Genomic DNA, 55957 nt, shown 5'->3' with positions numbered 1-55957 from the left:
GATGGGCCCGGCCACGGCGGTCACCGTTGCGGTGCAGCCGACGCCGACCAGGACCATCAGCAGCCGCAGCCGGTCGAGTCCGACGCCGGTGGTCACGGCGATCGGGTCGCCGAGTGCCGCCTGGTGCATGGCGTGGGCCCGTGTGGTCATGAGGATCAGCAGGACGGCGATCACGGTGAACGGGATGCCGAGGTCGTCCCAGCCCACGCCGTTGAGCGAGCCCGCGCTCCAGCCGACGGCGGCGATCGCCACCTCCAGGTCGGCGCGGAGCACGATCCAGGAGTTGATCGCGGTCACCATCGCGTTGATGGCGATACCGATGACGACCAGCCGGAGGCCGGAGAAGCCGTGTTCGAGCGAGAGCAGGTAGATGGCGGCCGCGACGACCAGTCCGCCGAGCACGGAGCCGACGGCGAGCTGGGCGGAGGTGCCCGACAGTACGGTGAGGGCGACCAGGGCGCCCGTGTAGGCGCCGGCGTCGAGCCCGATGACGTCGGGGCTGCCCATGGGGTTGCGGGTGAGGTTTTGGAAGATGGCGCCGGCGACGCCGAGGGCGGCGCCGAAGACCAGGCCGGCCAGCACCCGCGGCAGCCGCCAGTCCCGGATCACCACGGAGTGCTCGGAGCCGGTGAGGACGGCGAACACCCGGCTGGGGGACGACCATGACGCCCCGTAGCACAGTCCGAGCAGGCCGAGGCCCAGGATCAGGGCGACCAGCACGACGACGAGCACCACCGTGCGGCGTTCCACCCGGAATCTCAGTACGTTCACAGTGACCCCGCCCCGTAGCGGCGGACCGCCCAGATCAGCATGGGGCCGCCGAGGAACGCGGTCACGATGGCCACCGGCACCTCGCCGGTGGGCAGCAGCACGCGAGAGGCCATGTCGGCCACGAGCAGCAGGATCGGGCCGAGCACCATGGTGTAGGCGATCAGCCAGGGCACCGATCCGGACGCCGGTTTGCGCACCAGGTGCGGCACGATCAGTCCGACGAACAGGATGGGCCCGGCCACCGCCGTCGCCGCACCGCTGAGCACGGTGATGAGGACGAGGGTGGCGATGCGCACCCGGCCCACGTCGGCGCCCAGGGTGTGGGCGACGTTCTCGCCGAGCGTCAGGGCGTTGAGCGCCCTGCTCAGCAGCAGCGCACCGGCCAGCGAGACGGCTATCGCGGTCAACGGCAGGGCGAGGGAAGCCTGTTCGCGTCCGGCCAGGGTTCCGACCGACCAGAAGCGGTAGACGTCGAAGACGTCGGGGAGCATCAGCCTCATGCCGAGGGCGACGCCGTTGAGCACCGCGGTCAGCGCCACCCCCGTGAGCACGAGGCGCAGGGGCGAGCGGCGGCCGACCGCGGCGACCAGCAGGGCCGCGACCACGGAACCGGTGATCGCGAAGCCCAGTTCGCCCGCCTGTCCGCCGGCCAGGCCGAGCGCGGAGCCGATGGTGATGGCGAACCCGGCGCCCGCGGTGACCCCGAGGATGCCGGGCTCGGCCAGCGGGTTGCGGGCGAGCGTCTGGATGAGCGCGCCCGCCACGGCGAGCGCGGCACCGACGGCGACGGCGAGCATCGCACGCGGTGCCCGCACGTCGCGCACGATGACGTGGTCGTCGGTGCCCTGGTAGTCGAAGAGTGCGCGCACGACTTCGCCGGGTGCGACGTGGCGGGCCCCGACGCCCATGCTGAGTACGGCGAGAGCTGCCAGCAGTACCAGTCCACCGACGAGCAGGGCGGTCTGCGGGACCGCCCGCCGGTTTCCCGCCGTCTTGGACGCGCGGCCCGCGACGGTCACCGGTTCAGCAGCGGAGCGAGCGACTTGTCGATCGCGTCCAGGGTCATCAGGGCCTCGCCGTAGGTGGCGGCCTCGGTGTAGCGGAACGGGTAGGCCTTGCCGGCCTTGACGGCGGGCAGGTTCTTCCAGAGCTTGGAGTCCAGGACGTACTGGACGGACTTCGGGACGCTGCCGTCGGCGTTGACCGAGTAGGTCAGGACGTCGGCCTCGCGGTAGGCGTCGGGAAGCTCCTCGATGGAGGGGTACTCGCTGACCGCCTGGGAGCCGGGGCCGGCCTTCTTGACCTTGCCGTAGTAGGTGGCGCCCAGGTCCTCGGCGATGTTGGTGCCCCAGGAGCCGTTGAACTCGCGCTGGAAGGTGCCCTTGGCGGCGTCACCGTACGCGCCGACGTGGCCGAGCTTGAGCTTCGGCAGAACGTCCTCGTACTTGGCGGCCAGTTCGGCGGCCTTGGTGTCGTAGGTCTTCTTCGAGGCGTCGAACTGCTTCAGGGCGCCCGCGGCGTCGGCCTGCTTGCGCGAGAGGTCGCGCCAGGCGGACGGCAGGCTGGGGCCGATCGCGACGACGGGGGCGATGGACTCCAGCCGCTTCACGTCGATGTCGCCGAGCACGGGTGCCGGCACACCGATGACGATCAGGTCGGGCTCGGCCTCGGCGACGGCCTCGTAGTTGGTCTCGGCCGCCTGCTCGCCCGCGATCTTCGTGAGCTTCTTGTAGGTGGCGAGGTCTTCCTTGCTCATCATCGGCTCGCCGCGCTTCCACGAGGAGATGCCGACCAGCGGTGCGTCGGCCTCGATGAGGGCCGGTACGGCGTAACCGGTGGCCACCACACGCTTCGGGTTCACCGGGATGGTGATCTTGCCGTTGTCCGCGGTGAACACCCGGGTCCTGCTCTTCTCCGAGGCGGAATCCGACCCGCCGTCCGAGGATGACCCGCATCCGGTCAGAACGAGGGCCAGCGCGAGGGCGCCGACCAGACCGGACGATCTGCGTATGGACATTCCGAACTCCTTGCTACTTAGGTAAGGCTCACCTTAATTGATGGCCTTTCGGCAGGACAACTCGCGGGTGGCGCACCACGCGGTCCGGCCGGTGGATCAGTGGTCGTGGCTGTGGTCGTCTTCGTCGAAGTCGGCGACGCCGCGCTTCCAGTAGCCGGTGATGTCGTAGTCGGCCTTCTCCAGGCGCAGTTCGTCGCGGACCCAGCGGCGCAGCGGCTTGATCTGCCCCGCCTCCCCCGCGACCCACACGTACGCGCGCTCGCCCTCGGGCACGGTGACCGCCATCGCGGCGCGGGAGAGCGCGTCACCGGACCCGGCCGGCCGGCCGCCGCGGTGCAGCCAGTGCACCTCGACGCCCTCGGGCGCGGTCAGCTCGATCTCCTCCTCGGCGTCCGCGACTTCGACGAACGCCCAGCCCTTGGCGGTCCTGGGCAGTTCCTCCAGCCATCGCGCGATGGCGGGCAGCGCGGTGATGTCCCCGACCAGCAGGTAGCGGTCGTAGGCGTGCGGGACGATCAGCCCGCCGGGCGGTCCCGCGATGTGCATGGTGTCGCCGGGCTGGACCTTGCGGGCCCAGTCGGAGGCGAGACCGCCGTCGTGCGCGGCGATGTCGATGTCGAGTTCGCCGGTGACGGGGTCGTAGCGGCGCACGGTGTACTCGCGCGAGGTGGGCGCCGGCCTCGGCCAGCGCAGCATCGCCCCGTTGCGCTCGGGCAGGCGCAGGGTGCCGTCCGCCTCCGGGAAGATCAGCTTGACGTGTTCGTCGGGTGCGTGGGCCTCGAATCCCTCGGTGGCCGAGCCGCCCAGGGTCACCCGCAGCAGCCCCGCACCGACCGTGGCCGTACGCACGACCTCGGCCTCCCGGATGCCGATCGGGTAGCCGACCTTCTCGGAGTGCAGACCGGCCCGTACCTCCGCGATCCGCTCCAGGTGCCGGCCCCGGTGATCGATGCGGCTCATGCGGCCTCACCCGCCAGCAGCGTCTGCCAGTGGCCGAGTTCGGGCAGCTCGAAGAGGTCGGGGAACTCCAGCGTCGTCGCCCCCGCCGCACGCCAGCGCTCGACCAGGGCCATGATGCGCATCGAGTCGAGCCCGAGGTCGACGAGATTCTCGTCGGCCGCGATCTCGGCGGGCTCGCAGCCCAGTAGTTCCGCGATGTCGGCCCGGACACGCTCGGGCGACAAGGTCTGGCTCATCGGACGACTCCTTCGGGGGGTGGGCACCGACAGGTTGGTCGGAGCGGCGGTGGCGGTGGGTACGGCCAGGCGGCGGGCAGCGCGAACAGCCGCACCGGACAAGGGGTGTCGCGCGAGAGAGCCAGGCGCCCCTTTCGCCAACCGGACATTCTCGGCCCGGAGTTCAGGCAGGCGGGCACTCGCAGCTTAGGCTACCCTCACCTAACCTAGCGTAGGAGGTCAGGCCGAGTGAAGCCCGCGCCCCTCCCGTACGGTTTCCGTCCCGGCATGTGAACCGGGGCCCTGCGGACGGTGGCGACCCCTTAGGCTGGCCGGTGCAGCTGGTTCGCCCTGTCCGCCAGACAGGCGCGTCGTAAGAGGGAACCCGGTGGGAATCCGGGACTGCCCCGCAGCGGTGAGTGGGAACGACCGCCGTCATACGCACTGGACCGAGTCCGATCCGGGAAGCGACGGCCAGTAGGAATCCGCCCCTGGCGGACGTGCCCGCGAGTCCGAAGACCTGCCTGTTGCCCGCGCACGACCACTCGTGTGCGGATATCCCGGTGACCTCGTGGGCGGGTCGGCGTACATACCTGACGGAGAACCCGCACCGCGTGTGTCCGGGGCCCGTCCGGTCCGTCACCCCTTCGCGTCCGCGTCCCGTCCCGGGATGTTCAGGAGTCATCTCGCGAAGGAGATTTCCGTGACATCCAAGCCCGCAGCCGCGGCAGCACAGGCCACCGTGTACGGCTACCCCCGACAGGGCCCGGACCGGGAACTGAAGAAGGCGATCGAGGGTTACTGGAAGGGCCGGGTCACCGCCGACGCCCTCCGGGAGACGGCGGCAGAGCTGCGCCGGTCCAACTGGCGGCGGCTGGTGGACGCCGGCGTCCACGAGGTTCCCACCGGCGACTTCTCGTACTACGACCACGTCCTGGACACCAGTGTCATGGTCGGTGCCGTCCCGGGGCGGCACCGCGAGGCCGTTGCCTCCGACGCGCTCGACGGGTACTTCGCGATGGCCCGCGGTACCCAGGACGTGGCCCCGCTGGAGATGACCAAGTGGTTCGACACGAACTACCACTACCTGGTCCCCGAGCTCGGCCCCGACACCGTCTTCACCGCCGACTCCACCAAGCAGGTCGGTGAGCTGGAGGAAGCCCTGGCGCTCGGACACACCGCCCGGCCCGTGCTCGTCGGTCCCGTCACCTATCTCCTGCTGGCCAAGCCCGCCCCCGGGGTGGCCGCGGACTTCGAACCGCTCACCCTGCTCGACCGGCTGCTTCCGGTGTACGCGGAGGTGCTGGCCGATCTGCGGGCGGCGGGTGCGCAGTGGGTGCAGCTGGACGAGCCCGCTCTCGTCCAGGACCGCACACCGGCCGAGCTGAACGCCGCCAACCGCGCCTACCGCGACCTCGGCGCCCTCACCGACCGGCCCCAGCTGCTCGTCGCCTCCTACTTCGACCGGCTCGGCGAGGCCCTTCCCATCCTGGCGAAGGCCCCCGTCGAGGGCCTGGCACTGGACTTCACCGGCGCCGCCGCGGCCAACCTGGACGACCTCGCCGCCGTCGGCGGGCTCCCGGGCAAGCGGCTCGTCGCGGGCGTCGTCAACGGCCGCAACATCTGGATCAACGACTACGAGAAGTCCCTCGCGACCCTCGCCACGCTGCTCGGCCTCGCCGGCCGGGTCGACGTGGCCGCGTCCTGCTCCCTGCTGCACGTCCCGCTGGACACCGCGCCGGAGAAGGACATCGATCCGGAGATCCTTCGCTGGCTCGCCTTCGCCCGGCAGAAGACCGCCGAGGTCGTCACCCTGGCGAAGGGGCTCGCCCGGGGCACCGAGGCGGTGGCCGCCGAGATCGCCGCCAACCGCGCCGCCCTCGCCTCCCGCGCCGGCTCGCCCCTCACCCGCGACCCGGTGGTCCGCGCACGCGCCGAGGCCGTGACGGACGCCGACGGCCGCCGCTCCCAGCCCTACGCCGAGCGCGCCGCCGCCCAGCGCGCCCACCTGGGCCTGCCGCTGCTGCCGACGACGACCATCGGCTCCTTCCCGCAGACCGGCGAACTGCGCACCGCCCGCGCCGACCTGCGCGCCGGGCGCATCGACACGGCCGGTTACGAGGAGCGCATCCGGGCCGAGATCGGCGAGGTCATCGCCTTCCAGGAGAAGACCGGCATCGACGTCCTGGTGCACGGCGAGCCCGAACGCAACGACATGGTGCAGTACTTCGCCGAACAGCTCACCGGCTACCTCGCCACCCAGCACGGCTGGGTCCAGTCCTACGGCACCCGCTACGTCCGCCCACCCGTCCTCGCGGGCGACATCTCGCGGCCCGAGCCGATGACGGTGCGCTGGACCTCGTACGCCCAGTCGCTCACCGGGCGCCCGGTCAAGGGCATGCTCACCGGCCCGGTCACCATGCTCGCCTGGTCCTTCGTCCGCGACGACCAGCCCCTCGGCGACACCGCACGGCAGGTCGCCCTCGCCCTGCGCGACGAGGTCCACGACCTGGAGGCGAGCGGCACTTCCGTCATCCAGGTGGACGAGCCCGCCCTGCGCGAGACCCTGCCGCTGCGGGCCGCCGACCACGCGGACTACCTGGCCTGGGCCACCGAGTCGTTCCGCCTCACCACCTCCGGGGTGCGGCCGGACACCCAGATCCACACCCACATGTGCTACGCCGAGTACGGCGACATCGTCCAGGCCATCGACGACCTCGACGCCGACGTCATCAGCCTGGAGGCCGCCCGCTCCCACATGCAGGTCGCCCACGAGCTGGCCGCGCACGGCTACCCCCGCGAGGCAGGCCCCGGCGTCTACGACATCCACTCCCCGCGCGTCCCCGGCGCCGAGGAGGCCGCCGAACTCCTGCGCACCGGTCTGAAGGCCATCCCCGCCGAACGGCTGTGGGTCAACCCCGACTGCGGGCTGAAGACCCGCGCCTGGCCCGAGACCCGCGCCTCCCTGGAGAACCTGGTCGCCGCGGCCCGTACCGTCCGCGCCGAACTGCCCGCCTCCTGACCGGTAGTTGAGCGGACGGCCGGGGCACCTGGGTGCGAGCGAGGCTCAGGTGTCCCGGCCGTCGGGGCCGGCGGGTCCGGCCGGGGTGAAGCGGACCGGTGCCCGGAAACGGGCGCGCCGGGCGGCGCGCCGGAACGTGGTGAGCACGGCCGCGCCCGCCAGGGTGACGCAGACGAAGTCGGTGACGGCCCGCCCGGTGTCCCAGCCGAGGAAGGTGGCGAGGTCGAACGCGAGGTAGCGGTGCCACTGCTCGGTGAACGGCAGCCCGGGCAGGCAGGCGATGGAGCTGTTCGGGTCGAGGGAGAACGGCCAGAAGGACAGGTTGAGCAGGAAGCCGAAGAGGTAGCCGGAGAGCGAGCCGTACACGGCGAGGAGCAGGACCTCGCGGCGGCCGGTGGCGCGGCAGGAATCCGGCGAGCATGCCCACGAAGGCGCAGCCGAACATCTGGTACGGCAGCCAGGGTCCGACGCCGCCCGTGATCAGCGCGGAGGTGAACAGCGAGGTGCAGCCGAGGGTGAAGCCGAAGCCCGGTCCGTAGACGCGCCCGGCGAGGACCAGGACGAAGAAGACCGTTTCGATGCCGGCGGCTCCGACGCCGAGCGGGCGCAGGGCGGCGTTGACGGCGGACAGGACGCCGAGCATGGCCGGCGCCTTGGAGCTGATCCCGCCCTCGGCGATCTCGGAGAGCACCACGCAGAGCACGAGGACGAGCAGCACGCCGAAGATGAGCGGCGGGGCGTAGTTCGATCCGAACTTCCCGGGCGCGACGACGAAGGGCCAGAAGAACGCCACCAGGCCGAGGAAGGCGGCCAGGGCGATGACCAGCGAGACCCTGGGGGTGAGCCGGATGGCCGTGGTGGTGGCGGCGCTCATGTCCGGTCCCCGTCCTCGGGTGCTTCCAGGACCGCTGTCACCTGGTCGAGGGTGAGGAAGGGCAGCGGTGCGAGGATCTTGGCGGTCTGGCGACCCGGGGCAAGGTGATCGACGTGGGTGACACGGTCGCCCTGCGCTGGGGCAGCTGACCGGGGATCGCACGCGTTACGCGGGCCCGGCCGGCAGGACGGGCAGTGCGGCCGGGCGGCGGTGCAGGTGGCCGCCGCCCCGGGCCAGTTGGGACGGTGGCACCGCCGGGACCAGCCGGAGCCGGCGGCCGAGCAGCTGGGTCAGGGCCACCGTGAGCTCAAGCCGGGCGATCCCCGATCCAGGGCAGTAGTGCGGGCCCGGGCCGAAGCTCAGGTGGCGGCTCGCGGTGCTGCGGCCGGGGTCCAGCGTGCCGGGGCCGGCGTGGCAGCGGGGGTCGTGGTCGGCCCGCGACATCCTCGACCAGCCCCCGCGCCCGCTGCGGGGTGACGGCGGCCCGTCGACGGTGCGCACCCCGCGCCGGGTGAACGGTCGGCGGCCGCTGCCCGCTCCGGCTCAGCCCACCAGGTCCGGCGCGCGCAGCATCTCGGGCGGAACGCCCCAGGCGTCGACCAGGTCCACCGCGAGGGGCCGGACCCTGCGGCAGAGGTCGTTCACCTCGCGGCTGATCGCCTTGGAGCGCTGGACGGTGAGGCGGCCGTGCTCCATGAACCAGGCGCGGTCCGCTTCGATCGTGGACAGGGCGAACAGGTCGCACAGCAGGGCCAGCGCCGCCTTGTTGCCGCCTTCGGGCTGCTCGCGCACCTTGTCGACGAACGCCTCCAGGACCAGCCGTTCGACGTGTGCGTGGGCGACCGCGATCACGTGGTCCTGCACCTGGGAGAAGACGGCGCCGGGGTCGCGGCGCGCATCGATTCCGCGCTTGAGCCGGCGGGCCACACCGGCGAGCATGTGCTCCTCGCGGAAACGGAGCATGGCGAGCTGGTACTCCGGGTCGAGCAGACCGGCTTCGCGGTCCCACTCGTCGCCGCCGGGCAGCAGGTCCCGTACCCGCTCGAACAGTTTGTGGGCCGACGTCTTCTCCAGAACCGTCTCGACGGCGAGACCGGCGACGTGGCGGACCGTGCCCAGCTGGTCCAGGTCCTCGAACTCGCTCGCGTAATGGGTGAGCAGCCCCTTGGCCACGAGCTGCAGCAGGACGTGGTTGTCCCCCTCGAACGTGGTGAAGATGTCGCTGTCGGCCTTGAGCGCGGCGAACCGGTTGACGCTGAGGTAGCCGGCGCCGCCGCACGCCTCGCGGCACTCCTGGACGACCCGGGTGGCGTGCCAGGTGGCGAGGGCCTTGGCGCCGGCGGCCCGTGACTCCAGCCGGCGCCGCGCGTGCGCGTCGTCCTCGATGCCGGAAAGGACGTCGTGCAGCTGGGTGCGCACGACGTCCTGCGCGAAGTGCAGCGCGTACGTGCGGGCGAGAAGGGGCAGCAGCCGGCGCTGGTGCAGGCCGTAGTCGAGGAGCAGCTGCTCGTCCGTGTCGGGGGCGGCCGCGAACTGCCGGCGCCGCACGGCGTACTTCGTGGCGACCGCCAGGGCCACCTTGGCCGCGTTGACCCCGGCCCCGGCGACGCTGACCCGGCCCTGCACCAGCGTGCCGAGCATGGTGAAGAAGCGCCGGCCGGGACTCTCGATCGGGCTCTCGTAGACCCCGTCGGGGGTGACGTCGGCGAACCGGTTGAGCAGCGCCTCGCGCGGCACCCGCACGCCGTCGAACCGGATGCGGCCGTTGTCCACGCCGTTGAGGCCCATCTTGCGGCCGTCGTCCTCGATCCGGACGCCGGGCACCACCTCGCCCCCGTCGCGGACCCGCACGACGAACGCGTGCACCCCCTCGGCCTTCCCGCCGACCTCCAGCTGGGCGAAGACGACCGCCAGCTCCGCGTGGCGGGCCGCGTTGCCGATGTAGTCCTTGCACGCCTCGTCGCCGTGGGTGGTGATGACGAACTCCTGGCCGGCCGCGTCGTACCTGGCGACGGTGCCGAGCGCCTGCACGTTGGAGCCGTGCCCGGTCTCGGTCATCGCGAAGCAGCCCATCAGCTGTCCGGTGATCAGGTCGGGCAGGTAGGCCTCGTGGTGGCGTGCGGTGCCCAGCTGCAGGATCGCGCCGCCGAAGAGTCCGAACTGCACACCGACCTTCACCAGCACGGACAGATCACCGAAGGCAAGCGTCTCGAACGCGGCGATCGAGGCGCCGATGTCGCCGCCCCCGCCGTACTCGCTCGGGAAGCCCATACCGGTCTGGCCCGTCGCTGCCATCTCGACCACGATGTCACGCACCCGATCGCGGTACGCGTCGAAGCCGAGCTCCTCGGCCTCCTCCAGGACGGAGGCGTACGCCGTCAGATTGGTCCGGACGAGGTCGCGAATCCCGGCGTACTCACCGTCGAGCACCTCGGTCAGGGCCCGTACGTCGACCTCGGGCTGTACGTAACCGCTCTCGGCACTCTCGGCGGGGGGTGTGTTGTCAGTGGCCATGCCATTGCGCTACCCCGAGCACGGACGATCAAGCCGCCGGCCGGCGTTCTTGGGGCCGTACGGGGGAAGCGCGACGTCGCCGGCGCCCGGCGCGCGGCGCCGCAGCGCATGGCCGCCGCGGCCTATGCTCCCGGCCTCGCACGGCCCACCGAGCCGGCCCGGTCGGCGCCGGCGTCGGCGCAATCAGACCCGGACCACCGGTGTGCCGCTCCCCAGATGACGGAACGCTCCATGCTCCGGGACGGTCGGCGCCCCGGCCGGGCCCTCCTGGGCCTGCGCCCGGATCTCCCCCGTACTGGACGTACTTGGGTGATTCGGGCGTGCGGCGAGAGTGCGTGCCAGGCGTCGCGGGCCCACGAGGATACGCCGGACGGACCCTGGTTCTGCGGGCTGCCGAACCAGCGGGCCGCGGCCCGCTCGAACGTGCCGGGGTCCAGCGACTCTCCGCTCCCCCAGGCCACGACGCCGTCGGGACGTACGAGTACGGCAGCGCGTCCAAGGTCGTTGCGCGCCGGGCCGGCCGCGTACTGGACATGGCCGTCCCAGTTCTTGGCCGCACGCCGCAGTGCGTGGTCGGCGCGGAAGTCGAGCAGGACGCCCCGGCCCCGGCGCAGCAGGTCGTCGAGGCGGGTGCCGTCCTCGAAGTGGAAGTCGGGGGCGGTGCTGCCGACGAGCGGGTGCGCGCTGCCCAGGTCGTAGCGGTTGAAAAGCCCCGTTGTCCGCCGGTGGGCGAGGGTTGTTCCGTCCGTGGTGCTCAGCAGCTCGTGGACCAACTGCCGCAGCGCAGGGGCGTTGGGGCCCGGCTCCATGGTCGCCACCTGGGCGCGCGACCAGTCGACCACTGCGGCGCCGACGGGGTGGCGCTCGGTGGTGTAGGTGTCGAGCAGACCCTCGGCTGTCGTGCCGCGCACGGTCGCGGCAAGCTTCCAGCCGAGGTTGGCGGCGTCACCGATGCCGAGGTCGAGCCCCTGGCCGCCGAGAGGGGAGTGGATGTGCGCGGCGTCGCCGGCGAGCAGCACTCGCCCCTTGCGGTAGGTCGTCGCCTGCATCGCACGGTCGGTGAAGCTCGACGCCAGATGCACATCGGTCAGCGTCACGTCGGTCCCGGTGATGCGGCGCAGGACCTCCTGAAGGTGCTCGCGGGTCAGTGGCTGGGAGCGGTCGAACGCGCCGCCGTCGAAGTCCATCATGCCCAGGTGCCCCTCGAAGGGTGTGCGCAGGTACATGCCGTTGGGCGTCAGGTCGAAGCCGAGCGACAGCTGCCCGGGGTCGGCGAAGGTCACCTCGGCGACGTAGCCGGTGAAAAGTGGATCGGTGCCGACGAAGTCGAAGCCCGCCAGGCCCCGCACCGTGCTGCGCCCGCCGTCGCAGCCCACCAGGTAGCGCGCCTGGTGTTCCTGGCCGCGGGCCGTGACGGTGACGCACTTCTCGTCCTGTGTGACGCCCGTGACGGGCGTGCCACGCAGAATGTCCACGCCGAGCGCGGTGGCGCGCTCGGTCATGACCGTGCTGACCGCTTCGAGGCTGGTCATGAAGCCTTCCATCGCCGGGCTGGGCAGCCGGAAGGGGAGAGCCGAAACGTCGGTGTCGACCGCGTTGAGGCCCATGCCCGCGAAATGGCTCACATCCCGGGGCTCCGGCGCTTCGACCGCGTCGGGGGCCGCGCCGATCTCTGCGCCATGAGCGCCGGAGGCGCTGACCGCGGCTTCGAGCAGGCCGCGGCGGTAGAACGTCTCGGCCGATCCGGCGCTCAGGCCGCGCAATCCGAGCGGGAGCGCCTTCCACTGAGATGTTGCCTCCTCGTCCCGCTCCAGGACCAGGACGGAACAGCCGCCCAGGGCGAGCTCGGTGGCCGTGAACAGGCCGACCGGACCGCCGCCGGCAATCACCACGTCATGCATGGAGGATTCCTTTCCGAAACGCACGCTGGGGTGCCCGGCCCGACCGGGCGGGTCAACCGAGCCGGGTGAGGCCGTCGAGGACGACGGCGATGCCGGTGAGGAACTGCTCGCGGTCGTCGTGCTCGTTCATCTGGCCGACGATGGCGCGCATGAACGGGTAGTCCTCGGGGTCGAGGTCCTGCCAGGCCGCCGCAGTGGCGTCGAGGAACTGGGCGCGGTCGGGCTCGGCAGTCGGGGTGTCACCCTCGATCCGGGCGTTCCGGCTGACGGCCCCGAGGATGAAGTGCACCAGCGTCGAGGCAGCGTCGAACCAGGCGGTCTGCGGTACACCCAGCGCGCCCACCTGACGACCGATCCTCTCGAAGATCCCCACCGCCACCGGGGCGAACGGCTTCCGGACGACCTGCAGGGTCAGTCGCGTCGCGAGCCACTGGTGTTCTGCGATCGCATCGAACAGGGCCAGCGCCACGGTGCGGATCTCGTCCTCGGGCGAGGACGATGCCTGTACAGGCCCGGCTGCCAGCGCGGCCGTGACGATCGTCTCCGTTGCCGCGTCCAGCAGCTCGTCCCGGCCGCCCACCCGGTAGTAGACCGCCCCCGACCCGGTGGACAGGCGCTGGGTGAGCGCCCGTGTGGTCAGTGCGCTTTCGCCGCCCGCATCGAGCAGTTCGATGGCCGTCTCGATGATCTGCTCCCGGGAGAGCACCTGGTTACGCCGCTGGGGGCTGGGGGGTCTCGTTGCCACGCCTCCACCACGACACGATTGGAGCGCCGCACCAAATTAGTGCAGCGCTCCAACTGGGGCGCGACTGCCACCGCGAACCGCGGTCGTCCTTCCTGAACGCCAGGGTGCCTTCGCCGTGGAACTGCCGGGCCCTGGCCTGATCCGGGTGGACCGCCCGGTCCGCCGATCCGCTCGGGGCGATTCGGCCCCACGGCTCAGCTGACGGGCCCGTCGTGCCGGGGCTTCGGAACGCCCGGTGGTACGAAGCATGCGGTGACGGTCTTGCCCGACGCCTGCGGGTGGGTGCTGCAGGAGTCGGCGAGCGTGTCGACGATGGCCAGCCCACGCCCCCCGGTCGTCGTGAGGTCTTCGGGTTGCTTCTCGGGAAGCAGGGGGTCGCAGTCGTGGACACTCACGTGCAGGCAGTGGCTGTCCCAGGTGAGAACCAGCTGCGCCTCGCTGTGCGCGTGCTCGTGCGCGTTGGTGATCAGCTCGGAAACACTGAGCAGAATCGCGTCCACCGTCTCGGGGGCGTCCTTGGCCCACGCCAGGGAGGCCAGGTGCTCCCGCGTCCACCGACGGCCGGCCCGCGCACCTTGCGACACCGGAAACGACTGTGCCCACCCCACCGCACGTAGTGACGTGTCCCTTGTCATGGCTCCCTCCCTCACTCCGCCGTTCCTACTCCTTCCCCCCTACCCCCGCCTTCGAGGCGCACCCCCGTCGCCAGGGCACACACCGCCGACAGGGCAGGGGTTACGGGGAGGGGCGAGGGAACTGGGACGGTGACGCAGAGACACTCGCGAGACCCCTGGCGACTGCTGCCCGTCGTCCACGCCCCTGAGGTGGAAGCGCTGCGGGCGCTGAGCATCGCCTGGGCATGGCGGCACTGGCGTTGAGCTGGAATGTGCGAGGCCCGGGACCGTGATGGTCCCGGGCCTCGTGTGAGATCGGCGTTACCTGCCACCGTGCGGTGACAAGTCCCCTCACTCACCTTCGTGCTGACATGTTCCCGCGGTGATGGCGGAATGCTGTTCTCAGGTCAGCGGCATGTTGTTCTCGGGTCAGGTGAAGGGCCAGGGGCTCTGGGAGAGCCAGGTGGCCGCACCCGCGCCGGAGACGCAGGCCGCTGCCCAGGCTGCCCAGTGGCGAGTGGAGAGTTCCTTGACCGCCTTTGCGGTCTCCGAGCCGAGCAGCACACCGAACACGATGGCGAGGAAGAGGTCCCCCCATCCCACGGTGGGTCGTCCGATGATGAGCCATCCTGCTGCGCAGGCAATCAGGCACGCAGCCATGTAGGCCCAGGGCGTGGTGGTGGATCTGGCTGTCGCGTATGTCCGCTTGCGGTGCAGCAGGATCACGATGATCTGCGCGACGGCGGTTGCTATGGCGATCACGGGTGTCCTGCCAATCAGAACTTGCAGGCCTTCTTGACGGCGGGGATTCCGAGCAAGGCGGCCACTGCCTTGCGGTGCGCCGAGGTCAGCTTGCGCCGCTTGGCGTAGGTCTGGATGAGCTTTGCGGCCTTCTTGACACCGATCTTCTTGATCAGCTTGACGGCTGTGATGACGCGCTTGGAGCTTCCTGCCGGGGTGAAGGTGAAGATGAACCCGGCAACAGCCGCAGAGCACTTGATGATCTTCTTGGTTGTCGACCACCACGAGGGGTCGATCACAATGGGGAAGGCGCTCTTGGCGTCGAAGTCGACGTGCTGCACCAGCTTGTTGCCGACAACCTTGTAGCTGGTCGGAACATCCTTGCCGTTGGCGTCCTTCGCCCAGGGGGCGTCGAAGAATCCAGCGGCGTCCGTGGTGGGGGCCTTGTCGGCGTCCACGTCGCCCGGTGCGTAGAGCGAGACCGATCCGTCGTCGTGGGTGACGGCCGACATGCCTGCGGGGATGGTGAAGCCGGTTTCGTAGTCGTGGGGGGCGCTGCTGTTCTTGAGGATGTTCAGGGTGCGGGAGGCGCCGTCGACGGTGGGCTGGACCACGGTGTCCACCGGGCCGGAGGACGTGTAGACGACGTTCCCGCCGACCGGCGTGCCCTTGGTGCCGGCCGCGGGAATGGTCAGCTTGTTGGGCATCAGTTCATTCTGAACGTTGATGGCGTTGTTCTGGCCGTCCCAGGGCACGGAGACGACGTTCTCCTCGGTCACCGCGATGGAGGCGTAGGTGGAGTCCGAGGACGTTGCCGCGGTGACGTCGGCAGCGTCGGAATAGGTGTTCGCGAGCCCCAGCGCATTCTCGGCGGCCGTCGGCTTCCACGATGTGTCCACGGTGAACCGCACTGGGTCCGACCAGCCGTTGGCGTAGTGGGTGCCGTCGTAGCTGGTGGTGCGGAAGCTGTAGGTCTTGCCGGAGGTCAGCTTGCCGGCGGGGACGGTCACCTGTGAGGTGCTGTTAGCAGGGACGGGGGCGGCGTTGAGCATGGCCACAACCTCACCCGTGGCCGTGTCAGTGATCTCATAGGTACCGGTGACCTCGTCCTCGCCGTTGGCGTCGACGGTCGAGTACCGCAGGATCGGCGTGGTGGTGTTCACCTTGAAGACGCCGCCGGTGGAGATGAACGGAGCACCGGCCTGCAGGTTGGCGCCGTTGAAGGGCCGGTAGTTGTAGGTCACCTCCAGCGTCGGGATCTGGTCCTGGTTGGTGGCGTTGGCCGAGTAGAACCGCTTCCAGGCGTAGGTGTCGGACTCGTCAGCGGCCTTGAGAGCGATGGAGCCCGTCTCCGCCTTGGCCGAGGCCCACGTCTGAGCCAGCTTGGTGATGTCCGCAGTGGCCCATCCGGCGTTGTTGCAGGTGGCTGACTTGGTGTCGGTGGAAGTGGCTATCTTCTCCGAGAGCTGTGGCTGCTTGGTCCAGCGAGTGTTCTTGTCCGCTGCTCCGGAGGCCCACACCTCCCAGCCCCGCTTCTCGCACGACCACGCGTGGTAGTTCCACAGCTTCAGGGACGCCTTCGAGACCAGGGCATCGGAAAAGTTCTCCGTGCGGAAGGTCAGGAACGACCGCGCGACGCGCTTGGTGGTTCCCTCGTAGTCGCCGGGCCAGCCGACCTTCAGATCGATGTTCGCGGACTGGTCCGTCGTGTCACCGCCCTGGACGAACGTATCGAAGAGGACATCGAGTGCGTCCGTCGCGGGGTCGATGGTGACGGGGTACTGGGTTGCCGTGTCGGCGAGCCACTGCGTGTCCGGCCGCAGGGCGAGCTGTGCCACGTTCCCGGACTGGGTGACCTCCATGGCCACCTTGCGCCGGTTGGTGTGTTCACCGGAGCGAGGATCGACCTGCGCGTCCCACATGGTCGGCGCGGGCATGACGGCGATGGTCTCGCCGGAACCGTCCACGAAGTCGATGCCGCCACCGGTGTCGGGTATCGCACTCATGCCGTCGGGCAGGACGATCGGAAGCGTTACCGGGGCGCCGTCCTGCGGGGCCTGCCGCAGTTTCAGGTACTGCTCGAAGCCGGTGCGGGTCGCCTCGACGATCAGGTCGCCGCCGGGAACGGCGTTCGCGTAGGTCGCGACGTTTCCGGACAGCTCGGGAGCGGGCAGTCCGCCCTTCCACTGCACCGCGATTCGCGAATCGCCGCTGCCCAACGAGACCAAATCGCGCGCCGACTCCTGCGGGGCCGCCGCCACGGCCCTCAGCGAGCGCGGCAGGGCACCCCCCTTGCCTGCGAGCCTGAGCCCTTCCGGGTGAGCCTTGGCGACCACGTCACCATCGGAGCCCCGCTGCAAGTCGACATCCACGTCCACCCAGCGACCGTCCTGGAGCATCCGGATGGGTCCAGCAGCCGTCTTGCGGGTCAGCGTCCCGTCCGGGTTGGCGTAGACGGTGTCCGTCTCCGTCCGCATCTGCAGGATCTCTACCTGCCGCTCCTGCACCTTCGCGGCCGTCATCGCCGCTTCGGCACTCTCCGCCTCCGTGATCGGATGAGCCTGCAGCGACTCCATCGACTCCGCGAGAGCCGAGAGAGCTGAGAGAGCTTGCTCGGTCCCGGCGCCGGCCGACTCGTCCACAGTCGGCTGCCCCGCTGCCACGGCGACGTTCGGCGTGGCCAGCAAGACCGCTCCCGCGGTCAGCATCGCGATACCGCTGGCACGCAATGTGTTCTTCATCGTGATTCTCTCCAAGGGTGCGCCAAGTCGCCTTCGGACGTGCCCCCCGGCAACGGCGCGCTTGATCGTTAGCGGCGAAATATAATCACGCATCACATGATCTTGGCGAGGTCTTAACCTAAAAAACACTCAAGGGTCATTGACGAAGAGAAAGAGAAGACGGCAACTACCCACATAACGGCGTCAGTTCCATCCCGGCTGGACAGATTTGCCGCAAACGAGTCCCGCTGGTCCACGCCACCGAACGGGGATCAGGCGCCGGCCCGAGCAGCTGCCCGGGTGGCCGGCGGTCACAGCGTCCTGCCGTGGCGGAGACATGCCTCGGCGCAGCGGACGCGGCCGGCCCGGTTCATCCGGTGGAACGCGGTGAAGGACAGGTCCGGGCGGGCGGACGGGATACGGAAGGAGCGCCGGAGATGTCGCCGGCTTCGGCTCCCGGTCACCGGCCACGTTGCCGACGCACACCACCGCCGGGGTGACCGCTCCGGTGATGCTGACCCTGTTCCGCCCGGTGCGGGGGTCCGCGCCGGGCGGTGAGTGGGGCGGGGCCGTGCTGCTGGTGTCGGAGCACGGGGGCGCGAAGCGGCGCGGGTTCTGGGCGTCGTGGCCGCAGACCGGTGCGCCGCCAAGGAGACCCGGCACCGGGACCTCGCCGGCGTCGAACCCGGGGCCGTGACGGGGACGCGGGCGGCTCGGGGCGTGGTCGCGGACACCGCCCGCAGCGTCTGATCAGCCAGGGAGCGAGGAGGCGGGCGGGCCGTATACGGCCCGCCCGCCTCCTCGCGTTCACTGCGGGACGGTGGACTCGAACCAGGTGGGTCCGTCGGTCAGCGCCTGCTTGATCCGGAGCAGCGAGAACTCGGCCAGCTCCGGCAGCGCGTCCACGTGGAACCAGCCGACGTCCAGCGACTCGTCGTCGTTGACCCGGGCCGTGCCGCCGATGGCACGGCAGCTGAAGGTGATGTCCAGGAACTGGCAGCGGTCCCCGTTCGCGTACTGCAGGGGCGGCAGCGCCTGGGTGAGGACGACCCGCTCCGCCACGCAGCGCACGGCGGTCTCCTCGTACACCTCGCGCTCCGCCGTCTGAGCGGGCTGCTCGCCCGGCTCGGAGATGCCGCCGATCACGGACCACTTGCCGGTGTCGGCACGCCGCCCCAGCAGCACTCTGCCCTCGTCGTCGAAGACGACGGCGGTGACGCCGGGCAGCAGGAGCAGCTGCTGCCCGGCGGTGGCACGGATCTCGCGGATGAAGTCAGGGATTGCCATATGCCGACCCTACGCGGCGTGCGAGCCCGCTCAGCGCACGCGCCGGGCACGCACCGTCCGCGCGCCCGCCCAGCCCAGTCCGCCGAGCGCGAGGAGCACCAGCACGCCCTCGGGCAGCGGGCCCATCCGGGTCGCGGGGGTCAGCGAGGAGCGCAGCGGCACCTCGTCCACCAGGGCGTCCGGGGTGAACGTCTTCGTCTTCTGCACGACCGTGCCGTCCGGGCGGATCACGGCGCTGACCCCGCTGGTGACGGGGACGACGACGGACCGGCTGTGCTCGACGGCGCGCACCCGGGACATCGCCAGCTGCTGGTAGGTCATCTCGCTGCGGCCGAAGGTGGCGTTGTTGCTGGGGACGGCGATCAGCTGGGCGCCGTGCTCGACGGTGTCGCGTACGGCGTCGTCGAACGCGGCCTCGTAGCAGGTGACGAGCCCGGTGTAGGTGCCCGCCAGGTCGAAGACGCCCACCTTCTTCCCCGGTCCGAAGTCGCGCTGCACCCGGTCGACGTCCGAGCTGAAGAGGCGTACGAAGGAACGCATCGGCATGTACTCGCCGAACGGCTGGATGTGCCGCTTGTCGTAGGTGTCGACCGGGCCCTTGTCCGGGTCCCACTGGATGAGGGTGTTGCGCAGGCCGCCCGTGTCGGGTTCGACGACCGTGCCGATCACGGTCGGCACCCCGATCGCCTTGACCGCGTCGTCGATGACGATCCGCGCGTCCGGGTTGCGGTAGGGGTCGAGGTCGGAGGAGTTCTCCGGCCACAGGACGAAGTCCGGCTGCGGGACCTTGCCGGCCTTCACGTCCCGGGCGAGCTGCTCCGTACGGTGGGCGTGGTTGTCCAGGACGGCGCGGCGCTGGGAGTTGAAGTCGAGGCCGAGCCGGGGCACGTTGCCCTGGATCGCGGCGACGGTGGCGGTACCGTCCTCGGCCGAGTCGTCCACCAGCGGCAGCGCCGCGAAGGCGGCGGCCAGCGGTACGAGGACGGTCGCCGCCGCCGCGACGACGGCGCCCCGGGGCAGTTCGCCGGTGGCCCGGTAGCGGGCGAAGCGGCGTACCGCCTCGAACAGGCCGAAGCCACACAGCACCACGGCGAAGGAGAGCAGCGGGGTGCCGCCGAGCGCGACCAGCGGCAGGAACACGCTGTCCGCCTGGCCGAAGGCGATCTTGCCCCAGGGGAAGCCGCCGAACGGCACCCGGGCGCGGACCGCCTCGTCCAGTGTCCAGACCGCGGCCGCCCACAGCGGTCCGCCGGGGAGCCGGGAGACGGCGCAGATGCCGAGGCAGCCGACCGCGATGAACAGCGCCTCGGCCGTGGCGAGGGCCAGCCACGGCACCGGGCCGACCTCCTCACCGGTCCAGTGCAGCAGCGGCAGCATGAAGCCGAGCCCGGCGAGCAGACCGAGCCCGAACGCGGCGCGCGCCCTGCGCTCGAACAGGACCCAGCCGAGCAGCGCGAAGCCGGGCAGAACCAGCCACCACAGGGGCCGGGGCGGGAAGCTCGCGTACAGCATCACGCCGGAGAGCACGGCGGCCCCGGGGCGTGCGAGGCGCGCCGGCAAGCGGCCTGTTCGGGGCGCGGGGGCGGGCTTCTGCGATTCGCCGGCCTGGGCGATGGTGGTGCTCACCCGGCGGAGTCTACGGTGACGGGCGGGCCACCGGGGAGCCCTGTCCCGGTGGCGGAATCATGACTACCGGATCGCATCTCCGCATCTTCCGCGCAGATGCCCGCCGTGGCCGTTAGCCTGTGCGCCAGTCCCCCGCCGACGGGCCGGTTCCGGCCCTCGCGTACGGGACGGTCACAGGCCGGGGGACGGACGTGATGACTGAATCAGCGGGGCGGGGGCCCGAGGGCGGCACGGCTTCCGATGCCGCCGGAGCCCTGATCCTCGCCGCCTGTGCGATCTGGTCACTGATCAGCGCGGCGGGGCGTGAGACCAGGCCCGAAGGGGTGCTGCTGGCCCTGCTCGCGGTCGCGGCGGGCTTCGCCTGCGGGCGTATCTGCGGCACGCTGCTGCCGGTGGCCACCGCGGCGGGCGCGGCGCTGGTCGCCGTGCTCATGGCCCTGGTCTGGCGGCACGGCATGCCGGGTGCGACGGCCACCGCGGACACCGCGCCCGGCCAGACCGGGGCCGCCGCCGCGCTGCTGGTCCTCGCCACCGGGGCCGCCTGCTGTGCGGCCGCCGCGTCCCGGCGTGGCCCGCTGCGCACAGCTTTGCGGCTGCTGGCCCTCGGGACGGCCGGGGCCGCGCTCGACCAGGGCTCGGTGGCCGGGTTCGCGGCGGCGCTCGGGGTACTGCTGTGCTCCCTGGCCGCCGCCCGGACGCGCCGCCGGCTGCTCGGCCTGACCGGTCTGGCGCTGGCCACCGGGCTGATCGTCGGCACCTCCTGGGCCGTGGCCGAGGCGACGCTGCCCGATGGACTCACCGTCTCCCTGGAGGGCCAGCTCACCCGCAACCGGGTCGACCTCTGGCAGGACGCCGCGCGGCTGACCGGGCAGCATCCCGTGCTCGGCGTCGGGCCCGGCCGCTTCGCCGAGCTGAGCCCGACCGCGCAGCAGAGCCTCGGTTCGGACGGAAAGCCGCACTCGGCCCCGTGGCAGCAGGCCGCCGAGCAGGGCGTGGTGGGGGTGGTGCTGCTGGGCGCCGCGTTCGGCTGGCTGCTGTACGTACTGTGGCGCTCGCCTCGTACCACGTCGGTGGCGCTGACGGCGGGTGCGGCGCTCACGGCACTGGCCGCGCTGGCGAGCGTGGGCAACGCGCTGAGCTTCACGCCGGTGACGGCGGGGGCGGGGCTGCTGGCCGGGCTGGCGTCGGCCAGGCGGCCGATCGGGGCGGGCGAGCCCTGCGGACCGGACGCGGTCCCGGGCCCGGAGGTCAGGCCCCGGCCGGCGCGCCCGTGGACGGCAGGTGCAGGCGGTCGCGGATGAACCGGACGCCCGCCTCGGCGTCGTCCACCGTGATGGTGAACGTGCGGCCGTCGCCGAGCCGCAGCACCAGCCCCTCGCCCCGGCGCACGACCACGGCCGTGCCCTTCTCGGGCCGCCAGCGGTAGCCCCAGCCGCCCCACTGGCGAGGGGTCACCTGAGGCGCGAAGTCGGCGGCCACCACATGGGTGAGCAGGATGCGGCGGCGCGGCAGCCCCATGTGGCCGCAGCGCACCTCCAGCGCGTCGCCGTCGATGCGGACGGCCACGTTCACGAAGGCGAGGGTGCCGAACAGCATGAGCAGGCCCGCGGCCACGCAGCCGATCACCGACATCAGCAGCGGGGCGATGCCGGAGGCCCAGGTGGAACTGACGGCGAGCTGGATGCCCAGGGCCAGGCAGGCGGCGCCGATGGCCGCGAGGACCCACTGCGTGCGGTTGGTGGCCCGGCCGACCCAGACCGCCGAGTGGGTTCCGGTTCCGGTGCGCTTCGGTTCTCCGGCGTGCTCCCTCATGCCGAGCAGCGTACTGAAGAAAGCGCGCGGGGGGACGGGTCCGAAGGCCCCGGCCGGGTCGCCGGAGGGTCAGCGCACGGAGTCGACGGCGGCCAGCCGGCGTCCTTCGGGGTAGGTCAGCGCGGCTTGCGGCAGCTCCGCGGCACGTCCGCTGAGGAGTACCGCGACGGAGGTGGAGGGTTCGGCCGACGGAGCGGGTTCGGCCCCGATCCGGCGCAGTGCCTGGGCGGCGACGGCCCCGGCGGACCCGTGCAGGGCGACCGGAGGGCGGCCCGGCCGGCGGACGGCGTCGCGGATGCGTTCGGCGACCAGCTCGTAGTGGGTGCAGCCCAGGACGACGGCCCGCACATCGGGCGGGGTGAGCGCGGCCGCGGCGGCGAGCGCCTTCTCGATCCCGGCCTCGTCGGCGTGCTCCACGGCGTCGGCGAGGCCCGGGCAGGGCACCTCGGTGACGGCGGCGGTCCCGGCGAAGTCACGGATCAGTCCGCGCTGGTACGGGCTGCCGGTGGTGGCCGGGGTTGCCCAGATCGCGACGGACCCGCCGGCCGCCGCGGCCGGCTTGATGGCGGGGACGGTGCCGATGACCGGCAGCCCTGGTTCCAGTTCGGCCCGCAGCGTCGCGAGCGCGTGCACGGAGGCGGTGTTGCAGGCGACGATCAGCGCGTCGGGCCGGTGGGCGGCGGCGGCTCGGGCCACCGCGAGGGCGCGGGCGGTCACGCCCTCGGGCGCGCGGCCCCAGGGCATGTGGTCGGGGTCGCAGGAGAGCACGAGATCGGCGTCCGGCCTCAGCCGGCGTACTGCGGCGGCGGCGGCGAGCAGGCCGATTCCGGAGTCCATGAGCGCGATCTTCACCCGGTCACCATAGTCGACCGCCCTTGCGGTCCCCGCTCAGTGGTGCAGACTTCGCCCAATGAGCGCCGTTGCCTGGATCGCCGTGGGTTCGCTTGTCGCATGGGTGTGGCTGCTGCTGGGCCAGGGGTTCTTCTGGCGCACCGACCAGCGGCTGCCGAGCCGTGCGGACCCGGAGCACTGGCCGTCGGTCGCCGTCGTCGTGCCCGCCCGCGACGAGGCGGCCGTGCTGCCGGTGAGCCTGCCGTCGCTGCTGGCGCAGGACTATCCGGGGAGCGCCGAGATCTTCCTGGTCGACGACTGCAGCAAGGACGGCACCGGGGACATCGCCCGCACGCTGTCCGTGCGGTGCGGCGGGCTTGCGGTGACGGTGGTCTCGCCCGGGGAGCCCGAGCCCGGCTGGACGGGCAAGCTCTGGGCCGTACGGCACGGGATCGCCCTGGCGCGCGCCCGGGACCCGGAGTACCTGCTGCTGACGGACGCGGACATCGCACACGAGCCGGACAGCCTGCGGGAGCTGGTGGCCGCCGCGGAGACGGGCGGCTTCGACCTGGTCTCGCAGATGGCGCGGCTTCGGGTGGCGAGCGTCTGGGAGCGGCTCGTGGTGCCGGCCTTCGTCTACTTCTTCTCGCAGCTCTATCCGTTCCGGTGGGTGAACCGGGCCGGAGGGCGGACGGCGGCCGCGGCGGGCGGCTGTGTGCTGCTGCGGACGGAAACGGCGGTGCGGGCCGGGGTGCCCGATGTGATCAGGCAGGCGGTGATCGACGACGTGTCGCTGGCCCGGGCGGTGCGGCGCTCGGGGGGCCGGATCTGGCTGGGGCTCGCGGAGCGGGTGGACAGTGTGCGGCCCTATCCGCGCCTGGCCGATCTGTGGCGGATGGTCTCGCGCAGCGCGTACGCCCAGCTCCGGCACAATCCGCTGGTGCTGCTCGGTACGGTGCTCGGGCTCGCGCTCGTCTATCTCGCGCCGCCCGTGACGCTGGTCGCCGGGGTGCTGGGCGCGGGTCCGGTGGCGGCGTGGGCCGGGGGCGTGGCGTGGGCCGTGATGGCCGGGACGTACATGCCGATGCTGGGGTACTACCGGCAGTCGCTGTGGCTCGCCCCGCTGCTGCCGTTCACGGCGCTGCTGTATCTCCTGATGACGGTCGATTCCGCGGTGCAGCACTACCGGGGGCGCGGTGCGGCCTGGAAGGGGCGTACGTACGCCCGTCCCGAGGCCGCACCGGATCAGTGACCCGCTGACGCCCCCGCGGGCTCACTTGCGGCCGGGGGTCCAGTTCATGCCCCAGCCGTAGGCCTGGTCGATGGTGCGCTGCGGGCTCACCCCGCGCTGCGGCACCAGGTAGCGGGCCTCGCGCTGCACGGTGAGGTCGCTCCCGGTGTTGGTGATGAGCGCGAGGGCGCAGACGGTGGACGGGACCGTGCACTCGTCCAGCGAGAAGTCGATCGGCGCGCCGTTCTGGGGCTGGAGCGTGACGGTCGCGTGCAGATCGGCGAAGCTCCGGGCCCCTTCGTAGATGGTGACGAAGATCAGGACCCTGCGGAGTCTGGCCTTCTGGTCGAGGTTGATCGTCAGGTTCTCGCCGGAGGCGACGGCACCGGTGCGGTCGTCGCCGTCGAGGTGGATGAACGGCGGCTGGTTGAGGGAGCCGAAGGCGTTTCCGAGGGCCTGCACGACTCCCTTGCGGCCGTCGGTCAGTTCGTAGAGCGCGCAGAGGTCGAGGTCGAGGTCCGAGTGGTTCGCGACGGCCCGGCCGAGCTTGCTGCCCCATCCCTTGAACTGCTTGTGCACCTCCCAGTTGAGGTTGACGCGCATCGCTCCCGAGGTCCCGCCCTGCTTGGCCAGCGAGACGGACGGCGCTTCCTTCGTGAGCGTCACCTTGGTGAGCCGGACGGGCTGCGGGGCGGGCGGCGCGGGCGGGATGGGCGGGGCCATCGGTGCGGCGAGCGTCGGCTGGGGCTGCTGGGCATACGGCGGAGGCGGCGGCGCGGCGGCGACCCGTGTGTCCGGGTGGGGCGGCTGCGGCTGCTGCGGTGCCTGGGGCGCTTGGGGCTGCTGGGGTTCGTCGACGGAGATCCCGAAGTCGGTGGCGAGCCCTTCGAGCCCGGAGTCGTAGCCCTGGCCGACCGCGCGGAACTTCCAGGCGCCCTGGCGCCGGTAGAGCTCGCCGAGGATGAAGGCCGTCTCCACGGTGGCGTCGGAGCTGTCGAAGCGAGCCAGTTCGGCACCGCTGGACGCGTCCATGAGCCGTACGTACAACCCGCTCACCCGGCCGAACGTGCCGCCGTCCGCCGACGCGACCAGCACCACCCGGTCGATGGCTGACTCCACCCGGGCCAGGTCGACGGCCAGGGTGTCGGTCGCCGCCCCGCCGTCGGTGCGCTTCCCCTCGTGGCGCACCGCGCCGGAGGCGTGGGCGGGCTGGTTGTAGAAGACGAAGTCCGCGTCGTCGCGCACCTTTCCCGAGCCGAGGAGAAGGAGCGCGGAGGCATCCACGTCCGGCGTCCCCGGGGCGGTCTGCCATCCCAGTTCGACGCGCACGGCCTGGGCCGCCACTGGGACATTGGTTCCCTTTTGCATGGTCATGCTCGCCCCCATCGCGAGTCCGCTGCCGAGACCTTTCCGGCTCAACCTAATGCCCGCGCGGTCCGGACCCAAAGAGGTGACCGGATGGAGTGGACGGGCCGGATCATCCGTGTCTGCCGGGGGCTTCGCGGGCGGCTTCGCCCCTGTGGCGTGGTGGCGGCTCGTTGCTCGCCGGCATCGCGATCGGCACCACCGGCGGCGAACACATCGGCATCATCCCGCCGCTGACGGCCCAGAGGTTCGGCAGCCGCGGACCGTCCGGCCTGAGGTGAACGGATCGAGCACCCGAAGAGGTGGGCATCCGAAGGGCGGGGCTCGGCGTCCAGGCGGCGGGGCTCACCGCGCTCACCGGCGGCGAGGCGCCCCTTGGCCCCGACCACTCCGTTCCCCACCACCACGGCCCTCGCCTCGTTCGCGAGCCGGCTGCCGGCTGCCGGCGGCGACGGCGACGGCGACGGCGACGATCTCCTCGTCAGCCATCCGCCGTGTGAGGGACCGCAGTCCGAAGGGCCCGGCTCGAACGGGCCGACAGGTGGATGAGGGGGCGGGCCGGTCGTGTCAGGGGCGGGCGTCGGACTCGCTGATGTCCTGGTGCAGGTGTTCCATGAGTTCGCCCACGTCGCGCAAGTCCGCGTCCGGGTTCTCGACATCCCGCACCGCGCCGCGCAACCAGTCGGCGGTCGCCAGGGCGAGGTTGGTGGCGTCGTCCTCGCGCCCCTCGCTGAGCAGGCCCTCGATCCCGGGGGCCAGCCCGGCCAGCGTCGCGTCCGTGGTCGCCGGCGTCAGGTGCTCACGCAGGCCGTCCGGGAACGGGTTCCGCGCCCTGGCCCGGCGCACCGCTCCCAGGACCTCGGCGTCGTCGCTGTACCGGTCCAGGTTGCCCATGAGTACGTAGATCCGGGCCACGCGCCTGGGCCGCCCCGGGTGGCGGTCGAGCCAGACCATCAGCTCCTTCTGACCGCCCAGGTGGTCGATGAGCGGGGTCAGCCTCTCCACGGACTTGTTGGGCAGGTCCCAGTGGTGCGGCAGCAGTTGGGCGACTTCGTCGGCGAGCCGTGCCTCGTCGTCCGGTGTGAGGGTGCCGGAAAGGAACCCGCCCACCAGCGGACTGTCCACCCCGAACCGGTCGGGCTCCGCCACGGATGTGTGCGGGGAGCCGTGTCGTCGGCGCAACAGTTCACCGGCGCTCCCGAGGAGCGGCTTGTCGTGCACGGAACCTCCTGGTGGACGCCTTGAGGGAGCGCTGCGGGCGAAGCGGACGGGCGCGCTGCGACGGTGGTGCCACCACTCTGCCGTCGGCTCGTCCGCCCCGCGCGCCCGGTGGCCCGAATGAGTGCGGCCCCCGGCGGCGGTACGCGGGGGGTTCCGCCGAGCGACACGCCCGGATCATGAGCCGGCGGGCACCACTGCGGAAAGGCCTCTCCCGAAGGGGGCTTTGCCGATGTTTCAGCAGCTCAGGCAGCAAGAACCACAGTAAATCCGATGACCGGGAAATTGGGACTCCCCAATTCGCACATCGTGGGCTTAACTTAGGAGGCATGACCTCCCCCCGCTCCACCTACGGCGGCGGATACTACGCCGCGCCGTCGTTCCCCGACACTCCGATCTACGACTCCCTGGTCGCGGAGCGGGGCACCCCTCAGATCGCACCGATCCGAGTGCCTGCCGCGTACGACACCGGCAACAGCTACCTGCCGGCGCTCCCCTCGGCCCTGCCGGCGCTGCCCGCGGCGCCGTCCCAGCCCCAGCAGTCGTACGGCTACCCGCAGCCGGCGGCTCAGCAGAGCTACACCCCGATGCAGCCCGCGCAACTGCAGCACGCGCCGGCGCCCTACATCCCGCAGCAGCCGGCCGGCGGCCGCGGGATGTACCAGGCGCCCCCGCCGCAGCAGCAGCGTCCGGCGCCGAGCACGGGCTACGAGTCGATGCGTCCGGCGGCGCCGCGGCCCGCCCCCGCGCAGTCGCCGTACGAGGACCCGTACGGCCGCCCCTACCAGGGCGGCCGGGGCTACTAGCCGCTCAGGGGCCCGGGGCACGGTCGTCGCGTCAACGACCGCGAAGGGCCCCGGTGTCCGCCGTCCCCTGCCGGACGGCGGCATCGCCCTGTTCGCGCCGGGAAGAGCGACGCCGACCGTGGAGGTCCCGAAACCGGGGGAGACGGACGGCGCGCTGCTGCGCGGCGAGCGGGCACCCGCCCGAGCACCCGCGCCGGACGGGTGGTCGAGCGCGCCTTCGGCCGGAATCCGCTCCCCGACGCACGGGCCGTCATCCGGGGCGGCGGCCCGGTCCGCATACGGTCTCCCAGGCATCCCTCCTCGGCGACGGACTCGTCCACGTATTCTCGGCCGAGTACGTCCTCAGGGCCGGGAACCCACGGCGGTGGGCGACGCGTTGGTCGGGGTGAGGCCGCCGGCTCCTCGCGGCCTCGGCACGTGACGGGCACCGTACCGGGCAGGACGGTCACGGAAGGGGGTGCAGAACCGTGCGAGCGATGGCCGGAGTCCTGCGCTGGCGGCGCAATCCTCTGTGCCGTGCCACGGACCGGCGCGAGGCGTGGCTGGCGCTGACCGCGTTCCTCCTGCTGGTGCTGGCGGCGCCGGCGCTCGGCTGGTTCTGCGGATCGCGCACCGACGGCGCGCTGCAGGCGTCGGTGCGCGCCCAGCGGGCGGAGCGTCATCTCACCACCGCCGTCGTGGTGCGCCGGGTGGCCGCCCCCCGCTCCGCAACCGACCCCGAGGTATCCACCGGCGGCATCACGCAGACCGCCGTGCTCGCCCGGTGGCACGCACCGGACGGGGCCGCGCGCAGCGCCGTGGTGTCGACCGGATCGCGCGACGCGAAGCCGGGGGCGAAGGTCCGGGTCTGGACCGACCTGGACGGCGGTCCCGCGCTGCGGCCGATGGACGCGCCGACGGCGCACACCCATGCCGCACTGGCCGGGTTCGGCGCCGCGATGCTGGCCGCCCTGCTGATCGAGTGCGGCCGGCGCCTGATCGTCCGGCGCATGACGCGGCGGCGGTACGAACAGCTCGACCGGGCCTGGGCCGAGGCCGGTTCGGACTGGGGCAGGACGGGCACCGGGAGCTAGGTCCTGTCGTCAGATTCCCGTCTTGCCGCGCGACGCCATGCACGCACTCTCGCCGGGGCGGCTGCCGGGACCTGCGGATCGGGTCAACTCCCGACCTCCGCGCGCGCTACGGTGGACCGGCCCGCCCGTCGCTCTCCGGCAGGCGGACCCCGGATGGTCGCTGCCGCGAAGCCGGTGACCCGGGCATCACACACGCACGAGGCGGGGGCACGACAGCGCCATGGCACAGGGCACAGTCCAGGTGACGCACACCGGCACATCGCGGTGGCGGCGCCGCACGGGCGAATACGCCTCCCTCACCGCTGCGCTGGAAGCGGCGGCGGACGGTGATGTGCTCACCGTCGCCCCCGGAACGTACCGGGAGAATCTGGTCATCGCCCGCGCCGTGACGCTGCGCGGGCCGGAGGGCTCCCTCGGTTCCGTGCGCATCGCCCCCGTCGACGGGGTGCCGCTGACGCTACGCGCCTCGGCCGTCGTCCAGGACCTCCACGTGGAGGGGCAGGACTCGGCGGCCCCCGCGCTGCTGATCGAGGAGGGCGCCCCGGAGATAGCGGACGTGCGGATCGTGACCCGCTCGGCCGCCGGCATCGAGGTGCGGGGCGCTGCCCGGCCCTCCGTGCGCCGGTGCACGGTCGACAATCCGGCGGGCGTAGGCATCGCCGTACTCGACGGCGCCGGCGGGGTGTTCGAGGAGTGCGAGATCGTATCGGCCGGTCAGTCCGGGGTCGCCGTGCGCGACGGCGGGCACCCCCGGCTGGAGCGCTGCCGGGTCCACCACGCCTCGGGCGCGGGTCTGTCCGTCACCGGCGAGGGCAGCGGCCTGGAGGCGGTGGGCTGCGAGATGTACGAGATCAAGGGCAGCGGGATACAGGTGACCGCCCGCGCCGCAGCCCACCTCACCGACTGCACGGTGCACCGCACCTCGGCGGACGGCGTCACCCTGGACACCGACGCGGTGCTCACGCTCGCCGACTGCGACATCCACGACATCCCGGAGAACGCGGTGGACCTGCGTTCGCGGGCGGTGCTCACGCTGACCCGCTCGACGGTGCGCCGCTTCGGCCGCAACGGGCTATCCGTCTGGGACCCCGGCACCCGGGTCGACGCCAACCAGTGCGAGATCCACGACAGTACGGGCGACTACCCGGCCGTCTGGGTCAGCGACGGGGCGACGGTGATACTGGATTCCTGCCGGGTCCACGACGTGCCGGACGCCCTGTTCGTCCTCGACCGGGGCTCGCGCGCCGACGTCGTGGACAGCGATCTCTCCCAGGTCCGCAACACGGCGGTGTCGGTCAGCGACGGGGCGACCGCCCAGCTCGACGACTGCCGCATCCGCGAGGCGTCGACCGGCGCCTGGTTCCGCGACCACGGAAGCGGCGGCACGCTGAACAACTGCACCATCGACGCCGCGCAGACCGGCGTGATCGTCACCAAGGGCGCCGATCCGGTGATCGAGCGCTGCACGGTGACCTCGCCCGCGGAGGCCGGCTTCTATGTGTCGGCGGAGGGCCGGGGGACGTTCCACGGCTGCCGCGTCACGGGCAGCGAGGGGTACGGCTTCCATGTGATGGAGGGCTGCCGCACGACGCTGACCCGGTGCCGCACCGAGCGCTGCGCCCGCGGCGGGTACGAGTTCCCCGAGGGCGCGGGGCCGGGGGACGGTACGGGAGGCGGGCCGGTCGTGGAGGACTGCACGAGCGACGAGAGCGGTCTGCGGACCGCCACTCCCCCGCCGGCCGCCGTCCTGACGGCGACGCAGTCGGCCCCCGGGCTGCTCGGGTCGGTCCCCGCGCCGCGCCCCGTGGAACCGCCGGCGGTGGCGGCGCCGGCCGAGCCCGCGCGCACCTCCGGGGAGGTGCTGGGCGAACTGGACGCGCTGGTCGGGCTCGACAGCGTCAAGCGCGAGGTGCGTGCCCTCACTGACATGATCGAGGTGGGGCGCAGGCGCCAGCAGGCGGGCCTCAAGGCGGCCTCGGTCCGCCGCCATCTCGTCTTCACCGGCTCCCCCGGCACCGGCAAGACCACGGTGGCCCGGCTGTACGGCGAGATCCTGGCCGCGCTCGGGGTGCTGGAGCGTGGGCATCTGGTCGAGGTCTCCCGGGTCGACCTGGTCGGTGAGCACATCGGTTCGACCGCCATCCGCACCCAGGAGGCGTTCGACCGGGCGCGCGGCGGGGTGCTGTTCGTCGACGAGGCGTACGCGCTGTCCCCCGAGGACTCCGGCCGGGACTTCGGCCGGGAGGCGATCGACACGCTGGTGAAGCTGATGGAGGACCACCGGGACGCGGTGGTCGTCATCGTCGCCGGGTACACCCACGAGATGGAGCGGTTCCTCACCGTCAACCCGGGGGTCGCCTCCCGCTTCTCGCGGACCATCACGTTCAGCGACTACGCGCCGGCCGAGCTGCTGCGGATCGTGGAGCAGCAGACCCGCGAGCAGGAGTACAGCCTGGCGTCCGGTACCGGTGAGGCGCTGCTGAAGTACTTCACGGAGCTGCCGAAGGGGCCGGCGTTCGGCAATGGGCGCACCGCCCGCCAGACCTTCGAGTCGATGGTCGAACGGCACGCCGGCCGGGTCGCCCAGCTCGCCGATCCGAGCACGGACGATCTCACTCTGCTGTATCCGGAGGACCTGCCGGAGCTGCCCTGACGTCCTCGCGCGGCGGGTCCGCCTGGTGGGGCAGGACGGGGTGGAGCCGTTCCAGGAGCGCGGTGCGTTCCTCGGCGAAGACGGGGTCGGCCTGGTAGTCGGAGTGGCCGAGCACCGGCTCGGGCAGCGGGTGTTCGGGCGTCCGGCCGTAGACCAGCGGGTCCTTGAGCGGGCCGCGGTCCACCTCGGGGCCGGATTCACGACCGAGCCTGATCTCGCCGCCGATCGGGTCGGTGGCCCGCCACAGGTTGCGCCAGCAGTGCACCGAGCGGTGCAGCCCGTGGAGCTGCCCCGGCCCGAAGTAGGCGGGGAACCATCTCCCGTAGAGGCGCTCGATCGGTGATCCGTAGGTGAGCAGGGCGACTTGGGCGCGGGTCCGGGCGGGGAGCTGCCAGACCGCGGATGCCGCCAGGACGCTGCCCTGGGAGTGGCCGGAGATGACGAGTCGGCCGCGGGTGCGGGCGGTCCAGCCGGACATGCGGGAGGCCAGGTCGGGAACGGCGCGTTCCGCGTAGCAGGGCGGGGCGAAGGGGTGGGCGGCGCGCGGCCAGAACGTGCCGACGTCCCACAGGATGCCGATCGTGCGCCGGGCGGAGGGGTCGCGGTAGGCGCGCCGGCCACAGGCGACGAAGACGAGGAAGCCGAAGCCGACGAGCCAGGAGCCGGTGGACTGGGCCGCGTCGGCCACCGATTCCAGGAACGGGCCGCTGCCGTCCAGGGCGAGTCCCGGCACCTCTCCGGTGGCCCAGGCCCCGCCCACGGCCGCCGCGCCCAGCAGCAGGGTGGCGCCGGAGACCAGGCCCACCATGCCGGGCGCCGAGTCGGTGAGCGCGGCCGTGGCCCGGATGCGGGCGATCCGTTCGGTCCGCGACGGATCGGGGCACGTCTCCCCGTACTCCGCGTCGATCACCGGTCCCAGCCGGCGGGCGGTCAGCCAGGTCCGTACGCCGAGCGCGATGCCCGGCACCAGGAGCAGCGCGAGGAGGACGGGGATGACGGAGGCCTGCCAGCTGAGCAGGACCGGTGGCCCCTCTATGAGGGCGCTGCGCCCCATGCCCGGGCTGCCGGGTCCGTCGAGCCAGTCGGCGACGCGCTGGGCCACTCCGCCGGTCATCACTCCGCCGAGCGCGCACGCGAGCATCGCGACGGCCGGTCCGCCGAGGCCGCGCATCACGGTGCGCGGCTCGGGGCAGCGCCGGTACAGGTCGAGGGAGACCGCGGCGAGGACGACGACCAGCGTGCCCTGGGCGAGGGTGACCGCCTGGAACGTGACGTCGCGGGGGAGCGGGCCCGAGGAGGTCCAGCCGGGGCGCGACCAGGCGGCGTGCACGGCGGCGAGGACGAGGAGGGTGAGCGCGGTGCCGGGAAGGCAGGTGATGACGGCCCGGTCGAGCTGGTTGTCGAGGCGCCGTTCGCTGCGTCCCCGCCGGCAGACCACCCAGAGCACGACGATCGCGCCGAGGACGAGCGCCGCCTCGATCAGCCGGCCGAACACCGCGGGGACGGGTCCGGTGACGGCGCGGTCGTGGCGGGCGGCGGCGCCGGTGACGCAGGCGGTGACGGTCAGGAAGCCGGCGGCGGTGTGGGCGGCGCGCAGCCGTGCGACGAGCCGGCGTCCGTACCAGAATCCCGGCCGTCCCAGCGCGGGGCGCGCGGGTTCCGGGGGCGGTGCCTCGTCGTCGGGGTCCGGCCCGGACAGCGGCCGCTGGGACTCGTAGGCGCTCCAGGTCCGGTTGGACAGGAACCAGAGCAGCCCGACCAGCGCGGTCGGCACCAGCGCGGCCAAGGCGAGGCGGCGGCCGGGCTGGGACCACCAGCCTCCTTGCGCGGCGGAGAGGAACCCCAGCCACGAGCGCTGGTCGGAGCAGTCGGGCACGCCGGCGCACTGCCAGGCGGTGAGGTCGAGGGCGACTTCGCAGGCGGCGGCGGTCAGCAGCACGGTGAGGCTGAGCGCGATGAGCCGTACGAGGACGCCGTACAGCCGGATCGCGCGGGGGCGGCGCCGGGCGGTGGGGCGCATCCAGTGGGCGAGGTTGATCACCATGAAGGGGAGCAGCAGCAGCCACAGCGCGCGGGAGCCGTTGCCGGAGGTGAGGTTGGACCAGCAGTAGGCCTCGGCGATGGGCTCCTCGCGGTAGCGTTCGGGGTGCTGTTCGGCGTCGACGTCGGCGGAGCGCCGGTAGATGGCCGCGGTGGTGTCCCCGGTGACCCTCACCGTGCGCGGGTCGACGAGCATTTCCTGGGGGGTGGTGCCGCCGACCCCGTGGACCAGTAATTCCAGCGCGGGCCCGGTGGTACGCGGGGATGCAGTGGGAGGTGGCACGGGCGACTCGCTCTCGCAGGGGAAAGGCGGCTGATGCCCGGTCACCGCGATCGCGGCCGGGCACGGGTGGCCGCGGGTCCTTCCCAGCGAATCTCCCCCGTGCGACGGCCCGCGACACCGCGTGGCAGGATGACTCCGTCGATACGGACTCCTGTACGGCCAGAGGGAAGGGCGAGGCCCGGCTTGAGCGAGAATCAGAATCTGCTCGCGGAGCAGCGGCGTGCGCTGATCCTCGACGAGGTGCGCCGGCGCGGCGGGGTGCGGGTCAACGAGCTGACGCGGAGGCTGAACGTCTCCGACATGACCGTGCGCCGGGATCTGGACGCCCTGGCCCGGCAGGGTGTGATCGAGAAGGTGCACGGCGGTGCCGTGCCGGTGGTCGAGGCGAGCACGCACGAGCCCGGTTTCGAGGCGAAGTCGACGCTGGAGCTGACCGCCAAGGAGGACATCGCGCGGGCGGCGGCCGCGATGGCCGTGCCCGGCAGTGCGATCGCCCTGTCCGGCGGCACCACGACGTATGCGCTGGCCCAGCATCTGCTGGACGTGCCGGACCTGACGGTGGTGACGAATTCGGTGCGGGTCGCCGATGTGTTCCATGCGGCGCAGCGGCCGGGTGCGCCGGCCGGCCGGCCGGGGGCGGCGACGGTCGTGCTCACCGGTGGGGTGCGTACGCCGTCCGACTCGCTGGTCGGACCGGTCGCGGACCGGGCGATCGCCTCGCTCCACTTCGATGTGCTCTTCCTCGGTGTCCACGGGATCTCGGTGGAGGCGGGGCTGTCCACGCCGAACCTCGCGGAGGCGGAGACGAACCGCCGGTTCGTGCAGTCGGCGCGGCGGGTGGTGGTGGTCGCCGACCACACGAAGTGGGGGACGGTGGGGCTGAGCTCCTTCGCCGCGCTGGACCAGGTGAGCACGCTCGTCACGGACGCGGGCCTGTCCGCGGGCGCCCGCGAGGAGATCGAGGAGCATCTGCCCGGTCTGCTGGTCGCGGGCCGGGGCGGGGGCGAGGAGCCCGCCGAGGGCTGAGGCCCTGGTTCCGCTCCGCTCGCGACGGACCGGTCACGGCCTAGGATCGTGGTGTGGCAGTCTTCCGGATCGAGCGTTTCACCCCGTTGCCCGCAACCGAGTCCTGGCGCCGGGTGACGGACTGGGAACGGCATGCCGCGCAGGTGCCGCTGACGACGATCATGGTGCCGACGGGGCTGCCGACCCGGGTCGGGACGGTGTTCGTGGCGCGCACCGGAGTGGGGCCGCTGGCGTTCGACGATCCGATGGAAGTGGTCCGCTGGTCGCCGCCGGCCGGGGGCCGGGCGGGCTTGTGCCGGCTGGAGAAGCGCGGCCGGGTGGTGCTGGGCCGGGCGTCGATCGATGTGTATCCGAACCGGGCCGGCTCCCATGTGGTGTGGGTGGAGGAGCTGAGCGTGCGGCTGCTGCCGCGCTGGGCCGACCCGGTGATCGCCGGTGCGGGCCGCCGGGTCTTCGGCCGGGTGCTCGACTCCGTACTGGACCGGCCGGGCCGGCGGTACGGCTGAGGCGACGGCCGGTGTTCCTCCGGTACGGGTACGGACATCTGACGGCCTGCCAGCTATGGTGTGCGCGGCCCCGTTGCCGCCGACCGTACGGGAGGTGCGATCCATGGCACATCGTCTTCGCTCCGAGAACCTCGGCTTCGCCGAGACCGCTCCGGTGCGGCTGGTTTTCGCCGCCGAGGTGTCCGCTCCCCCGGACGTCGTGTACCGGGCGCTGGCCGACGACGTCGAGGGCTGGCCGGGCTGGTTCACCGCGGTGACGGCCGCCGTGCCCGTGGGGGCGGGCGCGGGGCGTGAGGTGCGGCTGCGGGGCGGGGTCGTGTTCCGCGAGACGGTCCTCGCGACGGAGCCCGGCGAGCGGTACGCGTACCGGGTCGACACCACCACCACCACCGCCCCCGGGATGAAAGCGCTGGTGGAGGAGTGGCGGCTGACCCCCGCCGGCAGCGGCACGCGGGTGCGGTGGACCTTCGCCGCCGACGGCTCGCCGCTGTTCCGGTTCATCCTGCGGCGGGCCCGCGGGCCGGTGGGCCGCTCGTTCCGGGACGCGGTGCGCAACCTGGACCGGCGGCTGACGGCGGCGCCCGCCTGACCACCGCTGTCAGGCTTCCGGCCAGGCGCCGGTGACGAGGAAGTGGTCGATGGTCCGGGTGTACGGGGCGATGTCCAGGCCCTGCGCGGCCAGCCAGGAGTCGGAGTAGTACTTGTCGAGGTAGCGGTCGCCGGGGTCGCAGATCAGCGTGACGACGCTGCCCCTGTCGCCCCGGGCGACCATCTCGGCGACCAGTTTGAACGCGCTCCACAGCCCGGTGCCGGTCGAGCCGCCCGCCTTGCGCCCGATGGCCCGCTCCAGGGCGCGCACGGCCGCGACGCTCGCCGCGTCCGGGACCTTCATCATCCGGTCGATGGCGCCGGGCACGAAGCTGGGTTCCATGCGCGGCCGGCCGATGCCCTCGATGCGCGAGCCCCGGTCGCTGCCGGCCAGCGGGTCGTGGTTGGTCCAGCCGTCGAAGAAGCACGAGTTCTCCGGGTCCGGCACACAGATCCTGGTGTCGTGCTGCATGTAGTGCACGTAGCGGGCGATGGTCGCCGATGTGCCGCCGGTGCCGGCGGTGGCGACGATCCAGGTGGGCTCGGGGTACCGTTCGAGCCGCAGCTGCTGGTAGATCGACTCCGCGATGTTGTTGTTGCCCCGCCAGTCGGTGGCCCGCTCGGCGTAGGTGAACTGGTCCATGTAGTGGCCGCCGGTCTCCGCGGCGAGCCGTGCGGACTCCTCGTAAATCCGACGCGAGTCCTCTACGAAGTGACAGCGCCCGCCGTGGAATTCGATGAGCCGGCACTTCTCCGGGCTGGTGGTCCGGGGCATCACCGCGATGAACGGCACCCCGATCAGCTTGGCGAAGTACGCCTCCGAGACGGCGGTGGACCCGCTCGACGCCTCGATGACCGGCTTGCCGGGCCGAATCCAGCCGTTGCAGAGCCCGTAGAGGAACAGCGAACGCGCCAGCCGGTGCTTGAGGCTGCCCGTGGGGTGCGTGGACTCGTCCTTGAGGTAGAGGTCGATGCCCCAGGTCTCCGGCAGCGGGAAGCGCAGCAGATGGGTGTCGGCGGAGCGGTTGGCGTCGGCCTGGACCTTGCGGACGGCCTCCTTGAGCCAGCCGCGGTAGGCCGGGTCGGAACGGTCGATGTCCACGGTCGCCGCGGCTTTGTCGTCGTGCTTGTGCTCACTGGTGTCCATCTGCGCGCTTCTCCTTGTACGACCGGTCTCGGCGGGGCCCACGATAAGCCCCCCACCTGCGCAAACGTTGACTTTGATGGTCCATAGCCCTGCCTTGGTGTCATGGGCGGGCGCCGGCGGTGCCGCTCGGCCGGAATGCGCCGTTCACGTACCGCCCCGCTCTGGTGCACAGGGCGCGGGATGGGCACACTTCGTCTCAGAGGCATGTCGAAGGGGGCGAAGGGGCCATGTCCGAAACGGAGTTCAGCGCGACGGGCGTACGCATCGACCGATGGGCGCGCTCGGTCACCAGGGCCGGACAGGTGACCGTCAAGGACGGCCGGGTGGCCCTCTTGACGAGTTACGGGCGGGAGATCGACAGCGCGCCGGTGGGCACGGTGAGCGCGGGCAGACCGTGGTTCGCGGGGGCGGACGCGACGGTGGCGCGGGTCAACGGGACGCGGTACCGGCTGACGATGCGGCAGCCCGACGGCAAGCCCGGTGACACGGCACCCGCGCACCGGTTCCTGGAGGCGCTGTACAGCGCGGGGGGCCGCCGGGGCTGACGCGGCGGCGCGGTGGGGAAACCGCGAGTTGCGGAGCGGTGGGCCCTGAGCGACATTGGAGTCACGTCACTCATGGTGTACCGGCGGTCACACTGTGACCCAGACCGCCGGCCCGGACTCAGCAGCGAGCCATCTGCCGAATCCGTCCCTTCGTCTTCTTCCGGACCTATTTCGGGGAGTCGCAGCCGTGATCAGCGAGCCAAGCAGGCACTGCACGGTGGAGCTCCAAGCCCTGCCGTCGCGGATCGGTCAGGTCCGCAGAATCATCTCGGCGCAGCTGCGCTACTGGCATCTCGATTCTCTGATCGACCAGACAGCGCTGGGCGTCACCGAACTCCTGACCAACGTCCACCGGCACGCACAGCCGGACAAATCCTGCACCGTCGAGATCGAGTTGCTGCTCGAACGGCTGACGGTGTCCGTCCATGACCACGACCCACGGATGCCGACCGTGCGCGAGGCCGACGACTCCAGCACGTCGGGGCGCGGACTCGCACTGATCGCCGCGGTCAGCGAGAGCTGGGGCGTCCGCCCCCGGGACGGGGCGGGGAAGGTCGTCTGGTTCACGCTTCCCACGCCGTCCCGGCTCGTACAGCCGTCGCATCTGCTGTACGGGGCGACGACCGACGGGCCGTTCGACCTGAGCGTGCTCGCGATGCCGGAGGGGGCGCCACCCTCGACGGCCCGGTCGGCCGCGATGGGCTGACGCGACGGGAGCGGGGCATCCCCACGGGGGCGCCCCGCTCCGGTCCGTCACGCCCCCCGGTCACCCGGCACCGCCCCTCACCCCCTAGCCGCGACAGGCTGAGAAGCGTCGTACGGCGGGCGGCGCCACGCGTACCGCGCCGGGAGTACCGCTGTCGCCCCTTTCTGTACCTACTAGTATGTACACTCCTCGCATGAGCACTCCGGACCGTCTGATCGAAGCCACTCGGGAGCTCCTGTGGGAGCGCGGATATGTGGGTACGAGCCCCAAGGCCATCCAGCAGCACGCGGGTGCGGGCCAGGGCAGCATGTACCACCACTTCGCCGGCAAGCCCGACCTGGCGCTCGCCGCCATCCGCCGTACGGCCGAGGAGATGCGGGAGACGGCGGGCCGGGTGCTCGACGCGCCGGGGTCGGCGTACGAGCGGATCTCGGGCTACCTGCTGCGTGAGCGCGATGTCCTGCGCGGCTGCCCGGTGGGGCGGCTGACGATGGACCCGGAGGTCGTCGCGAGCGACGCGCTGCGGGCGCCGGTGGCCGAGACGATCACCTGGCTGCGCGAACGGCTCGCCACGATCGTCCGGGAGGGTCTGGACCGGGGCGAGTTCACCCCCGGCATCGCACCCGACGACATCGCGGCGTCGATCGTCGCGACGGTCCAGGGCGGCTATGTGCTGGCCCGCGCCGCGGGCTCGGCGGACGCCTTCGACGCGGGCGTGCGCGGCCTGCTCACCCTCCTGGCCCCACCCGCCGGCACAGCCCGGCACACCGATGCCGTTGTCTCCCACCACCCCGCGTCCTGAGGAGCCCCCGATGCATGCCATGCAGTACGAGATCACCCTGCCGGCCGATTACGACATGGGCGTCATCCGCCACCGGGTGGCGACCAGGGGCCATCTCCTGGACGACTTCCCGGGGCTCGGCCTCAAGGCGTATCTGATGCGGGAGCGCGGCGAGGACTCGCCGGTCAACCAGTACGCCCCCTTCTATCTGTGGACCCGGCCCGAGGGCATGAACGCCTTCCTCTGGGGCCCCGGCTTCCAGGGCATCGTCCAGGACTTCGGGCGCCCGCAGGTGCAGCACTGGACGGGCCTCTCGTACGGGGAGGGCCCGGCGCGGACCGCACTCCCCCGCTCGGCCACCCGCCACCGCGCCCCCGCGCCCGCCTCGGTGCCCCCGGCGGACGCGGTCGAAGCCGCCCTGGAGGAGAGCCGCCGGCTCGCGAAGGCCCCCGGCGCGGTCGCCACGGCCCTGGCCGCCGATCCCCGCCACTGGGAACTCCTGCACTTCACGCTCTGGGACCACCCCGCCCCCGAGGCGCCCGGCGACCGGTACCAGGTGCTGCACATCAGCCGCCCGGAACGGGACCGGCTCGGGGCGGGACGCCAGTGGTAGACCTCAGGTGAGCGCGCCCAGCGGGTCGTCCAGGACCGGCTGCCAGGCCAGCTCCGCCGCCCCGACCAGGCTGTTGTGGTCGAGGGTGCAGGGCAGGATCGGCACGCTCCCGCTGCGCCCCCACAGGCTGCGGTCGGCCACCACGGCCCGCAGCCGCTCCGGGTCGGCGTCGAGCAGCGCGCGGTGCAGCCCGCCGAGGATGATCCGGTCCGGGTTGAGGATGTTGACGAGACCGGCGAGACCGAGGCCGAGCCGGTCGATCAGCTCCTCGGCGGCGTTGCGTACCGTGGCGTCCTCGTACTCGTTGCGCAGCAGGTCGCCGGACTGCTTGAGCAGGGATTCCTCGGGGCCGGGGGTGCGCCCTGCGGCGGTGAGGAAGGCGAGCGGATCGGTCTCGACGTCCAGGCAACCGCGGCCGCCGCAGTGGCAGGGGCGGCCCTCGGCGTTGACCGTGAGGTGACCGACCTCCAGAGCGAGGCCCGAACTCCCCGTGTGCAGGCGGCCGTCCAGGACGAGCGCGCCGCCCACACCGCGGTGGCCGGTGGCGACGCACAGCAGGTGCTGGGCCTCGCGCCCGGCCCCGTGCCGGTGTTCGGCGAGCGCGGCGAGGTTGACGTCGTTCCCGGTGAACGCCGGTCCCTCGATGCCCGCTTCGCGGACGCATGTGGCGAAGATCTCGCTGACCGGGGCACCGGCGGGCCAGGCGATGTGGAGCGGATTGAGGGCGGTGCCCTCCGGTTCGGCGACGGCGGACGGCACCGCGAGACCGGCCCCGACGCACCGCAGTCCGCTGTCCCGCAGCAGCCGCGCGCAGTCGTCCACGACCTCGCCGATGACCTGGGCGGGGTCCGCGGTGACGGTGACGCAGCCGGGGGCGGTCGCGACGAGCCGGCCGCCGAGCCCGACGAGCGCGGCGCGGAATCCGTCCGCGTGCACCTGGGCGGCGACGGCCACCGGGCCGGATTCCCGCACGGCCAGCCGGTGCGAGGGCCGGCCCTGGGAGCCCGCCGCCGAACCGGGGCTGGAGTCGACCCGGATCAGGCCGAGCGCCTCCAGCTCGGCCGCGACCGCACCCGCCGTGGCCCGGGTGACGCCCAGCTCGGAGGTGAGGACGGCGCGCGTGGGCGCGCGTCCGGTATGGACCAGTTCCAGGGCGGGCCCGAGCGCGCTGCGGCCCCTCTCCAGCTTCGTCCGGGTGGTGGTCACCTTGCCGTTCATGGGGGCGAGTCTCCCATGATCCGGAGGTGGTTCCGACGCCGTGGTGGCCGACTTGCTCCGGGTGCGTGGCCCTGCCTCGCCTTCCGGCCGCACGCTTCGGGCCGGGCGGGACACGTGTCTTGCGCCGGTCGTCGGCGGGCCCCTATGCTGAGTTTGTGCCGCAACTAAACAAACTGCGGACGGCACTACCGGGGGGACCGGGCGGCAACACCGCTCCACTCCCGTCGGCCCGTCTCCGCACCGCGCTGACCGTGTTCTTCGCCCTCGACGGTTTCCTCTTCGCCGGCTGGGTGGTCCGCATCCCGGCCATCAAGCACCAGACCGGCGCCTCGGCCTCCACCCTCGGCCTCGCACTCCTCGGCGTATCCGCCGGTGCCGTGATCACCATGATGCTCACCGGCCGGCTCTGCCACCGGTACGGCAGCCACGCGGTGACCGTGGTCTGCGGCGTCCTGCTGTCCCTCAGCATCGCGCTGCCCGCCCAGACGCACTCGGCCCTCTCCCTGGGTCTGGTGCTGCTGGTCTTCGGCGCCGCGTACGGCGGGATGAACGTGGCGATGAACAGCGCGGCGGTGGACCTGGTCGCCGCCCTGCGCCGCCCCGTGATGCCCGGCTTCCACGCCGCGTTCAGCCTCGGCGGGATGATCGGCGCAGGGCTCGGCGGGCTCGTCGCGGGCGGTCTCTCACCCGCCCTGCACCTCTTCTCCCTGACCGGAATCGGTCTGGTCGTCACCGCCCTGGCGGGCCCGGTCCTGCTGCAACACCGGTCGCCCGGGACGGCACCGGCACCGGCCGATGCCGGGAAGCCGGCCCAGCGCCTGAACGGGCGGGCGCGCAAGGTGGTGCTCCTGTTCGGCGTGATCGCGCTCTGCACCGCGTACGGCGAAGGCGCCCTGGCCGACTGGGGCGCGCTCCACCTGGAACAGGACCTGCACGCCCGCCCCGGGGTGGCCGCCGCGGGCTACTCGCTGTTCGCGCTCGCCATGACGGCGGGCCGGCTCAGCGGCACCACCCTCCTCGAACGGCTCGGCCAGACCCGCACGCTGGTGGCGGGCGGCGTCACGGCGGGCGCCGGCATGCTCCTGGGCTCGCTCGCCCCGACCGTTTGGCTCGCGCTCCTCGGCTTCGCCGTCACCGGTCTCGGCCTCGCTAACATCTTCCCGGTGGCGGTCGGCAGGGCGGGCGAGCTGGCCGGCCCCGGCGGGGTCGCCGCGGCCTCGACGCTCGGTTACGGCGGCATGCTGCTCGGGCCGCCCGCGATCGGCTTCCTGGCCGACTGGTTCTCGCTGCCGGTGGCTCTGACCACCGTGGCCGTGCTGGCCGGTGCGGCTGCGGCCCTGGGGTACGGCGCCCGCAAGACGGCGCACACCTGATCGAATGAGTAGCGGTACTCAGGCAGGCGCGGCTCCCCGGCCGCACGATGGAGAGACAGTCGTCCACGGGGAGCACACGATGAACAGGCCCACCATGAACCACCGGTACCTCCGCACACTCGCACGGCTCGCCTTCGGGAACGCCACATCCCTCGTCTACCTGGGTGCGGTCGCCGCGACGGCGGTGTTCGTCACCGTGGACACCCTCTTCGTCGCCCACGAGGACGCCTCGTTCGCGGGTATCTGGCTGTTCCTCCTCGCCGCGCCGACCGTGTTCGTCTTCCTTCTCGGCAGCTCGGCGGCGGGGGCGGAGTCGTTCGGGCCGACCTGGTTCATGTATCTGGCGCTGGTGGTGTCCGTGCTGGTGCAGTCGCTCGCGCTGGGCTGGTTCGCGCGGCTCGTCCGCGGCGGCTCCGGCCGGACCCGCACGGCCCACCCCCATGGCGCGTGATCCGCTGGCACAATCCGTGCCCGAAGAGCAGGGTGCGCCCCGAGGCACCACGCGCCCTGCGGGTCCGGGCGACGGACACGGACACCGTATGGACCGTACGTCTCTCGCCGGAGCCGCCTTCCGCGGTGCGCGAGGAGGGCCCGGTGCCCGCTACGCCCGCGGACTGCGAGCTGAGCGCCCCTGCCGAGACGCTCTACCTCACGCTCTGGAACCGGCTCCCGCTCACGGCCCTCACCGTGACGGGTGACGCGGACCTGGCCCGGCTGTGGCGCGACCACTCCTCGATCACCTGGTCCTGACGGACTGCGGCAGGGCGGTGGGCGTGGCCGGGCGAGTGCGGTCAGCCCAGCCAGCCCGGTCGGACCAGGCCCGACTCGTAGGCCAGGACGACCAGTTGGGCCCGGTCGCGGGCGCCGAGCTTCACCATGGTCCGGCTGACGTGCGTCTTCGCGGTGAGGGGGCTGACGAAGAGGCGGCGGGCGATCTCCTCGTTGGACAGGCCGATGCCGACCAGCGCCATCACCTCCCGCTCCCGTTCGGTGAGTTGGCCCAGCGCGGTCGCGGCGGCGGGCTCCTTGGACCGGGCCGCGAACTCGGCGATGAGACGGCGGGTGACGCTCGGCGAGAGCAGTGCGTCACCCGCGGCCACCGCGCGCACCGCCCGCAGCAGCTCGTCCGGCTCGGCGTCCTTGACCAGGAAGCCGGAGGCGCCGGAGCGGATCGCCTCGAAGACGTACTCGTCCAGCTCGAAGGTGGTGAGGATGACCACCTTCACCCGGTCGAGCGCAAAGTCGCCGGTGATGGCGCGCGTGGCGGCGAGACCGTCGAGGTGCGGCATGCGGATGTCCATCAGCACGGCGTCCGGCCGCAGTTCCCGCACCAGGCGGACGGCCTCCACGCCGTCGGCGGCCTCGCCCACCACCTCGATGTCCGGCTGGGCGTCCAGCAGCGCCCGGAACCCGGCCCGGACCAGCAGCTGGTCGTCGGCCAGCAGTACCCGCATCACACTGTCCCCTTCCCTCGGCCCGCCCGGCCGGACCCGGCTCCGGGCAGCGGCAGCTCGGCCCGTACCCGGAAACTCCCGTCCGGCCGGATTTCCGCCTCGGCGGTGCCGCCCAGCGCGGCGGCCCGTTCCCGCATCCCGGACAGGCCGTTGCCGCTGCCCCCGGCGTCCGTGCCGGTGGCCGGTCCGTCGTCGTCCACGTGGAGCAGGATGCGGCCGGGCTCGTAACCGATCCGGACCCGAGCGGTACGTGAGCCCGAGTGCCGCACCACGTTGGTCAGCGCCTCCTGGACGATCCGGAAGGCGGCCAGGTCGGCCCCGGGCGGTACGGTCCCGCGCGCGCCGTCGGTCTCCACGGTGACGGTGAGGCCGGTGATCGCCGCCTGCTCGACCAGCTCGGGCAGCCGGTCGAGCCCGGGGGCCGGGGTCCTCGGCGCGTCGCCGGGGGCGCGCAGGGTGTCCAGGACCTGCCGCACCTCGCCCAGCGCCTCCTTGCCCGCGGCCTTGATGGTGATGAGCGCCGTGCGGGCCTGCTCGGGGTCGGTGTCGAGCAGGGCGAGCCCGACGCCCGCCTGGACGTTGATGACGGAGATGCTGTGCGCGAGGACGTCGTGCAGCTCCCGGGCCATGCGCAGGCGCTCCTCGTCGGCCCGCCGCTTCTCCGCCGCCTCGCGCTCCGCGCGCTGGGCGGCCCACTGTTCGCGGCGTACGCGGACGAACTCGGCGGCCGCGACGACGGCCACCACCCAGGCCGCGGCGCCCACCTCCTGCCCCCAGGGGGCCGCGGTGTCGTCGCCGGGCGGGAGCCACCGGTAGAGCCAGTGCGCGACCAGGAGATGCGCCACCCAGATCAGGCCGACCGCCGACCAGGCCGCTCTGCGGTGTCCGGCGACCACGGCGCTGAAGCAGCCGACGGCCACGGTCAGGAAGACCGGACCGTACGGGTAACCGGCGGCGAGATAGGCGGTCGTGGCGGCCGAGGCGCCGAAGACCGCGAGGGAGGGATGGCGGTGACGGAGCAGCAGGACCGCGACGGCGGCGAGCAGGAGCAGCCGGCCGACGAGGTCGAGCGGGACCTTGTCATGGAGCTGGCCGCGGGCCGCGATGTTCGAGCCGATCATGACCACGGCGCCGATCAGCAGCGTCGACGGCCAGGGCAGCCCGGCGGTGGACCGCCCGTACCCGCCGGTGACCCAGCGCGGCGGCTCGCCCCGGTGGCCCCAGCGCGGCGGCTCGTCCTGGTGCCTGATGCCCCGGGGGCCGCCGCCTGTCCTCGGGCGCTGCTCTTCCATACCGTCCACGCTAGACGGCGGACCGCGGCGCGGGCGTCCGCCGGGCGTGGTGGTCCTCCGTACTCCCCGGGGAGTACGGCGAAGTGGGTGCCGTACGCCTGCGGGCCGCGTCCTCAGCCGCGCTTGCCGAGGAGGCCGACCGTGCGGGCGAGTTCCGTGACGGCCTGCCGGAAGAAGACCTCGCGGGCCTCCACCACCCGGTTGAACTGGCCGAAGACCTCGAAGGAGATCAGCCCGAACAGCTGCGACCAGGCCGCGACGAGCGGGGCGGCGACCGCGGGGGCCAGGCCGGGGGCCAGGTCGGCGGCCAGCCGTTCGGCCTCGGGGCGCAACTCGTCGGCGAGCGGCGGGAGTGCGATGCCCTCTTCCCGGTGGGCCTCCTCGACGATGGCGATGAGCACGAGGCCGACGCGTGCGGCGGGGGCGACGGTGTCCTGCGGGGCCGTATAGCCGGGCACGGGCGAACCGTAGATCAGCGCGTACTCATGGGGGTGGGCCAGCGCCCAGTCGCGTACGGCGCAGGCGACGGCGGTCCAGCGGTCCAGGCCGGTGGCGGGCGCGGGCGTCTTCGTGGTGCCGGCGGCAGCGGGGCGGTGGGCGCGCTCGGCGGCTTCGCCGATGGCGTCGTAGGCGTCGACGATCAGGGCCGTCAGCAGGTCGTCGCGGCTGGGGAAGTAGCGGTAGAGGGCGGAGGAGACCATGCCCAGCTCGCGGGCGACGGCGCGCAGCGACAGTTTCGCCGCGCCCTCCTCCGCGAGCTGTTTCCTCGCCTCGTCCTTGATGGCGGCGGTGACCTCGATACGGGCCCGTTCCCTGGCCCCCCGGATAGCGCTCATGGGGTCCAGTCTGCCACGTGAACAGAGCAGCGACCAATAACGAGAGCAGTGCTCTTGCTTTTGAGCACCACTTCCGTGCACACTGATCTCAAGCGAGAGCACCGCTCTCTTAAATCGTGGGGGTCGTCACCATGACGCAGTCGCAGCCGTACTACCTGCAGGGCAGCCCGCTCAACGTCCGTCTGAACAGCGTCGTCGGCTGGCTCGCGCGGCACGGCGTCAGTCTGCTCGGCCTGCAGGAACTGTCGGTGCGGGGCCGCAAGAGCGGGAAGATGCAGCGCATCCCCGTCAACCTGCACACCTACGAGGGCGCGCAGTACCTGGTCTCCGCCCGGGGCCACTCGCAGTGGGTGCGCAACATGCGGGCGGCCGGCGGCGGGGAGCTGCGCACGGGCCGCAGGACCCGCGCCTTCACGGCCGTGGAGATCGCGGACGACGAGCACAAGGCGATCGTCATCCGCACCTACCTGGAGCGCTGGGGCTGGGAGGTCAACCAGTACTTCAAGGGCATCACCGTGAAGTCCACGGACGCCGAGATCCTGGCGGCCTGCCCCGACCACCCCGTCTTCCGGATCACCAGGGCGGGCTGACGCACCGGCCGACGCGTCAGCCCCCGGTGGCTGCTACCGGTCCATCGCCGACAGCGCCCGCTGGGCCAGCGGGTGCGAACGGACCAGCTCGGCCAGCGAGGTCGTGCCGCGGGTGATGCCCGCGAACGCGTTCCACGCCGGGCGGAAGCCCGTGAGCACCGCGTGCAGCAGGCCCGGGCGCCGCTCGAAGAGCTTCAGCATGCGCCGCCCCACGCTCATCTCGACGCCGAGCCCCGCCTTGATGGCGAACGCGTAGTTGAGCGCCTGGCGGCGGGCGTCCACCGCGTCGTGCGACTCCGCGACGCGCACCGCCCACTCACCGGCGAGCCGTCCCGAACGCAGCGCGAACGAGATGCCCTCGCGGGTCCACGGCTCCAGCAGGCCCGCCGCGTCACCGCACACCAGCACCCGGCCGCGCGAGAGCGGCGAATCGTCGCTGCGGCAGCGCGTCAGGTGGCCGGAGGAGATCTTCGGCTCGAAGCCGGCGAGGCCGAGCCGCGCGACGAAGTCCTCCAGATACCGCTTGGTGCCGGCACCGTCGCCACGGGCGGAGATCACGCCGACCGTCAGGGTGTCACCCTTGGGGAAGACCCATCCGTAACTCCCGGGCATGGGGCCCCAGTCGATGAGGACGCGGCCCGCCCAGTCCTCGGCGACCGTCGGCGGGACCGGGATCTCCGCCTCCAGACCCAGGTCGACCTGGTCGAGCTTCACCCCGACATGTGCTCCTATCCGCCCGGCGCTGCCGTCCGCGCCGACCACCGCGCGGGCCAGGACGGTCTCGCCGCCGGACAGCACCACCGCGACCGTGCGCCGGTCGGGCACCGCGGCACCGTGCTGCTCGACACGGGTGACGGTCGCCCCGGTGCGCAGCTCCGCACCGGCCTTCTGCGCCTGCTCGACCAGCCCCGCGTCGAACTCGGGGCGGTTGATGAGCCCGAAGAGCATCCGCCTGGAACGGCGCGTGCGCGCCAGCCTGCCGTTGAGCGAGAAGGTGACCGCGTGAATCCGGTCCTGCAGGGGCAGTTCGAACCCGGGCGGCAGCGCGTCGCGCGAATACCCGATGATGCCGCCGCCGCACGTTTTGTAGCGGGGCAGTTCCGCCTTCTCCAGGAGCAGTACCTTGCGGCCGGCGACCGCCGCCGCGTATGCCGCGGAGGCTCCCGCCGGTCCGGCGCCGACTACGACGACGTCCCACACGGACGACTCTTCGTGCTCATGTCCGGCGTCTGCGTTCTCGCTGCTCACGATGTGCTTCTGCTCCCGATCCGACCAGTGGCCCAAGCTGCTCACGGCATCCTACGGCGCGTTGCGGCCGACCCCTGCTGTGGGAGGATCGGCCGAGTCTCCGACGTACCCGCAACGCCACACTCCAGGCGGGCAAGTACCCGGAAACGTACACATAACGTCGCACCTACCAGGAGCGTGCCCCATGACCGGCCAGCCGATTTCCGAGACCGTCGCCTCGCTGATGCCCCGCGCCAAGGCGGAGCTGACCGAGCTGGTGGCCTTCCAGTCGGTGGCGGACCCCGCGGTGTATCCGAAGAGCGAGTGCGAGGCGGCCGCCGCGTGGGTCGCCGGCGCCCTGCGCACCGAGGGCTTCCAGGACGTGGCCCTGCTCGACACCCCCGACGGCACCCAGTCCGTCTACGGTTTCCTGCCCGGCCCGGCCGGTGCGCCGACCGTGCTGCTCTACGCGCACTACGACGTGCAGCCGCCGCTGGACGAGTCCGCCTGGCTCTCCCCGCCGTTCGAACTGACGGAGCGTGACGGCCGCTGGTTCGGCCGGGGCACGGCCGACTGCAAGGGCGGCTTCATCATGCATCTGCTCGCGCTGCGCGCCCTCAAGGCGGACGGCGGGGTCCCGGTCTCGGTCAAGGTGATCGTGGAGGGTTCGGAGGAGCAGGGCACCGGCGGGCTGGAGCGGTACGCGCAGGCGCACCCCGAACTGCTCGCCGCCGACACCATCGTGATCGGCGACACCGGCAACTTCCGGCTGGGGCTGCCGACCGTCACCTCGACGCTGCGCGGCATGACGATGCTGCGGGTCCAGCTCGACACCCTGGAGGGCAACCTCCACTCCGGGCAGTTCGGCGGCGCCGCCCCCGACGCGCTGGCCGCGATGATCCAGCTGCTCGCCTCCCTGCGCGCCGAGGACGGCTCGACCACCGTCGACGGCCTGACCACGGACACGCGGTGGGACGGTCTGCAGTACCCGCAGGAGGAGTTCCGCAAGGACGCCAAGGTCCTCGACGGGGTCGGGCTGATCGGCACGGGCACGGTCGCCGACCGGATCTGGGCGCGGCCCGCCGTCACCGTGATCGGGATCGACTGCCCGGCCGTGGTCGGCGCGACGCCGTCCGTGCAGGCGAGCGCGCGGGCGCAGATCAGCCTGCGGGTGCCGCCGGGCCGGAACACGGACGAGGCGACCAAGCTGCTGACCGCGCACCTGCTGGCGCACACCCCGTGGGGCGCGAAGGTCTCCGTCGAGCAGGTCGGCCAGGGGCAGCCGTTCCGCGCCGACCTCACGAGCCCGGCCTACACGGCGATGGCGGACGCCATGCGGGCCGCCTACCCGGGCCAGGAGATGCAGTCCTCCGGCATGGGCGGCTCGATCCCGCTCTGCAACACGCTGGCCGATCTGTACCCGGACGCGGAGATCCTGCTGATCGGGCTGAGCGAGCCCGAGGCGCAGATCCACGCGGCGAACGAGAGCGTGTCGCCCGAGGAGCTGGAGCGGCTCTCCGTGACCGAAGCGCTGTTCCTGCGCAACTACGCCGCGTCCAAGGCCGTCTGAGACCGCCTGCCCCGGTGTGTCCCGGGCTACGCGTTGAGCGAAGCTCGCCGAGAGCGTAGATCCATGCGGTGGCCGGACGCCGCCGCGTACGTTCGCCGCATGGATCTCATCGAGGTGCTTCCCCAGCTGCACATGTTCCGTTTCCCGATCGGTCAGGCCTACCTCTGGCGCGACGGGACCGAGCTGACCCTGATCGACGCGGGCGACCTGCACGCGGCGCCCGCCATCGAGGAGGCGGTGCGGGGGCTCGGCCACGACCCCGCCCGCATCGCCCGAATCGTGATCACGCACGGCCATCGCGACCACTACGGCGCGGCCCAGGAGCTCGCGGACCGCCACGGCGCCGAGATCCTGGCGCACCGGCTGGACGCACCGGTGATCCGGGGCGAGGAGGAGATCGGTGAGCCGGTCCTGCTCGACTGGGAACGCCCTCTGTACGAGAAAGGGCTGACCGTTCCCGTGGCTCCGCCGACCCGGGTCGACACCGAACTGACCGACGGTGAGGTCCTGCCGTTCGGCGGCGGGGCGCGGGTGGTCCACTCCCCCGGCCATACCCCCGGGGCCATCGGTGTCCATCTGCCTCGGCACGGGGTGCTGTTCACGGGTGACTGCGTCGCCGAGGCGGGGCGGGTGATGCTGGGCGTCTTCAACATCGACCGCGAGCAGGCCGTGGCCTCGTTCCGGCGGCTGGCAGCGCTGGAGGCGGCCACGGTCTGCTTCGGCCACGGCGGTCCCCTCACGAAGGACGCCGCCGCGGTCATGCGGACCTCAGCCGACCGGGACGCCCGCCTCCAGATTGAGCACGGCTGAACGCTCCCGGGCCCGCAGCGCCCAGCACAGCCGTTCGTAGCGCGTGGGCGGCAACAGGGTGGCCGCCTCCGCCTCGGTGACGAACCGCCAGCCGCGCAGTTCGGAGCCGGGCAGCAGCAGCCGCGCGGCGTCCGCCTGCGGCAGCAGACCGCCGTCGAACAGCAGCCGCAGCCCTCCGTATCCGGGGGGATCGGGCGCCTCCCAGTCGATGACGAGGAGCTTGGGGACCTGTTCGAGGCGGATGCCTATCTCCTCCTCCACCTCCCTGATCCCGGCCTGCGCGGGGGCCTCGCCGGCCTCCACCACGCCGCCGGGGAACTCCCAGCCGGGCTTGTACGTGGGGTCGACGAGCAGGAACCGGTCGTGTTCGTCGAAGAGCAGCACCCCGGCGGCGACGGTCTCCGCGGTCGGTTCGGGGGTCTGTACGATCTCGCAGGCCGGGGCCGCCCCGGTGCGTACGGCCTCCGCGATGCGCTCCGCCGTCTCGCGGGGTGTGAGCGCGCTGTTGTCGATGGTGTGGGCGTCCCCGGTGATCCAGGCGAGCGCCGAGCGGTACGGTTCGATGCGGTCGTAGGCCCAGCGGCCGGTCGGGTCCACGTCCTGCGTGTCGCCGGGGAATTCCGCCCGGGGGGCGACGCGCTGACGCAGGATCGTTTCGTCAGGTGAGAGCAGGACATGGCGCACCGATATGCGCCGGGCGGCGAGCCCGCCGAATATCTCGTCTCGATACTCCTGTCGCAGCAGCGTCATCGGCACCACCAGCACCCCGCCCAGCTCGGCGAGCAGGGCGGCCGCGGTGTCCACCACGAGGCGCCGCCAGATCCGCAGGTCCTGGAAGTCGGTCACCTCGGCGAGCTTTTTCTGGGGCAGCAGGTTCCGCAGCCCCGTCCCGGTCGTTTCCGGGTCGTAGAAGGTGCTGTTCGGGATCAGATCGATCAGTTCACGCGCGGCGCTGGTCTTGCCCGCGCCGAACGCACCGTTGATCCAGACGATCACGGTTCCCCCTCTTCCGTAGCCCCCTGTGGCTTGCCCGCAACACCCTGCCGCGAAAACACGGCGGAGGCGATGCGTTGTACGAACCGACCACCGAACGCCCTCCCCGGGTTGCTGCGGGGTACGGGGGAGGATGCGCGCCGGACCGTAACGGCGGGGGCCGCGCGTCGTTGGAGCGGACAGCAGAAATGAACGACAGGGGGTGGACCATGCGTCGCACCGTGCTCGAGCAGTTCCCCGCCGGAGGTCCGCGGGGCAGTTGGCCCGCGGAGGAGTTCGCGGCGGCCCGCCGGGGTGAAGGGGTCGCGGCGGAGGTCGTGATGGACCTGGAGCAGGACGCGTTCCTCGTGGTCGTACCGCAGCAGGCGTCGGACCGGGGCCGCTGAAGCCCGGACGCACGGCGTCGTCGGCGTGCGTCCGGGAACGGCGACGCGGGCACGGCCTCAGGGCGTGTCGCCACGCCAGTCCCACTTGTCCGGCTCGTCGGCGCGCGGCCCGTACTCGGCGCGGCCGCCCGGGCCGTACGCGCCGATCTCGGTGACCAGGGCGGAGCCATCGGCGAGGGCCACCGGCGTCCAGCCGGTCACGTCCAGCAGCAGACCGTCGAGCGGCCCGCCCACCAGCTCCCGGTACTCCCGCCCGGGCCGGGGGCCCGGATCGGGGTCGTCGTGGTCGGCGCCGTACACCCGCCGTCGCATGATCTCGTCCATGCATGCAGGATCGCACCCGCCACTGACATCGACGGCGGCACACGGGCCGTGGCGGGTCACGTGCTTCACGCTTCGGTCACAACTCCATCACTGGCGGAGGATCTGCCTCCCACCCGTCCGGCGGCATGACTACGGTCGTCTCTCCACACATCGCTTGGGCGCCCGTGTCGCACAATCCGCCGCCGCAGCCGCCGCGTTGGGGGCCGCCACCGCAGCCCACACCGTTCGGCCCTCCGGCGCCTCCCGGTGGCGCGCACCGCTGGGCGAGGAAGCGGATCGTCATTCCGGCCGCCGCCGTCGTGTTCATCATCGGCGTGGCCTTCGGCGGTGCCGGTGAGAACTCCGGTTCGGACACCGAGGCCGCGGCGAAGTCCTCCCCCGCGCCGACCGTCACGGCGACGGTGACGCGAACCGCCGCGCCCGAACCGGCGGTGACCGAGACCGTCACCGCGAGCCCGAAGCCGGTGCCGACCGTCACGAGGACGAAGACCGTCAAGGTCACCGTCGCGCCCGAGGCCCCCGCCGACACCTCGGACGGTTCCGGTTCGGGTTCCGGATCGGGTTCCGGATCGGGTTCCGGATCGGGTTCCGGTTCGGGCAGCGGCAGCAGTGGCGGCGGCTCGGCGTACTGCGCGAACTGCACCGCCGTGCGCGCGGCCGGCGCGGCCCCCATCCACCGGGGCGAGCCCGGCTACGGCTGCCACCTCGGCCGTGACGGGGACGGCGTCGCCTGCGAACAGGGCAGAGGACGGGGCGCTCCGAGCGAAATCGCCTCCCTGAAACTCCAGGGTGTTGCGGGGATCAATAGAACCCGCCCCGCCCGGGGGCGGGGCGCCAGGACCGGCCGTGAGCGTGAGGGGCCGGCCCGGCGCCCGTACTCAGTGCGCCCGGGCCGGTACGCCCTCGTCGGCGCCCGTGCGTGTGGCGAGGGCGGCCGCCGCCGCGCCCACCAGCCCCGCGTCGTTGCCCATGACGGCGGGCACCACCGTCAGCTGCTGCACGAACGACAGCGTGGCGTACCGGCACAGGGCGGTGCGCAGCGGTGCGAACAGCAGGTCACCGGCACCGGCCACGCCGCCGCCGATCACCGCGATGTCGATCTCGACCAGGGTCGCCGTCGCGGCGATCCCGGCGGCCAGGGCCTGCGCGGCGCGCTCGAAGGAGGCCAGGGCGACCGGATCGCCCGCCCGTGCCGCCGCCGCGACGCCCACCGCGGACGCGTCCCCGTCCTGGCCCGGCCGCCAGCCGCCCTCCAGCGCACGGCGGGCGATGTTGGGGCCGCTCGCGATGCGTTCGACGCAGCCGCGCGCCCCGCACGGACACGGGTCGCCGTCGAGGTCCACGCTGATGTGGCCGATGTGGCCGGCGTTGCCGCTGGGGCCGGGGTGGAGGGCGCCGCCGAGCACGAGCCCGCCGCCGACCCCGGTCGAGACGACCATGCACAGCGCGTTGTCGTGACCGCGGGCCGCGCCGAGCCAGTGCTCCGCGGCGGTGATGGCGACGCCGTCGCCGACCAGCGTGACCGGAAGCCCGCCCGTGGCGTCGCTGACCCGGTCCACCAGCGGGAAGCCCCGCCAGCCGCGCACGTTGACCGGGCTGACCGTCCCGCCGGCCGCGTCCACCGGGCCCGCGCTGCCGATCCCGACGGCCGTCGCCCGATCCCAGCACGGAGAGGCGGCCAGCTCGGCCAGGACGCCGCTCACCGCCTCCATGACCCGCTCGCCGCTCTCCCGGGCGGGCGTCGGACGCTGCGCGCGGACGACGAGCGTGCCGTCCTGGTCCACCAACGCGCCGGCGATCTTGGTGCCTCCGATATCGAGGGCGGCGACGAGGTCGGTATGCATCGGTGTGGCTCCGGTTGGTGTGGGCGGGACCTGCGGCTCAGGCAGACAGTCTGCCCAGTCTCCATTCCCTTGACAACGTTGTCCAGGGCCTATGCTCGACGCCACACCTCCGGGCCCTCCGCGACAGCCGTCGTGGAGGGCCCAGGACAGCCCGCACCGACGACAGGACAGCTCACCGTGGCCGAGACCACCCGTCATCCCGAGCCCCGTTACGGCAACCGGCCGACCATGAAGGACGTGGCCGCCCGGGCCGGAGTGGGCCTCAAGACGGTCTCGCGCGTGGTCAACAGCGAGCCGGGTGTCACGTCCGACACCGAGCGCCGGGTCCAGGAGGCCATCGACGCGCTGGGCTTCCGCCGCAACGACAGCGCCCGTGTGCTGCGCAAGGGCCGCACCGCCTCCATCGGCCTGGTCCTGGAGGACCTGGCCGACCCCTTCTACGGGCCGCTGAGCCGCGCGGTGGAGGAGGTGGCCCGCGCGCACGGCGCCCTGCTGATCAACGGTTCGAGCGCCGAGGACCCGGAGCGCGAACAGGAGCTGGTCCTCGCCCTGTGCGCGCGCCGGGTCGACGGGCTGATCGTGATTCCGGCCGCCGACGACCACCGCTATCTGGAGCCGGAGATCAAGGCCGGGGTCGCGACGGTCTTCGTCGACCGCCCGGCCGGGCGCATCGAGGCGGACATGGTGCTCTCGGACAGCTTCGGGGGCGCCCGCGAGGGCGTCGCCCATCTGATCGCGCACGGGCACCGCCGGATCGGCTTCATCGGCGACCAGCCGCGCATCCACACCGCGACCGAGCGGCTGCGCGGCTACCACGCCGCGATGGCGGACGCCGGGATAACCGTCGAGGACTCCTGGGTGTCGCTGGGCTCCACGGAGCCTGACCGGGTCCGCGCCGCCGCCGAGGCGATGCTCGGTGGTCCGGAGCCCGTGACGGCCCTCTTCTCGGGCAACAACCGGGTGACGGTGACAGCGGTCCGCGTCCTGGCGGACCGCGAGCGGCCGGTCGCCCTCGTCGGCTTCGACGACATCGAGCTGGCCGACCTTCTCGGCATCACCGTCATCTCACAGGACGCCGCGGCCGTGGGCCGCACCGCCGCCGAACACCTCTTCCGGCGCCTCGACGGGGCCGACCACACACCGGCGCGCGTGGAACTCCCGACCCGGCTGATCGCACGGGGTTCGGGCGAGCTGCCCCCGGCCTGAACGGCTCCCCCTCAGGGCGCGGTGACCGTCAGGGTGCCGCGCCGGGGCGAGGCGAAGGCGTCGAGGTCCGCGCGGGTCAGCCCGGTCAGACGGGCCACCTCGGCGGTGTCCAGGGCACCGCAGTCGATGCCGCGCAGCAGGTAGCCGCTGAGCGCCTTGGCGGTGGCGGGCTCGTCCATGACGTCGCCGCCCGCCTTGGCCACGTACGCGGCGAGCCGGGAGGCGGCCGGCTCCAGGCCCTCGCGGTAGAACGTGTAGACGGCCGCGTACCGGGTCGGCAGGTGGCCCGGGTGCATGTCCCAGCCCTGGTAGTAGGCGCGGGCCAGGGCGCGCCGGGTGAGGCCGTAGTGCAGCCGCCACGCCTCGTGGACCTGGTGGGCGGGGCCGACGGGCAGGACGTTGGTCGAGCCGTCGCAGACGCGTACGCCGGTGCCGGCGGCGGCCACCTGCATGACGGCCTTGGCGTGGTCGGCCGCCGGGTGGTCGCTCGCCTGGTAGGCGGCGCTGACGCCGACGCACGCGCTGTAGTCGAACGTTCCGTAGTGCAGGCCGGTGGCGCGCCCCTGCGCGGCGTCGATCATCCGGGCCACGGCGGCGGTGCCGTCGGCGGCGAGGATGGACTGGCTGGTCTCGATCTGGATCTCGAAGCCGAGACGCCCGGACGGCAGCCCGTGTGCCTGCTCGAAGGCTTCGAGCAGCTGGACGAAGGCGGTGACCTGCTCCGGGTACGTCACCTTGGGGAGGGTGAGGACGAGCCCTTCGGGCAGGCCGCCCGCCCGCATCAGACCGGTGAGGAAGATGTCCGTGGTGCGGATGCCCCGGTCCCGTACGGCGGCCTCCATGCACTTCATCCGGATGCCCATGTACGGGGCCGCCGTGCCGTTCGCGTACGCCTCCGAGACGAGCCGGGCCGCGCGGGCCGCCACCTCGTCCTCCTCGGCGTCGGAGCGGGGCCCGTAGCCGTCCTCGAAGTCGATCCGCAGGTCCTCGACCGGCTCGCGCTCCAGCTTGGCGCGTACGCGGTCGTGGACGGGACCGGCCAGCTCGTCCGGGATGCCGAGGACCGCGGCGAGGGCGGCCGCGTCGGGGGCGTGCTCGTCGAGCGCCTTCAGCGCCTCGTCGCCCCAGGAGCGCAGCGTGCCGGCCGTGAAGGTGTCGCCCGGTACGTAGACCGTGTGCACGGGCTGGCGGGTGCCGGGGTCGCCCGGGTAGCGGCGGGCGAGTTCGGCGTCCACCGCCGTGAGGGAGGCGCTGATCCCGTCGCTGACCGCACCGGCGAGGCTCGTCGCCACCTTCTCCTGCTGACCCATGTCCGCACCCTCCACGCTGTGATAATTTCCGCTTCCCGGAATCAACAATCCGTATAGTGAAGTTATAAGGCTGCCGCACCGGCGTCAACGGTGATCGGGAACGACGCGGGGCCGCACGGTGGTTCACCGTGCGGCCCCGGGCCGTTGCTCATGTGCTGTCCGGATGTCAGCCCTTGCGGGTGTTGATCTCCTCGGTCAGCTGCGGGACGACGTCGAAGAGGTCGCCGACGACGCCGTAGTCCACGAGGTCGAAGATCGGGGCCTCCGGGTCCTTGTTGACCGCGACGATCGTC

49 protein-coding genes, 6 pseudogenes and 1 riboswitch (1 of these 56 cut by a window edge) are annotated in these 55957 nt (G+C 72.5%); of the genes and pseudogenes, 23 read left to right on the top strand and 32 right to left on the bottom strand.

Annotated elements, in window-relative coordinates:
- The 5 genes from E6P78_RS05570 to E6P78_RS05550 form a co-directional block, all read right to left on the bottom strand.
- Nucleotides 1-771: the 5' portion of an iron chelate uptake ABC transporter family permease subunit gene (locus E6P78_RS05570; protein ID WP_136202368.1), read on the bottom strand. 225 nt of this gene lie to the left of the window's left edge; 771 of the gene's 996 nt are visible here — the first part of the coding sequence; the start codon lies at nucleotides 769-771; its stop codon lies off the left edge, out of view.
- A complete protein-coding gene (locus tag E6P78_RS05565; RefSeq protein WP_136202367.1) occupies nucleotides 768-1790 on the bottom strand; it encodes an iron ABC transporter permease in 1023 nt (340 codons plus the stop codon). Before E6P78_RS05565 ends, E6P78_RS05570 begins: the two co-directional genes overlap by 4 nt.
- Nucleotides 1787-2788 carry an ABC transporter substrate-binding protein gene (locus E6P78_RS05560; RefSeq protein WP_136202366.1) on the bottom strand — a complete coding sequence of 334 codons (1002 nt, stop codon included), beginning with the start codon at nucleotides 2786-2788 and terminating at the stop codon, nucleotides 1787-1789. Before E6P78_RS05560 ends, E6P78_RS05565 begins: the two co-directional genes overlap by 4 nt.
- A 96-nt stretch (nucleotides 2789-2884) precedes the next feature.
- On the bottom strand, nucleotides 2885-3748 hold the full coding sequence (locus E6P78_RS05555; protein ID WP_136202365.1) for a siderophore-interacting protein: 864 nt from the start codon (nucleotides 3746-3748) through the stop codon (nucleotides 2885-2887).
- The gene (locus tag E6P78_RS05550) at nucleotides 3745-3984 is read right to left on the bottom strand and encodes a phosphopantetheine-binding protein (RefSeq protein ID WP_136202364.1); all 240 of its coding nucleotides are present in this window, start codon (nucleotides 3982-3984) and stop codon (nucleotides 3745-3747) included. The genes E6P78_RS05555 and E6P78_RS05550 overlap by 4 nt, the downstream gene beginning before the upstream one ends.
- A gap of 304 nt (nucleotides 3985-4288) precedes the next feature.
- Nucleotides 4289-4506, top strand: a riboswitch (cobalamin riboswitch).
- Nucleotides 4507-4666: 160 nt separating this feature from the next.
- Here E6P78_RS05550 and metE point away from each other — a divergent pair.
- Complete coding sequence (metE, locus tag E6P78_RS05545; protein WP_136202363.1) at nucleotides 4667-6985, top strand: 5-methyltetrahydropteroyltriglutamate--homocysteine S-methyltransferase; 2319 nt, start codon at nucleotides 4667-4669, stop codon at nucleotides 6983-6985.
- A 45-nt stretch (nucleotides 6986-7030) separates the two neighbouring features.
- Here metE and E6P78_RS05540 read toward each other — a convergent pair.
- The 8 genes and pseudogenes from E6P78_RS05540 to E6P78_RS05495 form a co-directional block, all read right to left on the bottom strand.
- Nucleotides 7031-7859 (bottom strand): annotated as a pseudogene (locus E6P78_RS05540) (ECF transporter S component).
- 165 nt (nucleotides 7860-8024) lie between these two features.
- The gene (locus tag E6P78_RS05530) at nucleotides 8025-8360 is read right to left on the bottom strand and encodes a cytochrome P450 (RefSeq protein ID WP_206307727.1); all 336 of its coding nucleotides are present in this window, start codon (nucleotides 8358-8360) and stop codon (nucleotides 8025-8027) included.
- Between the two features lie 42 nt (nucleotides 8361-8402).
- The gene (locus E6P78_RS05525; RefSeq protein ID WP_136202362.1) at nucleotides 8403-10373 is read right to left on the bottom strand and encodes an acyl-CoA dehydrogenase; all 1971 of its coding nucleotides are present in this window, start codon (nucleotides 10371-10373) and stop codon (nucleotides 8403-8405) included.
- A gap of 389 nt (nucleotides 10374-10762) precedes the next feature.
- Nucleotides 10763-12274: pseudogene (locus E6P78_RS05515) on the bottom strand (FAD-dependent oxidoreductase); the annotation flags it as partial.
- Nucleotides 12275-12326: 52 nt separating this feature from the next.
- Entirely contained in the window at nucleotides 12327-13019 is a 693-nt protein-coding gene (locus E6P78_RS05510) for a TetR/AcrR family transcriptional regulator C-terminal domain-containing protein (protein ID WP_240799079.1), read from the bottom strand.
- 194 nt (nucleotides 13020-13213) lie between these two features.
- Nucleotides 13214-13654: an ATP-binding protein gene (locus tag E6P78_RS05505; RefSeq protein WP_136202361.1), complete on the bottom strand. Its 441-nt coding sequence runs from the start codon at nucleotides 13652-13654 to the stop codon at nucleotides 13214-13216.
- Between the two features lie 408 nt (nucleotides 13655-14062).
- On the bottom strand, nucleotides 14063-14395 hold the full coding sequence (locus E6P78_RS05500; RefSeq protein ID WP_136202360.1) for a hypothetical protein: 333 nt from the start codon (nucleotides 14393-14395) through the stop codon (nucleotides 14063-14065).
- Nucleotides 14396-14409: 14 nt separating this feature from the next.
- Nucleotides 14410-17115 (bottom strand): DNRLRE domain-containing protein, encoded by a 2706-nt coding sequence (locus E6P78_RS05495; protein WP_136202359.1) that lies wholly within the window; start codon nucleotides 17113-17115, stop codon nucleotides 14410-14412.
- 451 nt (nucleotides 17116-17566) lie between these two features.
- Between E6P78_RS05495 and E6P78_RS33255 the strand changes: the two are divergent.
- Nucleotides 17567-17740: pseudogene (locus tag E6P78_RS33255) on the top strand (MFS transporter); the annotation flags it as partial.
- Complete coding sequence (locus E6P78_RS33820) at nucleotides 17719-17844, top strand: hypothetical protein (protein ID WP_276607209.1); 126 nt, start codon at nucleotides 17719-17721, stop codon at nucleotides 17842-17844. The pseudogene E6P78_RS33255 and the gene E6P78_RS33820, both read left to right, overlap by 22 nt.
- Before the next feature lie 57 nt (nucleotides 17845-17901).
- Here E6P78_RS33820 and E6P78_RS05485 read toward each other — a convergent pair whose 3' ends face one another.
- Both E6P78_RS05485 and lnt read right to left on the bottom strand, forming a co-directional pair.
- A complete protein-coding gene (locus E6P78_RS05485) occupies nucleotides 17902-18381 on the bottom strand; it encodes an NUDIX domain-containing protein (protein ID WP_136202358.1) in 480 nt (159 codons plus the stop codon).
- A gap of 30 nt (nucleotides 18382-18411) precedes the next feature.
- Complete coding sequence (gene lnt / locus E6P78_RS05480) at nucleotides 18412-20007, bottom strand: apolipoprotein N-acyltransferase (protein WP_136202357.1); 1596 nt, start codon at nucleotides 20005-20007, stop codon at nucleotides 18412-18414.
- 194 nt (nucleotides 20008-20201) lie between these two features.
- Here lnt and E6P78_RS05475 point away from each other — a divergent pair, with 194 nt between their 5' ends.
- Nucleotides 20202-21308 (top strand): O-antigen ligase family protein, encoded by a 1107-nt coding sequence (locus tag E6P78_RS05475; protein WP_136202356.1) that lies wholly within the window; start codon nucleotides 20202-20204, stop codon nucleotides 21306-21308.
- On the opposite strand, the gene E6P78_RS05470 is transcribed toward E6P78_RS05475, so the two are convergent.
- A complete protein-coding gene (locus E6P78_RS05470; protein ID WP_136202355.1) occupies nucleotides 21256-21819 on the bottom strand; it encodes a hypothetical protein in 564 nt (187 codons plus the stop codon). The two genes, E6P78_RS05475 and E6P78_RS05470, sit on opposite strands and share 53 nt — an antisense overlap.
- Nucleotides 21820-21888: 69 nt before the next feature.
- Nucleotides 21889-22671, bottom strand: coding sequence for an aspartate/glutamate racemase family protein (locus tag E6P78_RS05465; protein WP_136202354.1), 783 nt, complete (start codon nucleotides 22669-22671; stop codon nucleotides 21889-21891).
- 58 nt (nucleotides 22672-22729) lie between these two features.
- Here E6P78_RS05465 and E6P78_RS05460 point away from each other — a divergent pair, with 58 nt between their 5' ends.
- Complete coding sequence (locus E6P78_RS05460) at nucleotides 22730-23902, top strand: glycosyltransferase (protein ID WP_136202353.1); 1173 nt, start codon at nucleotides 22730-22732, stop codon at nucleotides 23900-23902.
- Nucleotides 23903-23923: 21 nt separating this feature from the next.
- Here E6P78_RS05460 and E6P78_RS05455 read toward each other — a convergent pair whose 3' ends face one another.
- Complete coding sequence (locus E6P78_RS05455; RefSeq protein ID WP_136202352.1) at nucleotides 23924-25267, bottom strand: TerD family protein; 1344 nt, start codon at nucleotides 25265-25267, stop codon at nucleotides 23924-23926.
- Nucleotides 25268-25813: 546 nt separating this feature from the next.
- On the bottom strand, nucleotides 25814-26467 hold the full coding sequence (locus E6P78_RS05450) for a hypothetical protein (protein ID WP_136202351.1): 654 nt from the start codon (nucleotides 26465-26467) through the stop codon (nucleotides 25814-25816).
- Nucleotides 26468-26793: 326 nt separating this feature from the next.
- On the opposite strand from E6P78_RS05450, the gene E6P78_RS05445 reads away from it, so the two are divergent.
- The 3 genes from E6P78_RS05445 to E6P78_RS05435 all read left to right on the top strand — a co-directional run bounded on the left by E6P78_RS05445 (nucleotide 26794) and on the right by E6P78_RS05435 (nucleotide 30996).
- Nucleotides 26794-27270 (top strand): DUF6643 family protein, encoded by a 477-nt coding sequence (locus E6P78_RS05445; protein ID WP_136202350.1) that lies wholly within the window; start codon nucleotides 26794-26796, stop codon nucleotides 27268-27270.
- Between the two features lie 476 nt (nucleotides 27271-27746).
- Nucleotides 27747-28343: a hypothetical protein gene (locus E6P78_RS05440; RefSeq protein ID WP_136202349.1), complete on the top strand. Its 597-nt coding sequence runs from the start codon at nucleotides 27747-27749 to the stop codon at nucleotides 28341-28343.
- A gap of 220 nt (nucleotides 28344-28563) precedes the next feature.
- Entirely contained in the window at nucleotides 28564-30996 is a 2433-nt protein-coding gene (locus tag E6P78_RS05435) for a right-handed parallel beta-helix repeat-containing protein (RefSeq protein ID WP_136202348.1), read from the top strand.
- Here the strand turns inward: E6P78_RS05435 and E6P78_RS05430 are convergent.
- Nucleotides 30969-33319: pseudogene (locus E6P78_RS05430) on the bottom strand (hypothetical protein); the annotation flags it as partial. The gene E6P78_RS05435 and the pseudogene E6P78_RS05430 sit on opposite strands and share 28 nt — an antisense overlap.
- Nucleotides 33320-33502: 183 nt before the next feature.
- On the opposite strand from E6P78_RS05430, the gene E6P78_RS05425 reads away from it, so the two are divergent.
- From E6P78_RS05425 to E6P78_RS05415, 3 genes are all read left to right on the top strand, one after another.
- Nucleotides 33503-34345, top strand: a complete 843-nt coding sequence (locus E6P78_RS05425; RefSeq protein ID WP_136202346.1) for a DeoR/GlpR family DNA-binding transcription regulator — start codon at nucleotides 33503-33505, stop codon at nucleotides 34343-34345.
- A gap of 53 nt (nucleotides 34346-34398) precedes the next feature.
- Complete coding sequence (locus E6P78_RS05420; protein ID WP_136202345.1) at nucleotides 34399-34851, top strand: SRPBCC family protein; 453 nt, start codon at nucleotides 34399-34401, stop codon at nucleotides 34849-34851.
- A 103-nt stretch (nucleotides 34852-34954) separates the two neighbouring features.
- A complete protein-coding gene (locus tag E6P78_RS05415; protein ID WP_136202344.1) occupies nucleotides 34955-35440 on the top strand; it encodes an SRPBCC family protein in 486 nt (161 codons plus the stop codon).
- A gap of 9 nt (nucleotides 35441-35449) precedes the next feature.
- Here the strand turns inward: E6P78_RS05415 and E6P78_RS05410 are convergent, their stop codons facing one another.
- On the bottom strand, nucleotides 35450-36586 hold the full coding sequence (locus E6P78_RS05410; protein ID WP_136202343.1) for a PLP-dependent cysteine synthase family protein: 1137 nt from the start codon (nucleotides 36584-36586) through the stop codon (nucleotides 35450-35452).
- A 227-nt stretch (nucleotides 36587-36813) separates the two neighbouring features.
- Between E6P78_RS05410 and E6P78_RS05405 the strand changes: the two genes are divergently transcribed.
- The 4 genes from E6P78_RS05405 (at nucleotide 36814) to E6P78_RS05390 (ending at nucleotide 39231) form a co-directional block, all read left to right on the top strand.
- Entirely contained in the window at nucleotides 36814-37131 is a 318-nt protein-coding gene (locus tag E6P78_RS05405; protein ID WP_136202342.1) for a hypothetical protein, read from the top strand.
- Nucleotides 37132-37318: 187 nt separating this feature from the next.
- Complete coding sequence (locus E6P78_RS05400) at nucleotides 37319-37837, top strand: ATP-binding protein (RefSeq protein ID WP_206307726.1); 519 nt, start codon at nucleotides 37319-37321, stop codon at nucleotides 37835-37837.
- Nucleotides 37838-38030: 193 nt separating this feature from the next.
- Entirely contained in the window at nucleotides 38031-38639 is a 609-nt protein-coding gene (locus E6P78_RS05395) for a TetR/AcrR family transcriptional regulator (protein WP_240799078.1), read from the top strand.
- A gap of 10 nt (nucleotides 38640-38649) precedes the next feature.
- Nucleotides 38650-39231, top strand: a complete 582-nt coding sequence (locus E6P78_RS05390; protein ID WP_136202340.1) for a DUF4865 family protein — start codon at nucleotides 38650-38652, stop codon at nucleotides 39229-39231.
- A 3-nt stretch (nucleotides 39232-39234) separates the two neighbouring features.
- Here E6P78_RS05390 and E6P78_RS05385 read toward each other — a convergent pair whose 3' ends face one another.
- Nucleotides 39235-40449, bottom strand: a complete 1215-nt coding sequence (locus tag E6P78_RS05385) for an ROK family protein (RefSeq protein ID WP_136202339.1) — start codon at nucleotides 40447-40449, stop codon at nucleotides 39235-39237.
- 155 nt (nucleotides 40450-40604) lie between these two features.
- Here E6P78_RS05385 and E6P78_RS05380 point away from each other — a divergent pair, with 155 nt between their 5' ends.
- The 3 genes and pseudogenes from E6P78_RS05380 to E6P78_RS05370 all read left to right on the top strand — a co-directional run.
- Complete coding sequence (locus E6P78_RS05380) at nucleotides 40605-41822, top strand: MFS transporter (RefSeq protein WP_136202338.1); 1218 nt, start codon at nucleotides 40605-40607, stop codon at nucleotides 41820-41822.
- Nucleotides 41823-41901: 79 nt separating this feature from the next.
- Nucleotides 41902-42273, top strand: coding sequence for a hypothetical protein (locus E6P78_RS05375; RefSeq protein WP_136202337.1), 372 nt, complete (start codon nucleotides 41902-41904; stop codon nucleotides 42271-42273).
- Nucleotides 42274-42293: 20 nt separating this feature from the next.
- A pseudogene (locus E6P78_RS05370) lies at nucleotides 42294-42572 on the top strand (hypothetical protein); the annotation flags it as partial.
- Between the two features lie 41 nt (nucleotides 42573-42613).
- Here the strand turns inward: E6P78_RS05370 and E6P78_RS05365 are convergent.
- The 3 genes from E6P78_RS05365 to E6P78_RS05355 form a co-directional block, all read right to left on the bottom strand.
- A complete protein-coding gene (locus tag E6P78_RS05365) occupies nucleotides 42614-43279 on the bottom strand; it encodes a response regulator transcription factor (protein ID WP_136202336.1) in 666 nt (221 codons plus the stop codon).
- Nucleotides 43276-44568 (bottom strand): sensor histidine kinase, encoded by a 1293-nt coding sequence (locus E6P78_RS05360; RefSeq protein WP_136202335.1) that lies wholly within the window; start codon nucleotides 44566-44568, stop codon nucleotides 43276-43278. The genes E6P78_RS05365 and E6P78_RS05360 overlap by 4 nt, the downstream gene beginning before the upstream one ends.
- 113 nt (nucleotides 44569-44681) lie before the next feature.
- A complete protein-coding gene (locus tag E6P78_RS05355) occupies nucleotides 44682-45404 on the bottom strand; it encodes a TetR/AcrR family transcriptional regulator (protein ID WP_136202334.1) in 723 nt (240 codons plus the stop codon).
- Nucleotides 45405-45535: 131 nt separating this feature from the next.
- Between E6P78_RS05355 and E6P78_RS05350 the strand changes: the two genes are divergently transcribed.
- The gene (locus E6P78_RS05350; protein ID WP_136202333.1) at nucleotides 45536-45994 is read left to right on the top strand and encodes a nitroreductase family deazaflavin-dependent oxidoreductase; all 459 of its coding nucleotides are present in this window, start codon (nucleotides 45536-45538) and stop codon (nucleotides 45992-45994) included.
- Nucleotides 45995-46027: 33 nt separating this feature from the next.
- On the opposite strand, the gene E6P78_RS05345 is transcribed toward E6P78_RS05350, so the two are convergent.
- On the bottom strand, nucleotides 46028-47242 hold the full coding sequence (locus tag E6P78_RS05345) for a geranylgeranyl reductase family protein (RefSeq protein ID WP_136202332.1): 1215 nt from the start codon (nucleotides 47240-47242) through the stop codon (nucleotides 46028-46030).
- Between the two features lie 184 nt (nucleotides 47243-47426).
- Between E6P78_RS05345 and E6P78_RS05340 the strand changes: the two genes are divergently transcribed.
- Both E6P78_RS05340 and E6P78_RS05335 read left to right on the top strand, forming a co-directional pair.
- A complete protein-coding gene (locus E6P78_RS05340) occupies nucleotides 47427-48791 on the top strand; it encodes a dipeptidase (protein ID WP_136202331.1) in 1365 nt (454 codons plus the stop codon).
- A 99-nt stretch (nucleotides 48792-48890) separates the two neighbouring features.
- Complete coding sequence (locus tag E6P78_RS05335; protein ID WP_136202330.1) at nucleotides 48891-49601, top strand: MBL fold metallo-hydrolase; 711 nt, start codon at nucleotides 48891-48893, stop codon at nucleotides 49599-49601.
- Here the strand turns inward: E6P78_RS05335 and E6P78_RS05330 are convergent.
- Nucleotides 49560-50597 (bottom strand): NUDIX domain-containing protein, encoded by a 1038-nt coding sequence (locus E6P78_RS05330; RefSeq protein WP_136202329.1) that lies wholly within the window; start codon nucleotides 50595-50597, stop codon nucleotides 49560-49562. The genes E6P78_RS05335 and E6P78_RS05330 overlap by 42 nt on opposite strands.
- A gap of 206 nt (nucleotides 50598-50803) precedes the next feature.
- Between E6P78_RS05330 and E6P78_RS32680 the strand changes: the two genes are divergently transcribed.
- Complete coding sequence (locus E6P78_RS32680; protein ID WP_018550895.1) at nucleotides 50804-50980, top strand: hypothetical protein; 177 nt, start codon at nucleotides 50804-50806, stop codon at nucleotides 50978-50980.
- A gap of 57 nt (nucleotides 50981-51037) precedes the next feature.
- On the opposite strand, the gene E6P78_RS05325 is transcribed toward E6P78_RS32680, so the two are convergent.
- From E6P78_RS05325 to E6P78_RS05310, 3 genes are all read right to left on the bottom strand, one after another.
- Complete coding sequence (locus E6P78_RS05325) at nucleotides 51038-51304, bottom strand: hypothetical protein (protein ID WP_136202328.1); 267 nt, start codon at nucleotides 51302-51304, stop codon at nucleotides 51038-51040.
- A gap of 76 nt (nucleotides 51305-51380) precedes the next feature.
- Complete coding sequence (locus E6P78_RS33250; RefSeq protein ID WP_240799077.1) at nucleotides 51381-51977, bottom strand: hypothetical protein; 597 nt, start codon at nucleotides 51975-51977, stop codon at nucleotides 51381-51383.
- Nucleotides 51978-52182: 205 nt separating this feature from the next.
- Entirely contained in the window at nucleotides 52183-53148 is a 966-nt protein-coding gene (locus E6P78_RS05310) for an ROK family protein (protein ID WP_136202327.1), read from the bottom strand.
- Nucleotides 53149-53325: 177 nt separating this feature from the next.
- Here E6P78_RS05310 and E6P78_RS05305 point away from each other — a divergent pair, with 177 nt between their 5' ends.
- Complete coding sequence (locus E6P78_RS05305) at nucleotides 53326-54354, top strand: LacI family DNA-binding transcriptional regulator (RefSeq protein WP_136202568.1); 1029 nt, start codon at nucleotides 53326-53328, stop codon at nucleotides 54352-54354.
- A gap of 11 nt (nucleotides 54355-54365) precedes the next feature.
- On the opposite strand, the gene E6P78_RS05300 is transcribed toward E6P78_RS05305, so the two are convergent.
- On the bottom strand, nucleotides 54366-55664 hold the full coding sequence (locus E6P78_RS05300) for an aldolase/citrate lyase family protein (RefSeq protein ID WP_136202326.1): 1299 nt from the start codon (nucleotides 55662-55664) through the stop codon (nucleotides 54366-54368).
- Nucleotides 55665-55830: 166 nt separating this feature from the next.
- Nucleotides 55831-55957: pseudogene (locus tag E6P78_RS05295) on the bottom strand (electron transfer flavoprotein subunit alpha/FixB family protein); the annotation flags it as partial.

It is taken from the genome of Streptomyces sp. A0958, from assembly GCF_004795035.1.
In the GTDB taxonomy this organism is placed as follows: Bacteria; Actinomycetota; Actinomycetes; order Streptomycetales; family Streptomycetaceae; genus Streptomyces.
This window is presented reverse-complemented; position numbering and strand designations above follow the sequence as displayed.

Bases quoted from the DNA above. Each gene is read 5' to 3' on its own strand.
- E6P78_RS05560 (WP_136202366.1), bottom strand. From the start codon at position 2,788: ATGTCCATACGCAGATCGTCCGGTCTGGTCGGCGCCCTCGCGCTGGCC.
- E6P78_RS05555 (WP_136202365.1), bottom strand. From the start codon at position 3,748: ATGAGCCGCATCGATCACCGGGGCCGGCACCTGGAGCGGATCGCGGAG.
- E6P78_RS05550 (WP_136202364.1), bottom strand. From the start codon at position 3,984: ATGAGCCAGACCTTGTCGCCCGAGCGTGTCCGGGCCGACATCGCGGAA.
- E6P78_RS05525 (WP_136202362.1), bottom strand. From the start codon at position 10,373: ATGGCCACTGACAACACACCCCCCGCCGAGAGTGCCGAGAGCGGTTAC.
- E6P78_RS05505 (WP_136202361.1), bottom strand. From the start codon at position 13,654: ATGACAAGGGACACGTCACTACGTGCGGTGGGGTGGGCACAGTCGTTT.
- E6P78_RS05495 (WP_136202359.1), bottom strand. From the start codon at position 17,115: ATGAAGAACACATTGCGTGCCAGCGGTATCGCGATGCTGACCGCGGGA.
- E6P78_RS05485 (WP_136202358.1), bottom strand. From the start codon at position 18,381: ATGGCAATCCCTGACTTCATCCGCGAGATCCGTGCCACCGCCGGGCAG.
- E6P78_RS05475 (WP_136202356.1), top strand. From the start codon at position 20,202: ATGACTGAATCAGCGGGGCGGGGGCCCGAGGGCGGCACGGCTTCCGAT.
- E6P78_RS05470 (WP_136202355.1), bottom strand. From the start codon at position 21,819: ATGAGGGAGCACGCCGGAGAACCGAAGCGCACCGGAACCGGAACCCAC.
- E6P78_RS05460 (WP_136202353.1), top strand. From the start codon at position 22,730: ATGAGCGCCGTTGCCTGGATCGCCGTGGGTTCGCTTGTCGCATGGGTG.
- E6P78_RS05455 (WP_136202352.1), bottom strand. From the start codon at position 25,267: ATGGGGGCGAGCATGACCATGCAAAAGGGAACCAATGTCCCAGTGGCG.
- E6P78_RS05445 (WP_136202350.1), top strand. From the start codon at position 26,794: ATGACCTCCCCCCGCTCCACCTACGGCGGCGGATACTACGCCGCGCCG.
- E6P78_RS05440 (WP_136202349.1), top strand. From the start codon at position 27,747: ATGGCCGGAGTCCTGCGCTGGCGGCGCAATCCTCTGTGCCGTGCCACG.
- E6P78_RS05435 (WP_136202348.1), top strand. From the start codon at position 28,564: ATGGCACAGGGCACAGTCCAGGTGACGCACACCGGCACATCGCGGTGG.
- E6P78_RS05415 (WP_136202344.1), top strand. From the start codon at position 34,955: ATGGCACATCGTCTTCGCTCCGAGAACCTCGGCTTCGCCGAGACCGCT.
- E6P78_RS05410 (WP_136202343.1), bottom strand. From the start codon at position 36,586: ATGGACACCAGTGAGCACAAGCACGACGACAAAGCCGCGGCGACCGTG.
- E6P78_RS05405 (WP_136202342.1), top strand. From the start codon at position 36,814: ATGTCCGAAACGGAGTTCAGCGCGACGGGCGTACGCATCGACCGATGG.
- E6P78_RS05395 (WP_240799078.1), top strand. From the start codon at position 38,031: ATGAGCACTCCGGACCGTCTGATCGAAGCCACTCGGGAGCTCCTGTGG.
- E6P78_RS05390 (WP_136202340.1), top strand. From the start codon at position 38,650: ATGCATGCCATGCAGTACGAGATCACCCTGCCGGCCGATTACGACATG.
- E6P78_RS05385 (WP_136202339.1), bottom strand. From the start codon at position 40,449: ATGAACGGCAAGGTGACCACCACCCGGACGAAGCTGGAGAGGGGCCGC.
- E6P78_RS05375 (WP_136202337.1), top strand. From the start codon at position 41,902: ATGAACAGGCCCACCATGAACCACCGGTACCTCCGCACACTCGCACGG.
- E6P78_RS05360 (WP_136202335.1), bottom strand. From the start codon at position 44,568: ATGGAAGAGCAGCGCCCGAGGACAGGCGGCGGCCCCCGGGGCATCAGG.
- E6P78_RS05355 (WP_136202334.1), bottom strand. From the start codon at position 45,404: ATGAGCGCTATCCGGGGGGCCAGGGAACGGGCCCGTATCGAGGTCACC.
- E6P78_RS05350 (WP_136202333.1), top strand. From the start codon at position 45,536: ATGACGCAGTCGCAGCCGTACTACCTGCAGGGCAGCCCGCTCAACGTC.
- E6P78_RS05340 (WP_136202331.1), top strand. From the start codon at position 47,427: ATGACCGGCCAGCCGATTTCCGAGACCGTCGCCTCGCTGATGCCCCGC.
- E6P78_RS05335 (WP_136202330.1), top strand. From the start codon at position 48,891: ATGGATCTCATCGAGGTGCTTCCCCAGCTGCACATGTTCCGTTTCCCG.
- E6P78_RS32680 (WP_018550895.1), top strand. From the start codon at position 50,804: ATGCGTCGCACCGTGCTCGAGCAGTTCCCCGCCGGAGGTCCGCGGGGC.
- E6P78_RS05325 (WP_136202328.1), bottom strand. From the start codon at position 51,304: ATGGACGAGATCATGCGACGGCGGGTGTACGGCGCCGACCACGACGAC.
- E6P78_RS33250 (WP_240799077.1), bottom strand. From the start codon at position 51,977: ATGGGGGCCGCGCCGGCCGCGCGCACGGCGGTGCAGTTCGCGCAGTAC.
- E6P78_RS05310 (WP_136202327.1), bottom strand. From the start codon at position 53,148: ATGCATACCGACCTCGTCGCCGCCCTCGATATCGGAGGCACCAAGATC.
- E6P78_RS05300 (WP_136202326.1), bottom strand. From the start codon at position 55,664: ATGGGTCAGCAGGAGAAGGTGGCGACGAGCCTCGCCGGTGCGGTCAGC.